The following is a 56508-nucleotide window of genomic DNA, read 5'->3' on the forward strand; positions in this document are numbered from 1 at the left end:
ACGCACCGCACTGACATTCGACGACGCGGGTAGGCCCCGTATCGGCGCGATCAACGAATTCGCTTCGGCGATCACGGATTTCGCGGATCTGACCCGCGAGCCGGAGCCGATGGTGATGGGCGGACGGTTCTACTCGGCGACCAACCTGATCGCCGCGGTGGTCACCGGTCTGATCGAGCTGGCCGAACCGCCCGCCGGGATCGTATTGACCTATCCGGCGGTCTATACCGACAAACAGGTCTCGTTACTCGGCCAGGCGCTGCATCTCGCGGGCGCCGGTGAGGTCCTGTTGGTGCCGGAGCCGGTCGCCGCCGCGGAATGGCTCGAGGTCGATCGCGGCCCACTGGAACCGGGCTTCGTGCTCGTCTACGACCTGGGCGCCACCAGCCTCGACCTCACCGTGCTGCGCGTCGGTCCCGACTGGCCGCACCACCCGATGGTCGGAACTCCCACGCGGTCCTCCGATTTCGGCGGTAAGCCGCTCGGCGAGATGGTCGCTCGCTACGCGGGCGATCCGGGTCCGGGCCGCGCGACCCAGACCCTCACCTCCATGGTGAACATCGACGCGCTGCGCGCCGAACACATCCGCGACACCTTCCCGCTGGTCAGCAAGAGCGTGTCCGCGGCGGGGCTGCGGCTCGCGGACCTGTCGCGCATTCTCGTGGTCGGCGGTGCCGCACGCCCGCCCGAAGTCGCCCGCACCCTCGCCGAACTCGGCGTTCCGCTCGTCACCGTCGCCGACCCCGGTCAGGTGATCGCCTCGGGCGCTGCGGGTTTGGCGGCTCGCACCTTCGCGCCGGAGCAGCAAACCGGTGGCCCGGTGCCGCACGTCGCGGTGTTCTCCAGCGCGGCAGTCGTTTCCGCGCTCGCCATGTCGGCGATGACCGTGTTCGGCAGCCCCTTCGACCCCGGCCTGATGCCGGTCCTCGACCGGTTCCCGGTCCTTGGCGCTCCCGCCGACGCGTTGCTCTACGACATGAGCGCCGACCTCCTCGCCGCCCGAACCGCAGGTCTGGTCAGCGATGTCGACCCGCTCAACGGCCGCATCCGGGTGGCGAGCATAGCCGCGGCCCGCAGCGCCTACGAGAACTTCATCGCCCCCGCGACCGCGCCCGGCGGCACTTCACGCCCCGGCGGAAGCGCCGACCGCGGCGCCCCCGGCCGCCTGGACGTCGGCAACGACTGCAAGTCGCCGATCCTTGCCCGCACCACATACGGCGACCCCGCCCGCTTCATCAACCCCTTACCCTTCGGCCAACAGGCCGCCCAACCCCAGAACACACCGACCAGCCCCGGCGCTCCCGAACTTCCCCACGGCGGCCCGATCTCGAGCCCCGGCACCCCTGAAGTACCGGGCACTCCGACCTCGTCCGGCACTGTTCCCGCGGTAGGCACCGCGCCATCACCGGGTACGGCACCGACAGACGGCACGTCCACGCCGACCGGTGGCGCATCCACGCCGAGCACGGGCGGCGTCACGATCGACGTCGGAGGATCGGCCTCGACCGGTGGAACCGGCACCGGCACAACACCTTCCAGTCCCGGGACTTCGACCGGCGGGGTTGGCGGCACCTCGGGCGGAACGCAGACCGGCGGTACGACTGACGGAGGTCACGCAGGCGGCTCGGCGGGTGGTGAAACATCTGGCGGCACAAACACTTCCGGTGGTGCAACCGGCGGTGGCGCGTCCGATGGCGGTGCATCGAACGGCGGCAGTGCCGGCGGTGGTGGTACGTCTGGCGGTGGATCTGACAGTGGTGCTTCCGGTAGTGGTGCGTCGGGTGGCGGTGCGTCCGGTGGTGGTGCATCTGGTGGTGCGTCCTCCGGTGGCGGATCCGACAGCGGTGCGTCATCTGGTGGTGCGTCCGCCGGGGGTGCGTCATCCGCTGGTGGTGCGTCATCCGCTGGTGCTTCCTCGGGCGGCTCCAAAGGTGGTGCATCAGCAGGTGGCTCTACCGGTGGCGGGGGTGGCGGCGGCGGTGGCGGGGGTGGCGGCTCACGCCGCTGACCATCGGCCACGCCCGTTGTGGCTTCGCCGCGACATCAGCGGGTCTTACTGCTGACGGGTCGGCCCCGCCTCGCCCGTGGGATGTACATCGGATAGGCGAGTGACGTCGGCCGCGAGAACTGGAAGCTCACAGCTTCGTTCACGCGGCCGACGGTGACACCGAAAGACACTGAGCGCAGCACGCGCGAGGCGCATACCGCGACGGTGCCGGCGATCGAAGAACTCGCCCATCCCTCATCCGCACAGCCCATGTCGCGGTCTCGCCGCGACTCGAGCAGGTCTTGCCACGAGAGTCGGTGGCGCGGTTCGCTGCCACCGCGGTGGGTTCTTTGCGGTTCGGGGCGGCCGGAGCGCCGGTACTGAAACCGGGGTGGGTGTCGGTGGGTGCGGGCACAATGGGGCGGTGGGTTTAGCTGGGGGAGCGCCGAAGCTGATTGCGCTCGATGTGGATGGGACCCTGCTGGCGAAGGGGGTCGATATCAGCGCGCGGGTGGGAGCGGCGGTGCGGGCGGCGGTGTCGGCGGGCGCGCATGTGGTGGTGACCACCGGGCGAACGGTGCTCACCACGCGTCCGGTGCTGAGCGAGCTCGGACTCGCCGAGGGGCATGCGTTGTGTTCCAACGGTGCTGTGCACATCGACGTGGCGCGTGGCGAGCCGGTCGCGGTTCAGTCGTTCGATCCGGGACCTGCCGTGCTCGCGCTGCGCACGCTGTTCCCAGCGATGATCTTCGCCGCGGAACAGGTGGGCGTCGGTACCTGGGCGACGGGGCACGGGCCGGGGGAGTTCTCGATCGGCGACTTCCAATTGGTCGACCACCGCACGCTGAGCAGTGTGCCGACCCCGCGCCTCAACGGCTGGTGGCCCGACGGCAGCCCCGACGAGATGCTGCGCCTACTGGAAACGTTCGATGTGCCCGAGGCGTCCTGGGTGCACGGCGAATACGGTCCATGGCTCACGGTTTCGCGGCGTGGTGTGTCCAAAGGCTGGGCACTGGAACAACTTCGGCTCCTCCTCGGCGTCGAGGCCGACGCGACTCTGGCCATCGGCGACGGCTTCAACGACCGGGAGATGTTGCGCTGGGCGGCACATTCGGTAGCGATGGCAGGATCGCCCGACGCGGTGCTCGCCCTCGCCGACGAGGTGACCGGTGACGTCAGCGAGGACGGAGTGGCCACCGTCCTCGAGCGCTGGTTCACCTGAGTGCGGTTGTCGCCACCGGTGCCACAGCCTGAACGTGGGCCCTAGGTCGACACCGACGCGGTCATCGCCACATAGTGGGGGTTCGCCATGATGCCGAGCACATTGCCGAACGGATCCAGCACCGCCGCGGTCGCGAACCCGGCGCCTTCGCCGCGTTCGGTGATCGGCTCGTACTCGGTGGCGCCGAGCTCGAGCAACCGGGTGAAGGTGGCCGCGAGGTCGTCGACCTGCCAGAACACGACTCCGCCCCCGCCCGGTGCATTGCGCGCGCCTGCCGGGGCATACGCGCGGTTGATGATTCCCAGCTCGGCTTGCAACGGCCCGAGCCGAAACTCGTAGTACCCGCCGGGTACCTCGTAATACGGCGCGATGCCGAGGAATTCGCTGTACCAGTCCTTGGCGGCGGTGAGGTCGTCGGCGTAGTAGGTGGTGGTGGCCATTCCGCGCAGCATGTCTGCTCCATTCGGTTGTCGCTTCGGTGTGACAACGACTTTGCCAGCCAAAGTGCTCACCGAATGAGCACTTTGTTCGGCAGAATTGCCGAGTATGCGAGCGGACAGATTGGTAGCCACCCTGTTGTTGATGCAGGCACGCGGGCGGGTGACGGCCGCCGAGGTCGCGGCCGAGCTCGAAGTCTCGGTGGCGACGGCCCGCCGTGACCTGGAGGCCTTGTCGGCCGCGGGCATCCCGGTCTATCCGCAATCGGGTCGCGGGGGCGGGTGGTCGCTGATCGGGGGCGCCCGCACCGACCTGTCCGGACTGACGGCGGGGGAGACCAGGGCGCTGTTCTTGCTCGCGGGTCCGGCGGCCCAGGCCGCCCCCGAACTGAAGTCGGCCCTTCGCAAACTGGTCCGCGCCCTACCGCACACTTTCCGCGCCGATGCGGCCGCCGCGGCCGACGCGGTGGTGGTCGATCCGGCGCGGTGGGGTCGTCCCGATCCGCAAGCACCCGCGGTACTCGATACGCTGCGCCGCTCGGTGGTGGATCGCCGCCGCGTGCGCATCGAATACCTGCGCAAGGGGGAACGCACGGTCCGCACGATCGATCCGTGGGGCCTGGTCGAGAAGGAGACGGTCTGGTATCTCATCGCGGGCACCGACCGCGGGCAGCGAACCTTCCGCCTCGACCGTATCGCCGGGGCCATCACTCTCGACGAAACAGCCGAGCGACCAGCGGATTTCGATCTTCACGCGGAATGGGCTCAGATCGTCGAACGGATGGAGGGCCGGCGCGCCGCCGTTTCCGCGACGGTTCTCGTCTCCGCCGAGCTCGCCCCCATCCTGGCCGATCAGCAGGGCCGCAACTGCACTCTGCTCGGCCCGGCACCCGACGGCCGGGTGCGAGCACAGATCACCGCCGATACCGCGAAGATGGTCGCCCGGCAGCTGGCGGGCTGGGGCGGCGACGTGGAGGTGGTCGGTCCTGCCGAGGTGAGATCCGAACTGGTCGCACTCGGCACTCGATTGGTGCACGACAACAGGTGAGAGCCGCATCGGCGGACAGGTCGTTGCCGACTGAGCAACGGGGTCTGTGCGGGGCGGTCCTGCTTCGACCGCCCCGCCCCCACTACGACCTGTCGATGAGCGAGGCCAGCGACCTGACCACCTCACCGGCCACCACCGCGTGCCCACTCGTGGTGAAGTGGATGAGGTCCGCGCTCATCAGCTCGGGTCTCGACCGCAGCGGATGGTTCCAGAATTCGGTGAGCACCACATCGAATTCGGCGGCCACCGCCCGCACCACCTCGTTGAACGCGATCATCTGCGGCCGCATGGCTCGCATCGGGGCCATCCGCTCGACGGACCACACGTCGGCCACGGTGAAAATCGACAGCTGTGCCCCGGTGGCGGCCAGCGCGGTGAGGATCGTCGACAGATTCGTGCGCAGCTGATCGACGTCACCGCCTGCGGTGAACAGGTCGTTGCCGCCGCAACTGAGGTGCACGAGATCCGGTGCGAACTCCAGGATTTCGGCGAGCTGGCGGTCGATGACCTGACCGCTGGTCGCGCCGATCCGGCCCGTATTGCGATAGGCCAGTGTGGGATTCACCGAAGTGAGGTGTGCTGCGACCCGATCGGCCCAGCCGGTGGGAGCGTACCCGGGACTGGGGTCACCCGTCCCCGCGGCGATCGAATCGCCGAGTACCGCGAAACGCTGCCACGGTGCCCCCGCGAGCAACGCGGCGGCCTGCTCCGGCGCGAGTACCAGCGGATCATCGGCCTCGGCGGAGAACTGCACGGATAGTGGTGGACTGGAAGGCATGTCGATCTCCTCTGGTTCAGTCGGTCGAACGAGCGCGCGACGGCGCGGCGAGCAGCAGTGCGACAGCGAGGTTGATGGCCGCGCACACGGCGAACAGCAGGTGGAAGCCGCGAAGCGGGTCGTCGGAGGTCGACGAGAAGATGGCCGCCAGTACGGCGATGCCGAGTGCTCCGCCCACCTGCCGGGCGGTGACGTTCATCCCGATCCCGGCCGCGAACTGTTGCGGTGGAACAGAACTCGCTGCCGCGGTGCCGAACACCGTGACGACGATGCCGATTCCGCCGCCGCCGAGCACGCCCGCCGGAATCCACGCTGTCCACAGCGCGGGTTCGGGCCCGAAGGCGTCGGTGCTCATCCAGACCAGCGCCGCGGTCGACATCAGCGCACCGAGCACACCTACCCACCGCTGGCCTGCCGGTGTCGTAATCCGCCCGGTGACAACGGCGGTCACCATCGAGGCCACCGCGCCGACGGTCAGCGCCGCCGCCGATTCGAGGACGGAATAGCCCCAGACGGCATCGAGGAACAGCGGACCGGCCAGCAGCCACGCGAACATCGAGGCGCCGAACAAGAACGAACCCGCATTCGCCATGGCGAATTGCCGATCACGCCACAGTGCTACGGCGACAGCGGGATTGACGTGCCGACGGGAGCGAATCAGCGCGAACACGGTCAGCGCGAGACCGCCGAGCAACGCGACGAGCGTGCCCGGTGCGGCCCAACCCCACGACTGGCCTTCGGTGACGGCCGCGACGATCGCACCGAGCCCGATCGCGACGGCGAGCGTGCCGAGCGGATCGGGCAGCGTCGTCTCGCGGGAGCCCTGGTCGCCGCCGGGCAGCCGCAGTCCCGGCACGATCAGCGCCAACGCGATCGGCACATTGATCAGGAACACCGCACGCCAGCCGAACGCCTCGACCAACGCGCCACCCAGCGCCGGGCCGACCACCGCCGCGAAACCACCGGCGGCCGACCAGGCGCCGATGGCGGCGCCGATCTTCGCTCGTGGCGTGGCCTCCAGCACCAGCCCGAGTGCCGCGGGCACCATGAACGCCGCCGCGATGCCCTGCAGGACCCGACCGGCGATGAGCCAGCCCGCGCCGGGCGCCAGCCCGCACAGCAGCGAGGTGATGGCGAATCCGGCCAGTGCCAGCGCGAACAGGCGACGGCGACCCAGCGCGTCGGCGATGCGCCCGGCCGGGGTGAGCAGCGCCGCGAACGCGATCGCGTAGCCGCTGACGATCCAGGTCAACGTCCCGGTGGGGGTGCCGGGGTAGCTCAGGGCGATCGTCGGGAACGCGATGTTGACGACGGAGAGGTCGAGGAAGGCGATGAATGCCGCGCCAGAGGCGACGACGAGGGTGCGGCCCGCGGCGCTGCTGTCGGGAGTAGCTGTGCTGAGCGGATCTTCGGGCCGAGCTGACACGTCGGTCATGCGGAGTCCTTCGAGGGGAGAAATAAGAACGTACGATCGTTCGTAAATAAAAGTACGACCGATCGTTCGCCTTCGCAACCCCGCGGTGGAACAATGATGCGCATGACCCAGTTGACGGAACCGAGCGATCAGCGGTTGGCCAAGGGCGCCCGTGCGCGCGCCACCATCGCCCGGCGCGCCGCCGAACTCGCCTCCGTCGAGGGTCTCGACGGCCTCAGTATCGGCAGGCTCGCCACCGACCTCGGCATCAGCAAGAGCGGCATCGCCACCCTCTTCGGCACCAAGGAGGCGCTCCAACTCGCCGCCGTCCAGGCGGGGCGTGACATCTTCATCGAACGAGTCATCGCGCCCGGCCTGCGCGTGCCACGCGGTGGAACCCGGGTGCGCGCGATGATCGACGGCTGGTTCGCGCACATCGAGAATCCGCCCTTCCCCGGCGGCTGTTTCCGGGTGGCCACCCTCACCGAATTCAGCAGCAAGCCCGGCCCCGTGCGCGACGCCGTCGTCGCCGATCACGACTACTGGCTGTCCTTCCTGGCCGACGAGGTCCGGAAGGCTCAGGCCATGGGCGAACTCGCCGACGCCGACCCCGATCTGCTGGTCTTCGAACTGGACGCGATCGTGAGCGCCGCCAATGTCGCTCGCCAGACCGGTGATTCGGCCCGTGTCGAAGCGGCCCGTACCATCGCGACCCGCTTGTTGTCGGAAGCGCCGAGCGAAATTCAGCCTGGTCGGCTCTAGTCGGGCGGCCTGCCGGGCGCGTACTCACGTCTGATGCGACGAGATCCCAGCGCTCCGGCCAGGGCCGCTGCGGTCCGGTGTGTCATCCGGGTCTGGCCTGAATACGCGGACAGCGCCGCTACCGGTGTTGGTAGTGGCGCTGGTGTCCGGTGAGTCGAGGTCGTTGGCTAGGAGGTCGCGGCCTCGGATCAGTGCTGGTGTTCCTTCTTCGGCTGGGGTGTCGTGGTGAGGGTGAATGCGGCGGTACGGACGACATCGGCGTGCTTGAAGTCCAGGAACAGGCGGTAGGTCCCGGGGCCCGGAACCGCCGTGTGGAAGGTGACTTCGGGGCCCGAGGGCGTGGTGCCGTCGCCGGGTTCGCCGTTGGGGTGGACGTGGACGTACGCGAGGTCTCCCGCGCGCAGGATGACGAGGTGGCCGAAAGCCGCCAGGTACGGCTGCAGATCCGTCACGGCCTTGCCGTTCTTGCGCACGGTGAGCGTCAGCAGATCGCCCTCGGCACGCAACTCACCGGCCACGGTCACCTGGTAGCCGTCGACGTCGATGGCGCGGTTCACCGCCGGAACCGGCTGTGGCGCATAGTGTCCCGCGATCGCCAGATCGGCGCCGAGGGTGATGGTGCGGCCGAGTGCGCGCGGTGCGATATCGGTGAACACCCGATAGGCCCCGGCTTCGGGGAGGTCCAGCTGAATCGCCCACGTGCCGTCTGCTTCCCGCCGCGGGTGTACGTGCCAGAACCCCGTCAGCTCGCGACGCGCCACGATCAGGTGCAGTTCGCGATCGTGAATCGCGTCGAACTCGGTCACTGCCGACCCGTCCGGGCCGAGAATCCGGAATCGGAAGTCGATCTTGCCGGGCTCGGCGATCGTGGTCTCGAGGTCGAGGGTGTACCCGTCCTGCGTAATCCGCAGGCCCCCGGGCAGACCCGCATCGTGCCCGGCTGTGTGTGTGCCGTGTCCGGCGTGTGCGCCACCGCCGTGCTCGGTGTGGGCTTCGTGTCCTTCATGGGCGCCACCCTGCGGCGCGTGACCGCTGTGCAGGGCGTGCGCACCACCGCCGTGTTCCGCGTGTCCGCCGTGCGCGGTGCCCTGTTCGATGTGACCGGGCTGGGCTGCGGGGTCGACGTGTGTGGTGTGTCCGGCGTGGGCGTTGGTGGTCATCGTTTCGCCTCTCCAGTTCGCTGTGCGTTGATACGAACATATACCCCTGGGGGGTATGTGGTAAAGAGTGAAAGCCCTGTGAGCTGTGCCACCGTGGATGCCGAATCCGGTTGTGTCGAGAGACGCGATACAGGCGAACTGCTGGCCGTGTAGGTGGTGGCGGGCTGAAGGCGACGATTGTCGCGGGTGCGGATGTGGGCAGCGCGAACCTCGCGTTCACGTCCCGAACCGGGCGGAGTGGGCTCGCGCTGAATCGAGGGCAGTGCGACGGCTACCCGTTCGGGGGCGCGACCAAGCGGCCCGGATCCGCTGGGCTCAGGCGGAGAGTACGAGCTCGGTGGCGACGGCAGTGTCGTATCGAGCCCAGATCACGTCGACCAGCGCGGAGTGCGCTCCGATGACATCGGCATGCACGACCTCGGGCGCGGCCGCGACCAGCCGGTCGGTGAGCAGCCCCGGCGCCAGAAACCACGGCGCGACGACGATGCGTTCGGCTCCGCGCGCCCGCAGCTGATCCACGGCACGCTCGATACCGGGTTCGACTGTCGCGAAGCACATTTCAGTAGGGCAGCCGGTCACGGCGGCCAGTCGTCTAGCCACCACCGCGGTCCGCCGATTGGCCGCGGCATCGCGCGAACCGACAGCGGCGACGGCGATTCCGACCGGAGTATCACGCAACGGATCGGTTGCGGCAGCGAACGCACCGGGAACAGCGGGGACCAACGGTGTGACCAGGGCGGGGAGCAGGGGAAGACGGCACGAGAGTGCGACTCGGTCAGCCACCGCGGCCATGAGCAGTGGATCGGGGCCGAGTACCGCTGCCTGGGTGAGTCGCAGCCGGGGATGACGGCGGCCGGCCTCGGCCAGTAGCGCCGGAAGGTCGACCCGCGCGTGAAAAGCGTTGCCCAGCAGGAGCGGAACGACGATCACGTCGGTGTGGCCCTGGGCGGCGAGGTCGTCGACCACCTCGTCCACCGTGGGTGTGCTGAGATCCAGAAAAGCCAGCCGGACCGGGATGTCGGGCCGGGCAGCGGCAACGTCGGCGACCACGGCCGCCATGGTCGCCGCCGAACGCGGATCGCGGCTGCCGTGGGCAACCGCGATCAACGCGGGCCCGCCTGCGCCGCGCGGCACCGGAACGGCACCACGCGGCGGAGCGGGCAGGCGATACATCAGACCGCGGTACCGACCTCGACCGAGGTCAGCACGTCGCCGACCAGGCCGGCCGCGAGCGTGTTGCCACCGGCAGGGTCGATCAGCAGGAACGACCCGGTGTACCGGTTGGTGCGGTAGTCGTCGGCCGGGATCGGCTCGGCCAAGCGCAGCGAGACGCGACCGATGTCGTTGAGCTCCAGCGACTCCGGGCTGGGCTGTGCGGTGAGCGTCTGCTCGTCGAACCGCTCCACGAGCGCGCCGACGATGGCCTGGGTGGTCTTGGCGCCGTGCTTGAGCAGCAGCCGGGCGCCGGGACGCAGACCCTTGTCACCGAGCCAGCACACAGTCGCGTCGAAGGTGTCGATCGACTCCGGCGCGTCGTGCACCGAGGCGATGATGTCGCCGCGCGAGATGTCGACCTCGTCGGCCAGGATCAGCGTCACGCTGCGCCCGACCTGCGCGACGGCGAGTTCGCCGTCCGGGGTGTCGATGCGCTCGACGGTGGTCTTCTTGCCCGAGGGCAGCACCACGATCTCGTCGCCGGGCGACACCGAACCGGCCGCGATCTGACCGGCGTAGCCCCGGTAGTCGGGGTATTCGGCGGTGCGTGGACGGATCACGTACTGCACCGGGAAACGCAGACCCAGCGCGTGCGTGCCGGTCGAATCAGCGTCCACCGGAACGGACTCGAGGTGCTCGATCAGAGACGGGCCGTCGTAGTACGGGGTGTTCTCGGAGCGGCTGGCGATATTGTCGCCGTGCAGCGCCGAGACCGGAATCTCGATGACGTCCTCGGAAGCCCAGCCCAGCTTCGAGGTGAGCTCGTTGAACTCGGCGGAGATCTCGGCGAACACCTCGGCCGGATTGTCGACGAGGTCGATCTTGTTCACCGCGAGCACCAGACGCGGCACACCGAGCAGTGCCAGCACGGCCGCATGGCGACGGGTCTGCTCGATGACGCCCTTGCGCGCGTCGGTCAGCAGGATCACCAGCTGCGCGGTGGACGCGCCCGACACCGTGTTGCGGGTGTACTGCACGTGCCCCGGCGTATCGGCCAGCACGAAAGACCGCTTGGGCGTGGCGAAGTAGCGGTACGCCACGTCGATGGTGATGCCCTGCTCACGCTCGGCGCGCAGGCCGTCGACGAGCAGTGATAGGTCCGGTGTGGACAGTCCACGGTCGACCGAGGCGCGGGTGACCGCGTCGATCTGATCGGCCAGCACGGACTTCGTGTCGTAGAGCAGCCGTCCGACCAGCGTGGACTTGCCATCGTCGACAGAACCGGCGGTGGCCAGCCTCAATAGGTCGGACATCAGAAATAACCCTCTCGCTTGCGGTCTTCCATGGCGGCTTCGGACACACGGTCGTCACCGCGAGTAGCACCGCGTTCGGTCAGTCGTGACGCCGCGACCTCGGCCAGGATGGCCTGGTTGTCGGCGGCGTCGGAGATGATGGCGCCGGTGGTGGAACCGTCGCCGACGGTGCGGTAGCGCACCGAACGGGTCTCGAGGACCTCGTTCTCGTTCGGGCCACCCCACACGCCGGGCGTCATCCACATGCCGTCGCGGGAGTACACCGGACGTTCGTGCGCGTAGTAGATCGACGCCAGGTCGATGTCCTCGCGGGCGATGTAGCGCCAGATGTCGAGCTCGGTCCAGTTGCTCAGCGGGAACACCCGCACGTGCTCACCCGGCGCGTGCTTGCCGTTGTAGAGGTTCCACAGCTCGGGGCGCTGACGCTTCGGATCCCACTGCCCGAAGGCGTTGCGCAGCGAGAAGATCCGCTCCTTGGCGCGCGAGCGCTCCTCGTCGCGACGACCGCCGCCGAAGACCGCGTCGAAGCGGTGCTCGGTGATGGCGTCGAGCAGCGGCACGGTCTGCAGCGGGTTACGGATGCCGTCGGGACGCTCGGTCAGGCGGCCGTCGGCCAGGTACTCCTCGACCGAGGCCACGTGCAGGCGCAGACCGTAGCGCTCGACCACCTTGTCGCGGAATTCGAGCACCTCGTCGAGGTTGTGGCCGGTGTCCACGTGCAGCAGTGTGAACGGCAGCGGCGCGGGCCAGAAGGCCTTGAGCGCCAGGTGCAGCAGGACGGTGGAGTCCTTGCCGCCGGAGAACAGGATCACGGGACGCTCGAACTCGCCCGCGACCTCACGGAAGATGTGGATCGCCTCGGATTCCAGCGCCGCGAGGGTGTCGAACTCGGTGAGGCCGAGTTCGCGTTCGGTGGTGTTGGTACTCACAGGCTCACTCCCGGTGGTGGTGATGGTCATGATTGGTGCAATCCGCATTCGGTCTTGGCGATACCGGCCCAGCGGCCGCTGCGCGGATCGGACCCCGGCTCGGGCTTGCGCGTGCACGGCGCGCAGCCGATGGACGGGTAACCCTCCTCCACCAGGGGATTGACGAGAATGCCGTTGGCCTCGATGTAGGCCTGCATCTCGTCGTCGGACCACGGTGCGATCGGGTTGATCTTCACCAGGCCGAAGGCTTCGTCGAACGAGATCAGCGGCGCGTTGGCGCGGGTGGGCGCCTCGACGCGGCGGATGCCGGTGATCCACGCGTTGTAGCCGCTCAGCGACTTCTTCAGCGGGACCACCTTGCGCAGCCGGCAGCATTCGGCGGCGTCACGGGCGAACAGATCCTTGCCGAGCAGTTCGTCCTGCTCGGCGACGCTCGCCTCGGGGCGCACGTTCACCACGTTCACCCCGTACACGGCCTCGACCGCGTCGCGGGTGCCGATGGTCTCGGCGAAGTGGTAGCCGGTGTCGAGGAACAGCACGTCCACACCGGGACGGGTCTGCGCGGCCAGGTGGACCAGCACACCGTCCTGCATGTTCGAGGCGACGATGTAGCCGTTGCCGAAGACCTTGTCGGTCCAGGCGATCAGGTCGGTGGGCGAGGCATCGGGGCCCAGCTCGGCCGCACCCTGCTCGGCGAGCGCGCGCAATTCGGCCTCGGACAGTTTGGCCGCGAGATTCGTGGTCACAGTGGGGATCTCCTCATCGACTATCGGAGGTCGGCCTCGTCGGCGCGCACAGCCCACACCGCGAAGCGTTCCCCGGATTCCCGGTTCTTGACGAAGTTGCGGACGACGCGATCGATGTAGTCACCGAGCTCGACGCTGGTCACCTTGTGCTGACGCAACTTCCGGCCGAACGCGCTGTCCAGGCCGAGGCTGCCACCGAGATGAACCTGGAAACCCTCCACCTGATTCCCGGTGCCGTCGTCGACGAGCTGGCCCTTGAAGCCGATGTCGGCGATCTGGGACCGGCCGCACGAGTTCGGGCAACCGTTGATGTTGATGGTGATCGGCACGTCGAGTTCGGCGTTGATGTCGGCCAGGCGCTGCTCGAGTTCGGGTGCGAGCACCTGCGAGCGCTTACGGGTCTCGACGAAGGACAGCTTGCAGAACTCGATGCCACTGCAGGCGAGGAGGTTTCGACGCCAGACCGAGGGGCGGGCCTGCAGGCCGAGCGGTTCGAGTTCGTCGATCAGCGCGTCGACCTGGTCGTCCGGGATGTCGAGGACGATCAGCTTCTGGTACGGGGTGAAGCGGATGCGATCCGAGCCGTACTTCTCGGCGGCGTCGGCGACCTTGCTCAGGATGGTGCCCGAGACGCGACCGGCGATGGGGGAGAAGCCGACGGAGTTCAGGCCGTTGCGCAGCTTCTGGACACCGACGTGGTCGATGGGCTTGGCCGGCTGCGCGGGTGCGGGACCGTCGATGAGCTTGCGCTCGAGGTACTCGTCCTCGAGCACCTGACGGAACTTCTCGATGCCCCAGTCCTTGATCAGGAACTTCAGGCGGGCCTTGGTGCGCAGGCGGCGGTAGCCGTAGTCGCGGTAGAGCGAGACGACCGCTTCCCACACATCGGGGACCTCTTCGAGGGGCACGAAAGCGCCGACGCGCTGAGCCAGCATCGGGTTGGTGGACAGGCCGCCGCCGACCCAGAGATCGAGGCCGGGGCCGTGCTCGGGGTGGTTCACACCGACGAAGGCGATGTCGTTGATCTCGTGCACCACGTCCTGCTGGCCCGAGATCGCGGTCTTGAACTTGCGGGGAAGGTTCGAGTACTCCTTCTTCCCGATGTAGCGCTTGACGATCTCGTCGATCGCCCAGGTGGGGTCGATGATCTCGTCGAGCGACTCGCCGGCGAGCGGCGAACCGAGCACCACGCGCGGGCAGTCGCCGCACGCCTCGGTGGTGTGCAGCCCGACCGACTCGAGCCGGCGCCAGATCTCCGGGACGTTCTCGACCTCGATCCAGTGGTACTGGACGTTCTCGCGGTCGGACAGGTCGGCGGTGTCGCGGCCGAACTCGGTGGAGATCTGGCCGACCGTGCGCAGCTGGGCGGCGGAGAGCGCACCGCCGTCGCACCGCACCCGCATCATGAAGTACTTGGCTTCCAGCAGGTCGATGTTGTCGTCGTCGGTGAAGGTGCCGTCGTAGCCCTCTTCACGCTGGGTGTAGAGACCCCACCAGCGGAAACGGCCACGCAGGTCGGCTTTGTCGATCGAGTCGAAGCCGCCCTTGGCGTAGATGTTCTCGATGCGCGAACGCACGTTGAGCGGGTTGTCGTCCTTCTTGGACTGCTCGTTCGGGTTCAGCGGCTCGCGGTAGCCGAGGGCCCACTGGCCTTCGGACCGGCGGCGGACCGGCTTGCCGGTGCGGGCGCGCGGTGCGACCGGGGCATCGGTGCTCGGGCGGGCCGGGCGCTGGGCAGCTGAACGCTCAGTGCGGGCCTGCGCCGTCGACTGTTCGGTCGAACCGGCGTCGGTGCTCGACGTCATGGGTGGTCGCTCCTGCGGGGGTGTTGGGACATCCGTGCTGAAGGCGCGAGGGGCTGGCTCGCGTCAGGGGAGTCAGCGGGCCGATGAAAGTCGAAGGCACCGGGGGATACCCGGGCGTGGACGCCGCTGCGCTACCGGTGGAAACCGGGCCGACAACAGGCGCTGCAGACACGCTGGAAGTCGACGTGGCGACGGGCCACGAGTCGTACTCCAGTTGCGTGCATGTGCCTATTGTGCCACGTCAGCCTGGTCGTTCCGACCGCAAGGAGATATTTCCCGCACTTTTGGGGGAAATTCCCTGGACGGCCGTCCTGTTCTGTGATGGGGGTCATAGCCCGCCGCCCGGAACCGGCCTGTGATACGCCCGCGCGGGCAGGTGTGCGGTGCCGCACAGCGCGGTTGACCTGGATTGCGCTCGAGGTTGCACAGTAGTGCCATGAGCAATGACGCCACCGCCGCCGGTCAGACCCCCGCCGATCTCGCTACCGAACTCACTGCCATCCGCGCCGTCGTGGACACCATCGCGCACGCCCAGGCCAACGAACTGGCCGAGGAGTTCGTCGCTGTCTTCCGGGAGGACGCCATCTGGACCACCGGTCACGGCAAGCGGCTGTTCGGGCGCCCGGCCATCGCCGAGTTCACGGCGCAGGTGTTGCCAGGGGCCACGACGCACGGCACCGCGACCTACGAGGTCGAGCACGTGCTGTTCCTGCGGCCCGATGTCGCCGCCGTCAAGATCCGCCAGAGCTACTTCACCCTCGACGGCGAGTTGTCCGGGCAGGGCACGCCGATGTACGTGATGACCAAGGAAGACGGCGCCTGGGTGCTCACCGCCAACCAGAACACGCCCGTCGTGACGGACTGACGTGCGAGGGGCCGGGCGGGGCGCGCTACCAGGGCCCGGCAGACTGGAGGGGTGACTACCAGCGCTGCTTCCGGGGTTCCCGGCGTGACACCGGCCGATGCCGATCGGCCGGTGCTGCGCGATTTCGGAAGCGGCGCGTTCGGGGTGTACGTGCACGTGCCGTTCTGTGCCACGCGTTGCGGGTACTGCGACTTCAACACCTATACGGCGGGGGAGCTCGGTACTTCGGCGTCGCCGCAGTCGTGGCTGGAGGCGTTGCGCGGCGAGCTCGCGACCGCCGCGGCCGAGTTCGGCGCCCTGCCGAGCGCGACGCCCGCGGTGTCGACGATCTTCGTCGGCGGCGGGACACCGTCGCTGCTCGGTGGTGACGGGCTGGCATCGGTTCTCGATGCCGTGCGGGCGAACTTCACCCTGGCCGCCGACGCCGAGGTGACCACCGAATCCAACCCGGAATCCACCTCGCCCGAGTTCTTCGATCGGCTCCGCGCGGCGGGCTACACCCGGATCTCGCTCGGCATGCAGTCCGCCGCACAGCACGTGCTGAAGGTGCTCGACCGCACGCACACGCCGGGCCGCGCGGTCGCCGCGGCGAAAGAGGCGCGCGCGGCCGGGTTCGATCACGTGAACCTCGATCTGATCTACGGCACCCCGGGCGAGACCGATGCCGATCTGGATCTGAGTCTGGACGCGGTGCTGGCCGCCGGTGTCGATCATGTCTCCGCCTACTCCCTGATCGTCGAGGACGGAACCGCGCTGGCACGCAAGGTCCGCCGTGGTGAACTGCCCGCACCCGACGACGATGTCCTCGCCGCCCGCTACGAACGCATCGATGCCCGCCTCGCCGACGCCGGTCTGACCTGGTACGAGGTCTCCAATTGGGCCGCGAGCGATGCCGCCCGCTGTCAGCACAACCTGGGCTACTGGGACGGTGGTGACTGGCTCGGCGCCGGCCCCGGCGCGCACAGCCATGTCGGCGGCGTTCGCTGGTGGAACGTCAAGCACCCCGCCCGCTACGCCGACCGCGTGGCCCTCGGCGGTCTCCCCGCCGCAGGCTGGGAGGCCCTCACCGACGACGAGCGCTACACCGAACACCTCATGCTCACCGTCCGCCTCCGCACTGGCTTGCCGCTCGCGGATCTAGCCCCCTCGGCAAGCTCGGCCCTCGACCGCATCCTGGCCGACGGCCTGGCCCGCGTCACCGGCGACAACCTGGTCCTCACCGACCGTGGCCGCCTCCTCGCCGACGGCATCGTCCGCGACCTCCTCACCTGACCACTTCAGGGGTCGCGGGAGCCATTCTCGGCTGATCGACGGGCTGCTGAACCAGTCGGAGAATCGCGCGAGTGGTGATGTCATCGTGATCTGAATTTCGAGATTTCCCTGGCTTGGGATCGCATCCAAAGATTGCCCGGTCATCCTGGTGTAATCCACCAATGCACACCTGGTGAGAGGCCCGGAACAGTGGGGTGCTCTAAGGGTATGTTCGGTGGGTTCGGGGTGGAAGATAACGATTAGGGGCGTAGGCTTCGGCTCGATCCTAGGGAGTTATATGTCCACCGAACGGCACATCACCCTCGTCCACGAGCAGAGCGAATTCGCTGAAGCGCGCTCCGCTGAGAAGGCGGAGAACGCTCGTCAATGCGCGGTCGCCGCGCGGACGGTCGCTTCGCACTCGAACGACGCCGAAGATTGCACGTCGCTGCTGGCGATGTTGGGTCTCGACGCCCTCGCGGGCAAGCAGGTCGGCGCGCCCGACTCCGCCGCTCGCTGCGGCGCTGCTGCCCGAGTCTGATCCGGCACCGGCCGCCCGGCTCGGGCGGCCACTGCCGACGCCTTCGTCGACGCGCTGACATCGCCGTCAGCCCCGAGTCGTCGTTGAGCGCTGCTCGACCGGCGAGTAGTCATCGCCACCACCGATCACCCCACCGGCTATCGCCGGTCGTGGCGCACCGAGTAGTTCCGCGGTGTTCGCGAGCGTGATCAAGTACTCCGGCAGTCCGCGCACGGCGTCGATGCCCGGCGCGGGCGCCGCCGGCGGTCCTCCTCCGCAATGGAAGTAGCGATCGACCGACCTGGCTGTCGTGTGCCCCGACGGCGGATCGACGCCGATGGCCGGGCCCGTCGATCCTGGAACGCTCTGCCCGATACCCGCCCTCGACGCGTCGTGCCGGCCGGGCGGTCGGTACCGCGGTGCCCCACCCCATATCCGGTCACCGCCTCCGCTCGTGCTGCCGCTCGGCCCCATGCGCCCAGCCGCTGGGCCGGCAGCGGGAGTGCGGCCCGCCGAGATCACCCCAGGGTCGACAGTCGCCGCAGAAGCCCCCGCGGGCGCTGTGCGCAACCCCGCGCCGACAGGTGCCGTCAACGCATCCGTACCGCTCGGCGCTGCCGCGCCGGTGGCACCAGACGAAGCCGAGGTCACCGCCGTAGCGCTGCCTGGGCGTGCCGTGCGGTCACCGGATTCCACCGATCTGCCGTCGAGCAGGTCTTGACCGTCGATCGGAACTCCCGTGCCGCGACCATCGCGCCCCACCTTCTCCGAGTCGCCGATCGCTGCGTGCACGGCCGAACTCTCCCCGGACGCGGCGGACAAGTTCTGGCCGCTACCGGCGGAAACCTCGACCGGCGACAGCGCGCGCCGCTCGTCTCGAGACTGCCCCACGGTGCCGATCAGCAATTGCCGATCGCTCGGCTCGCCGGAGTCGAACGACCGAAGTGGCATGGGCAGCACCGGAATGCGAGCGACCAACTCCGCGAACGGCAACACGTATCGCTGCCGCATCGCCGCTCGCGCATCCTCCTCCGCGGCCGAAGCAGCACCGTGCGCCGATGCTGAGCCCATGGCGTGTACCGCCCCACTCGCCGACCACGCCACGCCGCCGATTTCCTCGGCAACCGGTGACCCGACCGCGTACTTGGTCGCCACGATCGCCTCGGCAGCCGCTCGAATCACGCCCGGCAAATCCGCCAGCTCGGCAGTCAGATCGTGCGCTCGCGCGACATAGTCGTCGACCGCGGATCCGGCCGCGGCGGCACCCGCGCCCGACCAAGCCGACGCCAGCGACCCATCCACTGCGTGCCGGAATGCGCGTAGACCCTCGTCCCACCACCGCGCGATCTGCTCGAACCTGTCCGCTTGCGCCAACGCGTCGGTCACCTCGAGCGCCCCGAATGCCGCGACGATCTCCCGATGTCGCCAAGAATGCGTGTTCTCCCCGCCGCCGGGAACACCCGATTTCGTGGCGTCGCTCGAATAGTCCGGATATGTGTTCTCGCTACGAATGCCGCTCGGCTCGGGGCCTGTCACGCTGACACCGAAGAAATATGTTGTCCCGCAGAGGTTTCCGACAACCGAAGTCGATCAGCCCACTCTTCGTCGGCAACTACCATCAGATCGCGCGCAGCCCGGAAAGATTGCCGAATGTCGTCCACGATCTGTGAATGCGCGTCCAATACGGCAGTGACGCTGTTCTCGTTCGCCGCCGCGACGGAACGCAATCGCGCGACCAACGTGCGCCCGGACACCAACCGCGCGTCGCCCTCGCCCAGCCCCCAGCGCTCCTGATCGCCGATTTCCACGGCAAGTGCCCGTATCCGCGCGATCGCCCGCAGAAATTCCACACACGCACCGTCGATCCGGGCGAACTCCGCCGGCCGCACCGCGACCGCGCTCGAACCGACTTGCCCCGCTTCGCCGACCCCACCCGGATACACCACAGTTCCCCTCCCGTGCACTCTGTAGTCAGCTGAAAACAGCTGGTAGACCCCCTGATTCAGTCCCGAAATCTACGCCCGGCGCTCGAGCCCGACAACCCTCGAAACCGCAACTGTGGATAACTCGGGCCTGTGGACAACCCTGGCGCGGGGCTCGACCGAGCCGACAGGCGAACACCGCCCCCGAAGCCGGATATCCCCGCATGACGGTTCGATGCCGGACCGCCGTGCGATCCAGGGATCGGCGACAAGACAATTAGACTGGACAACAAGACGCTGCGAGCGTCGGCGTGCGACCCTGTGCGAACGCAGCACGGGTAGGCGTGATGTACCAGGCACGAGCGAGGAAGGTGGGGTCGATGGCGTCGAGTACCGAGGATCGACGTTTCGAGGTCCTGCGAGCGATCGTCGCGGACTACGTCGCCACCAAGGAACCGATCGGTTCCAAGTCCCTCGTGGAACGGCACCACCTCGGCGTTTCCAGCGCCACCATCCGCAACGACATGGCGGTGCTGGAGGCCGAGGGCTACATCACCCAGCCGCACACGAGCTCGGGCCGTATTCCCACCGACAAGGGCTACCGCGAGTTCGTCGACCGGATCGCCGAGGTGAAACCGCTCTCGGGCGCCGAACGCCGGGCGATCATGGAATTCCTCGAATCCGGGGTCGACCTCGACGACGTCTTGCGTCGCGGCGTGCGCCTGCTGGCCCAGCTCACCCGCCAGGTCGCTGTGGTGCAGTACCCCACCGTCTCGGCCTCGATCGTGCGCCACATCGAGGTCGTCGCGCTCAACCCTGCCCGGCTGTTACTCGTGGTGATCACCGACACCGGCCGCGTCGACCAGCGCATCGTCGACCTGGGCGCGGTGATCTCCGACGAAGACCTGGCCGCCGTGCGCGGCCTGCTCGGCGGGGCCATGGACGGCAAGCTGCTGTCGGTGGCCAGCGCGTCGGTGGCCGGTGTGCCGGAGCGCGCACCGGCCAAGATCCGCGACGTGCTGGTCCGGGTCTCGACCGTCCTGGTGGAGACGCTGGTCGAGCACCCCGAAGAACGCCTGGTCCTCGGCGGCACGGCCAATCTCACCCGCAATGTCGCCGATTTCGGCTTCCCCGGCTCCCTGCGCACTGTGCTGGAAGCCCTGGAAGAACAGGTCATCGTGCTCAAATTGCTCGCCGCGGCCCAGCAGCCGGGCCAGGTGATGGTGCAGATCGGCGAGGAGACCCAGGTCGAGCAGATGCGCGGCACCTCCGTCGTCTCCACCGGCTACGGTGCGGCGGGCGCCGTGCTGGGCGGTATGGGTGTGCTCGGCCCGACCCGCATGGACTACCCCGGCACCATGGCATCCGTCGCGACGGTCGCCCGCTACATCGGCGAGGTGCTCGCCGAAAGGTGAAGCCAGCTCGGGATCCACGACAACCGGACTGTTAAGGTCGATACTTCGGCCGGTAAAGTTGAGTGGATTCGACTAAAGGATGCGCCCGGCGCTCGGCCGGCCCACACCGACCAAGGACTAGAGAACTCACGTGGCACGGGATTACTACGGACTGCTCGGCGTCGGCAAGAACGCCACCGACCAGGAGCTCAAGCGCGCTTACCGCAAGCTGGCCCGCGAACTGCACCCCGATGTGAACCCAGACGAGGGCGCGCAGGCCCGCTTCAAGGAAGTCTCCACCGCCTACGAGGTGCTGACCGACCCCGAGAAGCGCCGGATCGTCGACCTCGGCGGTGACCCGCTCGAAAACGGCGGCGGCGGAGCAGGATTCAACGGTGCGGGCTTCGGCGGCCTCGGCGACGTCTTCGAGGCGTTCTTCGGCGGGATGAGCGGCCAGGGCGGTGGCCAGCGCAAGCCGCGCGGCCGCGTGCAGCCCGGCGCCGACTCGCTGATCCGCACCCGGCTGAGCCTGGCCGAATGCGCGGTCGGCGTCACCAAGCACCTGACCGTCGACACCGCGATCCTCTGCGATGTCTGCGTGGGCTCGGGCACCAACGGCAACTCCAAGCCGGTGCGCTGTGAGACCTGCGACGGCGCGGGCGAGGTGCAGTCGGTGCAGCGCTCGTTCCTCGGCCAGGTGCTCACCTCGCGGCCCTGCCCCACCTGCCGTGGCGCGGGCGAGACCATCCCCGACCCCTGCAACAAGTGCGGTGGCGACGGCCGCGTGCGCGCCCGTCGCGAGATCGCCGCGCCCATCCCGGCCGGTGTCGCCAGCGGCATGCGGGTTCGCCTGGCGGCGCAGGGCGAGGTGGGCCCCGGTGGCGGCCATGCCGGTGACCTCTACGTCGAGGTCGTCGAGCAGCCGCACGACACCTTCGTGCGCGACGGCGACGACCTGCACTGCACCGTCCGGGTGCCGATGGTCGACGCGATCCTCGGGACCACCGTGGTCGTCGACACCATCCTCGACGGCCCCACCGAACTCACCATCGCGGCGGGCACCCAGCCCGGCGAGGTCATCCAGCTGCGGGCGCACGGCATGCCGCGCCTGCGTTCGGGTGCGCGCGGTGACCTGCTCGCTCACCTCGACATCGTCGTACCGAACAAGCTCGACGGCAGGCAGACCGATCTGCTGCGCAAGTTCAAGGGCATGCGGGACAAGGATCGCGCCGAGGTGATGTCGACCCAGTCCGAGCACAACAGCGGTCTGTTCGCCCGGCTGCGCGCGTCGTTCAGCGGGCGCTGAGCCCGTGGCCGCCACGGTCTTCTACCTCGACGAGGTCCCCGAGCCGGGCGCTGTCGCGGTGCTGGACGGCCCCGAAGGCCGCCATGCCGCGACCGTGCGCCGGATCAAGGTCGGTGAACCGATCACCCTGTCCGATGGGCACGGTGTGCTGGCCGACTCGGAAGTCGTCGCGGCCCAGAAGGACCGGCTCGAACTGGCGGTCCGTGACCGTCGGATCGCCGCGCCGCCCACCCCGGCGGTGACCGTGGTGCAGGCGCTGCCCAAGTCGGATCGCTCCGAGCTGGCCGTCGAATTGATGACCGAGGCCGGCGCAGACCTGATCGTCCCGTGGCAGGCCGCACGCTGCGTCGCGAACTGGGAAGCCAAGGCCGCCAAGGGCATCGAGAAGTGGCGTGCGGCGGCGAAATCCGCGGCCCGCCAATCCCGTCGCGCCTACATTCCCGAGATCGCCGGCCTGCACCGCACCCGCGACCTGGTGGAACTGGTGCGAAAAGCCAAGGCGGACGGCGCGATCGTCGCGGCCCTGCACGAATCCGGCGCGGGCAGATTCACCGAACTGCCGCTGGCCGAGACGAGCGAAGTGGTGCTGATCGTCGGCCCCGAAGGCGGCCTCGACGATGCCGAGCTGGCCGCGCTCGCGGAGGCGGGAGCCGACATCGTGCTCCTCGGCCCGACCGTCCTGCGCACCTCCACCGCGGCGGCCGTCGCGCTCGGTGCGCTGGGGGCGCTGACCTCACGCTGGTGAGGCAGGAGTGGGCCGACCGGAATCGGGTATTCCGACGTGGTCGCGAACGGCATACCACGGGCACATTTTTAACCACTGTGCGGTGTCAGTGCCCGGCGGTAAACTGATCTCATCGAACACCAGGTCGAAACCGGAAGCAGGCTGTAGCCACTTTTGAAGAACTCAGGCGAGATCGGCAATCCCGTATCAGACATCGGCGCAGGCGGTAACAATGCTGGTCCCGCCGCGCGGACCGTGCGTTCCAGCATCGAGCTCGCCCCGGAGTCGGTTTTCGGTTTCCTCGGCTCGGCCGACCAGAACCTGCGGCAGCTGGAGAAACTCCTCCCCGCCGACATCCATGTCCGCGGCAACACCGTCACCATCACCGGCAAGGCGGGCGATGTGGCGCTGGCCGAGCGGGTCATCGAGCAGCTCGTGGCGCTGACCGGCCGCAACCGGGTGATCACGCCCGAGGCGGTTCGCCACACCATCTCGATGCTCACCGACGAGGGCGTGTCCGAATCGCCCGCCGAGGTGCTGAGCCTGGACATCCTGTCGCGGCGGGGCAAGATCATCCGCCCCAAGACGCTGAACCAGAAGCGCTATGTCGACGCGATCGATGACAACACCATCGTGTTCGGCATCGGCCCCGCGGGCACCGGCAAGACCTACCTGGCCATGGCCAAGGCGGTGCAGGCCCTGCAGTCCAAGCAGGTCACCCGCATCATCCTGACCAGGCCCGCGGTCGAGGCGGGCGAGCGGCTCGGCTTCCTGCCGGGCACCCTCAACGACAAGATCGACCCGTACCTGCGCCCGCTCTACGACGCCCTGCACGACATGATGGACCCCGAAGCCATTCCCAAGCTGATGGCGTCCGGTGTCATCGAGGTCGCGCCGCTGGCGTACATGCGTGGTCGCAGCCTCAACGATTCGTTCATCATTCTCGACGAGGCGCAGAACACCACGGCCGAGCAGATGAAGATGTTCCTCACCCGCCTCGGCTTCGGATCGCGGATGGTGGTCACCGGTGACATCTCGCAGGTCGACCTGCCCAACGGGCAGCGCTCGGGCCTGCGAGCGGCCGCGGAGATCCTCACCGATATCGACGACATCCACTTCTCGGAGCTCACCAGCGCCGACGTGGTCCGTCACCGGCTGGTCTCCGACATCGTCGACGCCTACGACCGCTTCGAATCCGAGACCCGCGCGGTGCCGGGCCCGCACTACCCGGGCAATCGCGCCCAGCGCAGGGCCGCAGGTCGCAGCGACCGGCGCTGACGTGCTCAGTGCCCATGTGCCGACCGGGTCGCACCCTCTGGTCAGTCCAGAATCGGGGCGGGACACGATCGAGCTGGCCCGATGCCGCTCCCGGCGGCGTCGGGCCAGCACCGTACCCTGAACAGGTGAGCATCGAGATCGCCAACGAATCGGGCATGGACGTTCCCGAAGAAGACCTGGTCAGCGTCGCACGCTTCGTGATCGGCCGGATGGACGTCCATCCTGCCGCCGAACTGTCGATGGTGCTCGTCGATCTCGACACCATGGCCGACCTGCACGTGCGCTGGATGGACCTGCCCGGCCCCACCGACGTGATGTCGTTCCCGATGGACGAGCTCGAGCCCGGCGGTCGTCCCGACAGCCCGGAGCCCGGCCCGTCCATGCTCGGTGACATCGTGCTGTGCCCTGAGTTCGCGATGGGTCAGGCGCAGAAGGCGGACCATTCGCTCGATCACGAGCTGGCCCTGCTCACCGTGCACGGCGTGCTCCACCTGCTCGGCTACGACCATGCCGAGCCGGAGGAGGAGAAGGAGATGTTCGCGTTGCAGGCCCAGCTGCTCGAGGAGTGGTACGTGAGCCTGCGCGAGGAACAGCGCCGCGCCGAGCTGGCCGAGCGTGACGACCGTCTACTCGGCAAGGCAGGTTTCACCGCACCCGGTGAAGGCCCCGCGTGACAGCACTGACCCTGATCCCGCTGGCGATCGTGTTGATCGGTATCGGCGGGGTGTTCGCGGGCGTGGACTCGGCACTGAACACGGTGTCACGGGCCAGGCTCGACGACATGGTCCGCGAGGAGCGCCCCGGCGCCGCGCGACTGCGCAAGATCGTCGACGACCGTCCGCGCTATGTGAATCTCGTTGTCCTGCTGCGTATTCTGTGCGAGATCACTGCCACGGTGCTGCTGGCGGCGGCGACGCTCGACCTGTGGAACGAGACCACGGCGCTGCTGGTCACCGCCGCGCTGATGGTCGTTGTCTCCTACGTCGTGATCGGCGTCGGCCCGCGTACTCTCGGCCGCCAGCACGCCTATTCGATCGCGTTGGCCGCCGCCGTGCCGTTGCAGATCATCGGCGCGGTGCTCAGCCCGGTCAGCCGCCTGCTGATTCTGCTCGGCAACGCGATCACCCCCGGTAAGGGATTTCGCAACGGCCCCTTCGCTTCCGAGATCGAGCTGCGCGAGGTGGTCGACATGGCCCGCGAGCGCGGCGTGGTGGCCGACGACGAACGCCGGATGATCCAGTCGGTCTTCGAACTCGGCGACACTCCGGCTCGCGCGGTGATGGTGCCGCGCACCGAGATGGTGTGGATCGAGGACGACAAGACCGCCGCCCAGGCGATGTCACTGGCGGTGCGATCGGGCCATTCCCGGATTCCGGTGATCGGCGAGAACGTCGACGATATCCGCGGCGTGGTCTACCTGAAAGACCTTGTGCCCTACGCCGATCGCGCCCGCAAGGTGTCGGTGGGCGATGTCATGCGGCCCGCGAACTTCGTCCCCGATTCCAAGCCGCTCGACGAACTGCTCGACGAGATGCAGCGGCGCCGCAATCACATGGCGCTGCTGGTCGACGAGTACGGCGGTATCGCGGGCCTGGTGACCATCGAGGACGTGCTCGAGGAGATCGTCGGTGAGATCGCCGACGAATACGACACCGACGAGACCCCGCCCGTGGAGGACCTCGGCGACGGGCGCTACCGCGTCTCGTCGCGGCTGTCGGTGGAAGACCTGGGGGAGCTGTACGGCCTCGACATCGAGGACGACGACGTGGACACGGTGGGCGGGCTGCTCGCTCACGAGCTGGGCCGCGTCCCGCTGCCCGGCTCCAAGGTGACCGTCTACGGGCTGGTGCTGCGCGGCGAGGGTGGCGCCGACGCGCGCGGGCGGATGCGGGTCAACACCGTGCTGGTGCGCCGGGCCGCGGACAAGGCCGACAAGCCTGAGAAGAAGACCGACAAGCCCCGCAAGGGCACGACCGACGAGGCAACCGCCGACACCGATCCGGTGCGCGTGCCCGACGACAACGGAGAACACCATGAGTGAACTGAACGCAGAGGACAACAAACTGCTGGTACTGGCGCGTGGCGCGCTGGGCCGCACCGGGGGTGCGAGCGGCGCCGCGGTGCGCGACACCGACGGCCGCACCTACGCCGCGGGCGAGGTCGGGCTGACCGCGCTGCGCTTGACCGCGCTGCAGGCCGCCGTGGCCGCCGCGATCTCGAGCGGTGCCGAGGGCTTCGAGGCGGCGGTCGTCGTCGGGGGTGACGCCGAGGACGCGGGCATCGACGCCGTGCGCGAGGTCTCGCCGTCGGCTGCGGTCATCCGCACCGATCGCACCGGCGCCGTGCTGAGCGAGGTGCACGGTGGCTGAGTCCGGCAAGGAATTCCGTTCCGGCTTCGTCTGTTTCGTCGGCCGCCCCAACACCGGCAAGTCGACGCTCACCAACGCACTGGTCGGCACCAAGATCGCGATCACCTCCTCGCGCCCGCAGACCACCCGCCACACCATCCGCGGCATCGTGCACCGCGAGAACGCCCAGCTGATCCTGGTCGACACCCCCGGCCTGCACCGTCCGCGCACCCTGCTCGGCCAGCGTCTCAATGATCTGGTCCGCGATACCTATTCCGAGGTCGACCTGATCGCGTTGTGCATCCCGGCCGACGAGAAGATCGGCCCCGGTGACCGCTGGATCGTCGAGCAGATCAGGATGATGGCGCCCAAGACCAAGATCCTCGGCGTGGTCACCAAGATCGACAAGGTGGGTCGCGACGAGATCGCCCACCAGCTGATGGCGCTGTCGAAGCTGCTCGGCCCCGAAGCCGAGGTCGTTCCGGTCTCGGCCGTGAAGGGCGAGCAGGTCGAGGTGCTCGTCGACGTGATCGCCTCGCAGATGCAAGAGGGCCCGGCGTTCTATCCCGACGGTGAGATCACCGACGAGCCGGAGGAAACCCTCATGGCCGAGCTGATCCGCGAGGCCGCCCTGGAAGGCGTGCGCGACGAACTGCCGCACTCGCTGGCCGTGGTGATCGAGGACATCGAGCCGTACGAGGCGAACGAGGACATGCTCGAAGTGCATGCCCTGCTGTACGTCGAACGGCCGAGTCAGAAGGCGATCATCATCGGTAAGAACGGCGCCCGCCTCAAGGAGGTCGGCACCAATGCCCGCAAGCAGATCGAGCACATTCTGGGCACCCGCATCTACCTGAACCTGCACGTGAAGGTCGCCAAGGATTGGCAGCGCGATCCGAAACAGCTGGGGAAGCTGGGCTTTTGACCGTTTGACTGTCGGCGGTTCGGGGTATCGTTCGGCGAACACGCCGGTTCGTTCGGCGTGCTTCGCTGATCGTCCGGGGAGGCCGTGGAAGTGCCCGATGCCAATGATGTCGGCAAGCTGCTGGAGCTGCTGCGGGCGCTCGAGATTCCCGATGCCCGCCCGCGCGTGCTGCGCACATTGGTCCACGGGCGGCGCGCGCTGCCCCGCCCGATCATCGAAGTCGTCGGCGTTGCCGGGCACACCGCGCTGGTCGGCGAAATCTACAGTTGGCTCAGCGAATCCGGGGGCAGGCGGGCGACTCCGCGCGTCAAGATCGACCTGCACGCGCCCGACCTGCCGCGCACGCTGCTCACCCCAGACCTCAACGCGATCGACGCGGGTCCGCACGCCAATGATCAGGAGATCCCCGGCCACTGCCTGCCGATCGTCCAGCAGCTGGTGGCGGGTTTCGCCGCCGACGACACCGCGATGGGCGCGATCAAGTTCCCGCGCTACCGCACCGCCGACTGGCTGACCCGGCAGCGGGTGACCTCCGACGAATCCGAGGCACCCGACGAGCTGCGTCGCAGACTGCCCAAACTGTTGCGTAGCGGTTCGCCGACGAGCCGTTCCGACACCGCCGAAGGTGTTGCGGGCGACACGATTTCGCGTGTGGTCTTCGGTGTGCTGGCGCTGTGGCCGGTGCTGCGGTTGTGGCTGTGGGTGTCGGGGCGCATTCCCGGTATGTCGAAGGTGACGCGGTGGTTTCTGCACCAGCGCTACCTGGCGCCTGAATTGTCGGGCAGTTTCCTCGGTTTCGCGTCCCGGCTCACCGCGTCACATCGGGTCGACGAGAACGAGGAGCAGGTTGCCAAGCTCCTCGTACACGCGTTTCTCGAGGACCTGCGCGACGCTTACCGGCGCCGCATCTGGCGCCCGTCGAGCTGGCGGCGCACCGCCTATCCGGTGGCGTTGCTCGGTGGTCTGGCCGAGGGCAGCGACGGCGCGCGCATCCTCACCTGGATCAACGAAATCCGGAACGAGACCGGTCTTTTCGATCCGCTGGTCGTGGTGGCGCTGCGCGACGAAGGGCCGAGCCGTGAGGTCGGCGAGCTCTCGCACATCAGCGACCTCCGGCCGCTGCGCACCCTGGAAAGCCTCGCCGACGCGCCGACCCCGCAGCCGCCCGATCCGCTGCAGGAGTGGGTGCGCGAGATCGACAACCGGCGCACCCATCGTCAGGCCGACGCCTGGTTCCTCCCGTTGCGCGCGATCCTGCCGCCCGACACGACCCCGCGCGTCGGCGATGCCCGATTCCGCGGTCTGGCACTGCCGCCCGCGCCGCCACTCGCCGCGCGCAGCTGGTTCGTCGGTCTGTGCGTGCTGATCCCGATCGTGCTGGCCGTGGCCGCGACGCTGGTCTACTTCCCACCGCTGCGCGGCGCCGAATGTTCGCACTGGCCGTGGACCGACGGTGTCTCGGTGAGTTTGCGCGACGGTGAATGCGTCGGCTACAGCGACAACCCCCGCCAGACCTTCGCCGATGACCCCGAGCTGTCGGCGATGCAGCGAGAAGTGTTCCGGCTCAATGTGGCCGCGGCCGACGCGCGCGAGAACAATCCGAACAGACCTCTGATCTCGCTGGTGTACTTCGCCGGCCTCAGCTACGTCGACACCAATGTGCGCTACCCGCACGCCCAGGTCGAGGAGCTGGCCGGACTGGCGGTGCAGCAGCGTCGCGCGTTGCTGGCCTCCGATGAATCGGAACCGTTGCTGCGCATCATCATCGCCAACGGCGGCTCCGATATGCGCCAGGCCGGGTGGGTGGTCGACAATCCGCTGCGCGAGCTCGTGGCCGACGACCCCAGCGTGCTCGGCGTGGTGGGAATCGATCGCAGCAACGACGAGACCCGCAAGGCCATCACGCGTCTCGGTGAACTCGGTGTGCCCGCGGTGGCCACGACCCTGTCCGCCGATGGTCTGGAGCAGGCATCGCCGCTGTATTTCCAAGCGGCACCGAGCAATACCGTCCAGGCACGTCTGGTCGCCGACTATGTGCAGGGCGCCCGTGACCTCAACGGCACACCCCGCTACGACAAGGTGGCGATCTATCACCCCGAGGCCGCCGGTGATCTGTACGTGACCACCCTGGTCGAGGATCTGCAGAAGGAGCTCGCCAAACGCGGTGTGGCGCAACAGAGCATGAGCTGGCGCGAACAGCAGCAGCTCTACCGCTTTCCCGCACCGTGCGAGACCGCCGGATTCGACCGCCGCACCCTGCTGTTCTTCGCCGGCCGCAACGACGACTTCCCGACCTTCGCCAAATCGGTGAGTCGCGGCTGCCTCAGTGGCGCGGGCCCGGCGATTCTCGGCAACGACGCGGTGACCAGGCTGATCACCGATCCGAAAGCCACCGCCGCGCTCCCGGCCAACCTCACCGTGCGCTACGTGTCCAAGGCATCGCCGGTCATGCTGGGCGGCGCCGATTGCGTCAGCGGCATCGGCAAGCTCGGCGACCAGCCGGTGCCGTTCGAACACGAGCAGCTGTGTACCGAACTGGCGGGGTTGATCGGAGACCTTCGTGGCTATCCCGATCTCACCGACTACCGGCCCACCTGGGCGGGTGACCGTACCGGTCTGGCCTTCGACGTGAGCGGCCTGTTCGTTCAGGCGGTGCGCAACAGCCGTGGCGTACTGGCCGACCTCCCGCCGAACCGAACCGCCATCGCGGTCCAGTTGCGCGAGTCCGACTATCGCGGCGTCACCGGCACTCTCGGCTTCTCGACCAGCCGCGTCGCCGACGGCTCGTCGATCGCCGTCCTGGTCACCACCGCGGTCGGCGGCGCGGGACCACAGCGCTGCCTGATGATGTTTCCCCGGCAGACCGGCCAGGACGGCTGTCCGTCGGGTACGAAGAGCGACCTCGAAGGGTGGACGGAACCGGGCCGATAGGAACTGTCACCACCACTGGGCGGGGCGGTGCCGTTCCCAGTGCAGGTCCGATTCCAGCTGGGCCGCCAGCGAGATCAGCAGTGGTTCGCTGCCGGCGGTGCCCATCAGTTGCGCACCGATCGGCAGTCCGGCGTCGGTGAATCCGGCAGGCACGTTCACGCTCGGCCAGCCGAGTACGTTCCACGGCCAGGTGTACGGGCACGCGGCGGTGATCAGATTGTTCGTCGCACCGAAGCCGATGCCATCGATCTCTTCCACCTGTGGGGGAGGGGTCGCGGTGGTCGGCGCCAGCACCAAGTCGTAGTCGTCGAAGAACGAGCCGATACGCTTGTGCAGCAAGGGTTCCGCGAGCCGCGCGGCGGTGAGTGCGGGTCCGCTGAGCACGCGGCCGATGCGCGAATTGGTGGTGGTCCTCGGGTCGACGACCGCGCCCGGCATATCCCGGTGGACCCGGCTGATCCCCGCCAGCGAGCGCGGCAGGAAGGACGCGCCGATCATCAACCCGTAGTGCAGGTCTGTCACCGTGACGGTATGGCCGAGCGTGCGCAGGGTGGCGGCCAGTGCGTGCACGGCGGCCGCGATCTGCGGATCGAGCGCGGCTTTGGTCGCGGTGTACGGAATGCTCAGGGAGAGCGCGATTCTGAGCGTGCCCGGATCGCGCCCGACGGCCGCGCTCGCCTCGATGGGCGCGGGCTTGTGCCGGTCACCGTCGTGCGGTCCGGCGGCGATGTCGAGCAGCAGCGCCGCGTCCCGCACAGTGCGCGCGAGCGGTCCGTTGACGGTGAGCCCGTTGAACGCCTCCGCCAGCGGCCAGGTGGAGATGCGCCCCCGCTGCGGCTTGATCCCGATCAGGTTGGTCCACGAGGCCGGGATACGCACCGACCCCGCGCCGTCGGAACCCAGCGCGGCGGGGACCAATCCGGCCGCGACCGCCGCCGCGGACCCACCCGACGACCCACCCGGCGTGCGCGTGCGATCCCACGGATTGCGGGTGTGGCCGAACGCGTCACCACTGGTGAAAGGCAGCTGTCCCAGCTCGCAGGTATTGGTCTTGCCGACGATCACCGCACCCGCCGCGCGCAACCGGCGCACCGATTCGGCATCCGCGGATTTCGGCGTGAACTCCCCACCACACCCGAACGCGGTGACCTCGCCGCTGATGTCGGTGTCGTCCTTGACCGCGATCGGCACACCCAGCAGCGGCAGCCGCACACCCGTCGCCAACCGCGCGTCCGCCTCGGCCGCCTCCCGCAGCGCGGCGTCGCGACGGACGACCCGGAACGCGTTGAGCGTCGGCTGCGACGCCTCGATCCGGTCGAGCGCGTCGGCGACGGCGACGACCGAGGAAATACTGCCGTCGGCCACGGCCGAGGACAGCTCGGTGAGGCCGAGATCGGCCGAGGAATTCGGCGCGAGGTGGTCGGGCGCGGACATGTGAGCTCCGTCTCTGCAGGTGCGTGGCTCGACCGTAACGCGAACCTGGTCACCCGTCCACATCCCCTAGGGTGGGTATAGACATACATACGGGATGTATGTAACAGTGGACGTGCCCAGCATTCGACCAGGGGAGGACCCCATGGGAATCAGCTCAGCACTCGGCCCGGCACGCGAGATCGCCCTGTCGTCCGGCCGCATCCGCTACCACGACACCGGCTCCGGATCGCCGGTCGTCTTCGTCCACGGATTGCTCGTCAACGCCGATATCTGGCGCGGGATCGTGCCCGGTCTCGCGGCCGCCGGCCACCGCTGCCTCACGCCCGACTGGCCGCTCGGATCCCACACCATCCCGATGCCCGACGCCGACCTCAGCCCCACCGGCATCGCGGACCTGATCGCCGAGTTCCTCGACGCGCTCGACCTCACCGACGTCACGATCGTCGCCAACGACACCGGTGGTGCGCTCACCCAGATCCTGATGACCCGCCGACCGGAACGGATCGGCCGCGTCGTCCTGGCCGCCGTCGACTGCTACGAAGTGTTCCCGCCGCAGCCTTTCGCGGGCTTGCTGAAGGTGGCGAAGATTCCCGGCATGATCCGCCCGCTGCTGGCGCCGATGCGCTTCGGGTTCATGCAGCGCCTGCCACTCGGATTCGGGCTGGTCACCAAACATGAACTGCCGCAAGAGATCGCGCAGTCCTATTTGGGGTCTGCCCGGCGCGACGCCGCCATCCGCGACGACCTGCGCCGCTTCGCCGCCGGTGTCGACAAGCGATGCACCGTGGCCGCCGCCGAACACTTCGGCACGGTCGATGTCCCGGTGCTGGTGGTCTGGTCGACCGAGGACAAACTGTTCCCGATGGCGCTGGCCGAACGGCTGGTCGCCGATCTACCGCGGGCGAGCCTGCGCACCCTCGACAATTCCTACACTTTCATCCCCGAGGACCGGCCGGAGTTGCTCACCGAACTGATCGTGGAGTTCACTCGGCTGCATGCAGCGCCGTAGTCAGGAGGATCGCTCCCGCGTCACCCGAGCCGCGCTCGAGCAGGCAGGCCGTCGCCTGTTCGCCGAGCGCGGCTTCGCCGGTACATCGGCCGAGCAGTTGGTGGCCGCAGCCGGTGTCACCCGTGGCGCTCTGCACCATCACTACGGCGACAAACGCGGACTGTTCCTCGCGGTTCTCGAACAGGTCGAGACCGAGGCCACCGAGGAGATCGCGAGCGCCGTCGCCGCAGTCGACCGTGCCGACATCATCGGCGGCATGACCGCGGGTCTGGCGCGTTTTCTCGACATCTGCGCCCGCCCGGAAATGCTGCGCATCGTGTTGATGGACGCCCCGACCGTCCTCGGCTGGCCCGCTTTCCGCGAATTCGAAGCTCGCCACGGACTCGGCCTCATCACCGACGAACTGCAACGTGCCACCGACGCGGGCCTGATCCCGGTCGCCCCCGTTCCGGTACTCGCGCAACTACTGCTCAGCGCCATCACCGAAGCCTCGCTCATCGTCGCCCACGCCGATGACCCCGACCGTGCTCGCATCGACACCCAGCAATCGCTGCTGCTACTCATCGCCGGTCTGCTCCAGTCCTGATCCGTGTCCGTGACCGCGGTGTCGGGCGCACATGCAAGACTGGGCGCGTGCGGTTGTATCGGGATGAGGCGGTAGTGGTTCGCCAGCACAAGCTGGGCGAGGCCGATCGCATCGTCACGCTCCTGACCAGGCAACACGGGCTCGTCCGGGCGGTGGCGAAGGGGGTGCGGCGCACCAAATCGAAGTTCGGGGCGCGGCTCGAGCCGTTCTCCTATATCGATGTGCAGTTGCACCCCGGGCGCACGCTCGACATCGTCACCCAGGTCATCACCGTGGAGGCGTTCGCCGCCGACATCATCGACGACTACGGCCGCTACACCACCGCGTGCGCGATCCTCGAAACCGCCGAGCGTCTCGCGGGCGAAGAACGCGCACCCGCCCCGAAACTGCACGTACTCACCGCGGGTGCCCTGCGCGCGATCGCCGCCAAACAGCGCCCCCACGAACTGATCTTGGACGCATACCTGTTGCGCGCCATGGGTTTCGCCGGGTGGGCGCCCGCGCTGGACGAATGTGCCCGCTGCGCGACCCCCGGCCCGCACCGCGCTTTCCATGTGGCCGCGGGCGGTGCGGTCTGTGTGCACTGCCGTCCGCCGGGCGCGAGCACGCCCATCACCGGGGTGCTCGATCTGCTCGTCGCCCTGTTGAAGGGGGAGTGGGCCTACATCGACAGCGTTCCCGACAACGTCCGCCGCCAGGCCAGTGGTCTCGTCGCCGCCCACCTGCAGTGGCATCTGGAGCGCCAGCTGCGCACGCTCCCGCTGATCGAGCGATCCCGCATCGATCCCGCGGACCGGCCAGACGCCGCTGTCGTCGGCCGGGTCGGCTGAGCAAACGGCGCGAAGCCGGAGCCCGTGCAGCTCGTACCCGGCGATCAGGCAGGATGGACGCCGTGATCCTGCGTCGTGACTCCTCTCCCGCGAGCAAGGACGGCACCCGCACCGTGCGGCCGCCGTCCCAGCATCCCTCCGGCGCGCGTCCGCCCGCGATCCCGCCCGAGCTCGTCCCCAACCACGTCGCGCTGGTGATGGACGGCAACGGGCGCTGGGCCCAGGAGCGTGGCCTGCCACGTACCGCCGGACACGAACGCGGCGAGGCCGTGCTGATGGACTCCGTCGAAGGTTGCATCGAGATCGGCGTGAAGTGGCTCTCGGCCTACGCCTTCTCCACCGAGAACTGGCGACGCAGCCCCGACGAAGTGCGCTTCCTGATGGGCTTCAACCGCGACGTGATCCGCCGCCGCCGCGACGAGATGCACGAGATGGGCGTGCGGGTGCGCTGGGCCGGGCGCCGGCCCCGCCTGTGGCGCAGCGTGATCAAGGAACTCGAGGTGGCCGAAGAGCTCACCAAGGACAACGACGTGATGACGCTGACCATGTGCGTCAACTACGGTGGCCGTGCCGAAATCGCCGACGCCGCAAGGGAAATCGCGCGCCGGGTGGCCGCGGGTGAGATCGACCCGGAGAAGGTCGACGAGGCCACCGTCGCGAAGTATCTCGACGAACCCGATATGCCCGATGTCGACCTGTTCCTTCGCCCCTCCGGCGAGTTCCGCAGCTCGAACTTCTTGATCTGGCAGGCGGCCTACGCCGAATTCGTTTACCAGGACACGCTTTTCCCCGACTTCGACCGGCGTAACCTGTGGGACGCGTGCCTGGAATACGCCAAGCGCGATCGCCGCTTCGGTGGCGCCAAATGAGTGACGACGGAGCCGAGATGGATACCACGGTCTCACCCGAAATCGACCTGCAGGCGCGCACCGGCGCCTGCCTGCAGATGCAGGACGTCGATGTCCGGGTGGACTCGGACGGGTCGCTGGGCTTCGAATACGACGGCGCCCTGTGCTCGATCCGCGCCGTCACCCTCGCGCCCGGCCTCACCGTGCTGTCGCTGACCAGCGTGCTGGCGTGGGATCGCCCGCTCAAGACGGCGCTGCACAAGCGCGTCGCCGAACGCAACAACGAGATCCAGTTCGGTTCGGTCACGCTGATCGCCCGTGGTCAGCTGGGCGACGTCATTCTGCGCTACACCTTCCCCGCCGAAGGCCTGGACGACGGAGCCCTCACCACCATGCTGCTGCTCGCGCTGTCCGGTGCGAGCCGAGCCCGGCAGGGGTTGCTCGCGCCGTAATCCGTGACACCTGTCATGGGCGAATGGTGACAGTCGGCTCAGGTTTCGCGGCCTCGTCCGCGCGAATCTTGAACCATGCCTTCACCACGAACGACCCGCGCGGCCATCGAGCTGCGCGACCTGCGTAAATCCTTTCCCGGAACCACGGGTCCGGTCCGCGCCGTCGACGGTCTCGACCTGACCGTGGCGCCGGGAGAGATCGTCGCCTTCCTCGGCCCCAACGGCGCGGGTAAGTCGACCACGATCGACCTGCTCCTCGGCCTGACCGCTCCCGATTCGGGCACGGTCGCGGTCTTCGGCGAAGCGCCGGAGGATGCCGTGCGGGCCGGTCGGGTGGCCGCGGTGCTGCAGTCGGGTGGGCTGCTGCCCGACCTCACCGTCGGCGAAACCGTTCGCTTGGTCGCCGCCCTGCACGCCCGGCCGCGGCCGGCGCCGGAAGTCCTCGAGCGGGCAGGCATCGCCGATATCGCCGACCGCCTCGTCGGAAAGTGCTCGGGTGGCCAGCAGCAGCGGCTGCGGTTCGCGCTGGCACTGCTGCCCGACCCGGACCTGATCGTGCTGGACGAACCCACCACCGGCATGGACGTGTCGGGCAGGCGCGATTTCTGGGCGGCCATGCGCGAGGACGCGGTGAGTGGCCGCACCGTGCTGTTCGCCACCCACTACCTCGACGAAGCCGATGCCTACGCCGACCGGATCGTGCTGGTGCGTGCCGGTCGTATCGTCGCCGACGGCAGCGCCGCCCAGATCAAGAACCTGACCGTCGGCCGGACCGTGGCGGCCACCCTGCCCGGCGCCGACCCGGCCCACCTGTCCGCGCTGCCCGGCGTCGAGCAGGTGGAGCTGCGCGGCGATCGAATCCTGGTGCAGGCCAGGGACTCCGATGACATCGCCCGTTATCTGCTCACCCACACCGCGGCCCACGACATCGAAATCACCACCCACAACCTGGAATCGGCGTTCCTCGCGCTGACCTCCGCACCCGAAGGCGAGCGCTGACATGATCGAGACAACCCGCACCGCGACAAAACCGGCGCGCACACCTCGCCTCGGCGGCTTCAGCGCGGCCTTCCTCTCGCTCGAACTGCGCCGCATGCTCCGCAACCGGCGCACCCTGATCTTCACCCTGATCATGCCGCCGGTGTTCTTCGTGATCTTCGGTCTACAGGGTGGAAACCGGGACGAGTCCTTCGGTTCGGGCAACATCACCGGCTACATCATGGTGTCGATGGCGCTCTACGGGGCCCTGCTCGCGACTACCAGCGGCGGCGCGATGGTAGCGGTCGAACGTGCCCACGGCTGGACCCGCCAGCTACGGCTGACACCGCTGCGGCCGGTGGCCTACGTGGCGACGAAGGTCGCGGTCGCGATGTCGCTGGGGCTGGTGGCGGTGGCGACGGTGTTCGTCGTCGGCGCGTTCTGCGGTGCCGCTCTGACACCGGTGGCCTGGGTGGCCTGCTTCCTGCTCGCCTGGATCTGCTCGCTGGTGTTCGCGGCCTTCGGTCTGCTCATGGGCTACCTGTTGCCCTCGGAGAACGTCATGCAACTGCTCGGCCCGGGACTGGCGATGCTGTCGTTCGCGGGCGGGCTGTTCTTCCCGATCCACGGGTGGTTCGCCGCTGTGTCGAAGGTATTGCCGACCTACGGGGTCGCCACCCTGGTGCGTACCCCGTTCGGTGATACCGGTGCGGGCACCATCGCGCTGGCCGTGGTGAATGTCGTCGCGTGGACCGCGGTGTTCGTGGTGGGCGCGGCCGCGCTGTTCCGCCGGGACACCGCCCGTTGAACGAACGATCACGCGGGCCGATTCGTGGGTACCGTCGGTACTCGCCGGGTCGGCCCGCGTGGCTGCGCAAGTGCTGTGAGAAGGGAATGCTCGTGAGTTCGGGTGACTTCGTCGACCGGGTGTTCGGCACCGGGGCGACCGATACCAGCGGCATGCGCCGCGGGTGGTTCGGTGCCGCGCTCGCGGCGGGATGGTTGCTGTACCTGGTACCGCAGATCCACGACAGCTGGGTCGAGCACGGCACGGTGCGGGCGGTCGGTGCGACGGTAGCCGTGCTGGCGTTCGGCGGGCTGATCGTGACGGCGTTCGTCGTCTTCCGCCGGCTCGACTGGGACGAGCAGGACGATCCGCGGTCTGTCGATCCGCGGATCTGGCCGCTGCTCGTAGGCATGGCCGCGTTGTCAGTGGTGATGATGGCGCTGCTCGGCGCGGCCGCGCTCCCGACCGTGCTCTACATCGCCGCGGTCGCGATATTCTCGCTGCCCACCCGGCTCTCGTTGGTCGTGGTGGTGGCGGTATCGGCGACGATGGTGGCGATGCCCGTGTTCGCGCCGGGCCGGTGGCTCGGTGGCACGGCGCTGGTGCTCGCGGTGATTCCGCCGGTGATCTGGCTCGCCAGGGAGATCGGCCTGCGCGGCAGGCGACTACAGGCGATTACCCGCAGTCAGCGCGCCGACCTGGCGATCGAGGCCGAGCGCAATCGGGTCGCCCGCGATGTGCACGACATCCTCGGCCATTCCCTCACGGTGATCACCATCAAAACCGAACTCGCGCAACGCCTTATCGATGTCGACGTGGCGCGCGCCAAGACCGAACTCGCCGATGTGGAACGCTTGGCCCGCGAGGCGCTCGCCGGGGTGCGCGACACCGTGGGTGGTCTGCGTGAGGTGAGTTTGCGCCGAGAACTCGCCACCGCGCACACCGCGCTGACCGCGGCCGAGATCGTTGCTGTACTGCCCGATTCGACGATGGTGGACACTCGGCACAGTGAGCTGTTCGGCTGGGTGCTGCGCGAGGCGGTGACCAACGTCGTGCGTCACAGTGCGGCCGAACACTGCACCGTGGTCGTCACCGAGAACAGCATCGAGATCACCGACGACGGCCGTGGCTGCGACGTCACCGCATCGTCCGGCTCGGGTTTGCGCGGGCTGGCCGAGCGACTGCGCGCGGCCGGTGGCACGCTGACCATGTCCACGCCGACGGGCGGTGGCGTCGGCCTGCTGGCGACGGTTCCCGCGGAAGGGAGTGTCCGATGATCCGGCTGCTGCTCGCCGACGACCAGGCACTGGTGCGCGGCGCGCTGGTCGCCCTGCTCGGTCTGGAATCCGACCTCGAGGTGGTCGCCGAAGTCGGCCGTGGCGACGAAGTCCTGGCCGCGGTGACCCGCACCAGCCCCGACGTGGCACTGCTCGACATCGACATGCCCGGCCTGGACGGCATCGAGGTCGCCGCCCGCCTGCACGCCGCACACCCGCGCGTGCGGATCCTCATGGTCACCACGTTCGGTCGACCCGGCTACCTACGCCGCGCCATCGATGCGGGCGCGAGTGGGTTCGTCGTGAAGGACACTCCCGCACGGGAATTGGCCGACGCGGTCCGCCGGGTACATCTGGGACTACGCGTCGTCGACCCGGCGCTGGCGACCGAGACCCTCACTGCCGGAACGTCTCCGCTCACGGCCAGGGAACGTCAAGTGCTCGCCGCGGCCGCCGACGGTTCGGCGGCCGGGGCCATCGCCGAGCGCTTACACCTCTCGGAAGGGACTGTGCGCAACCATCTTTCGGCCGCGATCGGCAAGACCGGCACCCGCAACCGCGCGGAGGCGATCCTGGCGGCGCAGCGTCAGGGCTGGTTGTAGCTCAGCGCTCGGGCTTCCAGGTGATCTTGCCGCCCGTGAAATCCTGGGCCTTGCCGCCCTGGTAGTCGTATTCGTCGCTGGTGGGGTAGCCGTAGCGGCCGTTTTCGCCGCCCGCGCGGATCCAGTCGGCCTGGATGCTGCCCCACACCGCGTGCGCGCCGGTCTTCGACGTCCAGTAGATGGCGCCGGTCGGGAACATGGTGAACTGTCCGTCGCCCTTGCCCGCCGCGGACACGTCGGTGAGCGGGAAGCCCAGCGGGCTCGATTCCCAGCCCAACGCCGCCCACTTGTCGCGGATCGGACCGCTGATCTGGTGTGCGCCGGTGCCGACGGACCAGTAGATCGAGCCTTTCTGGAAGTGGTTGTACCGGCCGCTGCCCGACGGGGTGGACTGCTCGCGGGTGGTCGGGTAGCCGAGCTTGCCCGACTCGTTGCCCGTCTCGGCGAACTTGTCCCGGATCTGACCCGCGACGGTGTTGGCGTTGGTGTCGGGATGCCAGTAGATGGCCGCGTTGTTGGCGAAGGTCTGATACTTGCCGCCGGCCGCCGCGTCGGCTTCCGGGGAGGTGGGCTCGCCCAGCGCCGGGCCGCCCGCCTGGTCGTATTCGGTCTCGATCGCGCCGCCCACCTCGAATCCGCCGATCATCCTGGCCTGCGCGGTACCTGCCATCGCCGCGGGCAGCGCGGCCACAACGGTCACGGCTGCCAGTGCGGTCAAGCCGCGTGATCGAAGGGTTCGACGGTGCAAAGTCACAGGAAACTCCCTGGTCGGATCGGTATTCAACGATGTCCGGCGCTCGGGACCCCCTCCGGTGCCGCACCCGAACCTACCCGTTCGGCGACGGTGGCAACAGTGGCCTTGCTCACCTGGGATGGTGCGGAGGTCCCGGCAGCATGACCTCGAGACCGCGGGCGAAATCCTCCGGGGCGACGTCGGCGAGCAGGAGGTGTTGCAGGATGAAGCCGGGCAGCAGCCCGATGAGCGTTTTGGCGATCGCGTCGGAATCGGTGCCCGGCGGCAGCCAGCCGGACTCGCACAACCGGTCCGCGTACTCGAACCACAGCGCGCGCATGGACGCGATGGCCGCGCGTACCGGGACGGCCGCCTCGTCCGAGACCAGCGCGAGCGCCCACGCCTGTGGGGCGAGTCGCAGCGGTCCCTCGGGCCCACTGCGTTTAACGATCTCGGTGGTCAGCAGTCGGATGACCTCCGCCGGGGGAGGCGGGGTCTCGGTGCGGATGATCTCGGCGAGCCGCTCGCGCAGCGGCCCCATCGTGCGGTTCACGAGCGCGGCGATGATCTCGTTCTTGCTGGTGAAGTACCGGTAGACCGCACCCGCCGACATCTGCGATTCGGCGAATACGTCCTGCATCGAGGTCTCGTGGAAGCCCTTCCTGGCGAAGCACAGCTGCGCGGCGTCGAGGATCTGCTGCCTGCGGCGTTCCAGGTGTTCTTCGCTGACTCTGGGCATGAGTCAAAAGTAAAACGAATGTCCGTTCTTGACAAGCGAGGTGGGCGGTGTCACGGTAGGAACATCAAAAAGAACGAACATTCGCTTTTAAGGGGAGAAACCGCATGACGATCACCCGCCGAGCAGTAGCTCTCGGCCTCGCGGCCACCGCGATCCAGGCCCTGATGCTCATCGCCTTCGCCTGGCCCGCCGTCAATATCGGCCCGCGTGATCTGCCGGTCGCCGTCGCGGGTCCCGCCTCAGCCCAGGTCGCCCAGCAACTGCGGCAGCGCGATCCCGAGGCCTTCGAGATCACCACCGTCACCGACGCGCAGCAGGCGCGAAACGCGATGGCCGACAACGAGATCTACGGCGCCATCATCACCGGCAACGGCGCACCGCAGGTCCTGGTCGCCTCCGCCGCCTCGCCCGCCGTCGCCCAACAGCTCACCGCCGTCGCGCAGCAACTCAGCGGTATCCCCGTCGCTCCCGTCGAGGACGTGATCGCCATCGATTCCGACGATCAGCGCGGCGCGGGCTTCGGCTCGATGGTCCTGCCGCTGGTCATGTCCGGCATGGCCGCGGGCATCCTGCTCACCCTGCTGGTCCCCGCCTTCGGGTCCCGGCTCGCCGGACTGGCCGCCTTCGGTATCGCGGGCGGGCTCCTGAGCACCCTGATCTTCCACACCTGGCTCTCGATCCTGCCCGGCTCCTATCTCGAACTGGCCGCCATCGCGGGCTTGGCCTCCTTTACCGTCGCCGCCGTCATCGTCGGCCTGGCCGCCGCCATCGGGCGCCCTGGCATCGGACTGGGCGCCCTCACCATGCTGCTGGTCGGCAACCCGTTCTCCGCCGCCACCTCGGCCCCCGAACTCCTGCCCCAGCCCTGGGGCACCATCGGCCAGTTGCTCCCCCCGGGCGCCGCTGCCTCCCTGCTCCGCTCGGTCGCCTACTTCGACGGTGCCGGCGCCCTCGCCCCCCTCGCCGTCCTACTCGCCTGGGCCGCAGGCGGAGTCGCCCTGCTCGGCCTCGGCGCCCTCCGCTCCCGCCAGCTGACCACGCCTACCGCATCTCCCGAACCGGTGGCGGTACCCGCCTGACCCTCCCGCGAAAACGCTCCGCACGACCAACTCTCGTGCGGAGCGTTTTGGCTCTGATGTCGAGCGGAGCTTGTGACTGCGGAGATTCGGCAGCTACTCCTTGTTCAGCTCGGCGATTTCCGTCAGTTCGTAGGATGTGCTTCGGCCGCTCGAGTCGGAGCGTCGCAAGGCGCCGAGCTCGATGAGTTCGTTGATGTCGCGGAGGGCGGAGGCCTGGGACGTATTGGTGATGATCGCCCATTTGCGGGTTGTCAGGTTGCCGTTGAAACCGTCCAGGATTCGGTGGAGCATTTCGATCTGACGGGGGTTCATCGCCGTGGTGTGCCACGTGCGCCAGAAGCGGGCTTTCGCGAGCGCTGCGTCGATGGTTCGGTCGGCGTTGTTGATGGACTGGAGTAGCGCATCGAGGAACCAGAGCAGCCAGGCTGTGACATCGAGGTCGCCGCGTTGGGTGCTTTCGAGGATCGCGTAGTAGTTTTTGCGGTCGCGCTGGATCTGGGCGGACAGGCTGTAGAACCGGCGAGGGCTGTGTTCGGAACGAGCCAAGGCGAGATCGCCTATCGCGCGTGCGATTCTGCCGTTTCCGTCATCGAAGGGATGAATTGTCACGAACCATAGGTGTGCCAGGCCGGCCTTCAGCACCGCGGGTTCGGGGGTTTCCGCGTCGAGCCACATCAGGAAGCGGTACATGTCGTCATCGAGGCGCGAGGCGGGTGGGGCCTCGAAGTGGACTCGCTGCCGACCGTATGGTCCCGAGATCACCTCCATCGGTCCGGTCTCATCGGTTCGCCAGCCGCCCACCCGGATTCGTGAGATGCCGGAGTAGCCCGTGGGAAAGAGTCCGGCGTGCCAGCCGAACAGACGCTCCGCAGTCACCGGTTGGTCGTGATGGCGGGTGGCGTCGAAGACCATATCGACGACACCGTCGACCCGGCGGTCGGTGGGTGTTGTCGCGCCGATATCGACACCGAGCCTGCGAGCGATGGACGACCGGACCGACGCCGCATCGAGTAACTCGCCTTCGATGGCGCTCGACTGCACGACGTCAGTGGTAAGCGCTTCCAACCCCGCGCGTTCCTGTGTGGCGTCGTCGGCGTGGGTGAGTCGACCGTGCAGGCGCCCCTGTGCGAGCGCGACCTCTGCCGTCGGTTTGGCGAGCAGAACGGCGTCGTAGGTGAAGCGAGGCCAGTTCGTCGCCTCCCAGATGTACCCACGGTTCGTCATGCAGCGATATTACCGCCTATTCGCTGCATAATTTGAAGCGAATAGGCGGGTAATCGCTGCATCGTGCACTGTGCGGTTACCCGGTGCGGTAGTCGTCGGTGCCGAATTCTTGGTGGTAGCGCTGGGCTCGGGTGAGCATGCGGTAGATGCCGGCGATCATGCGGTCGGTGGGCAGGGGCTCGGCGACGATGGGGTCGCCGGTTTTCACGTAGTAGCGGCCGTCGGGGTAGTCCATCCACCAGAAGGTGCGGGCGGGGGTGGGGCGCGAGTCGAGGGCGGGGCCGGAGAGGGCCGAGATCTCGCCGAAGGCTCGGCGGGGGCGGTGGAACATGCGGTTGAGCTGGTCGGCCGAGCTGAGGCGGCCCGCGCGGTATTCGAAGTGGTCTTCTTCGGCGGACAGCTGGTCTCGGCGGACCTCGACCGGCGCTTTCTTGCCCGGCTTCGTGCGGGGGAGGGCAGCGACTGTCAGGGCTGCTACCTGGCTGGGCGTGCAGTAGGTGAGGGTGACGTCGGCGCCGGTGTCCTCCGCGGTGCCCGGCGCCTGTTGCAGGGTGGCGCCGACCGCGCCGCGGATCGCGCCGTGGAAACGGATGATGTTCGCGTTGTCCTGTCCCACATAGCCTTTGGATTCGACCCTGGCCTCGGGATCGAGCAGGACAGCGAGAGCGCGTTCCACCGCCGGGTCGTATTTGCGGAGGAGGGCGTCCACCGCGGCTTCCCGGTGCTGCTTCAGTTCGTCGAATTCGGCGATATCGGTGCGGTATTGGAGAGGATAAGGAAGGCGGTCACGGCCGTAGCCGGACCACAGGATCTCGAATTCGATGCCGGTGAATTCAGCGCGGTGCACTGTCGTCGTCTCCGCCGATCACCGGGGGCACGGTCCTGATCTGGTCCGCGCCGAGCAGGAGGTCACCGTTTTCCTGGGTGATCAGGTAGTCGGGGATGCCCTTGGTTCGTTCGTCGTCGGAGTTGCCGCGACCTGCGCCCGGCGCGCCCATGCCGCCCACGCCCGCTGCGCCGCGACCGCCGGCGGCGGAGGTGCCCGCGCGGGTTCCGGTCGCGGTCGCGGCAGCGGGAGACGGGTTGCCAGGGGTGCTTCGGCCGGGGGCGGAACTGGTCGGGGTGCCGCTGCCGCGCTGGGTGCCCGTCCCACCGGGCCCGCTACCGGTGGGTCTGCCGGAGACGGGGGCGCCGGAGCCGGGAGCGCCGGTGCCCGGGGTGCCGGCGCCGGGTGTGCCGACGCCTGGTGCTGTGGCACCAGCGCTGGTCGGTGCAGTGGTGTTCGGTGTTGTGGTGGGGGCGGTGGATTGCGGTGTGGTGGTGGTGCTCTGGGGCGTGGTCGAGCCCGCGTCTGTCGAAGAGGTTGTGGTGGCGGACGATCCGGTACCGGACCCCTCGAGTGTCGCGCTGTCGCCGGGCGTTCCCGCTGCCGGGTCTCCGGATTCGTTGTCGGCTGCGGTCGAATCACCCTGATTGTCAATGGCAGTCGTATCGCTGTTGCTGCCGGGTCCACCGCCGTCGGCGATGGTCGGCGCGGTCGGCAAGAAGGGAACGCCGTTGTCGGTTTGGCCGGCGACCTGGCTGTACACCGAACGCAGGATCCGCCTGCCCTCCTGGGTGGCTTCGTCGCGGTTGTGATCGTCGACCTTCATCACACCGTCGGCGGGCAGCGACTTGCCGGTGACGTTGGTGCGCTCGGTGAGGCCGGGCATCAACGCTTGGGTCTGCTCGATCCCGGTGCGCATCTCGGTCAGTTTGAGGCTGATCGCAGTCGCGGCCTGGGAGAGTGGAATCGATTGCTGCGCATAGTTGTTCACGGCCGCGACGGCGGCGGAAGCTGCCGCCCCCGTCCATCCGCTGTGGCCGCCGGCGCCGGTGACGGTACGGGCGAACTGCTGGTTGAACCCGGTGAAGGTGCCCATCAGCGCACCACCGATATTCGCCCACGCGGTGACCGCGTCATCGACCAGCTGTGGTTTCATCGCCGCGACCGCCGCCTGCATCTGCTCGAGCGTCATGCTGTCGTAGTTGTCAGGGGTGGTGATGTGCGGGGGTTGGATGTCGCCGCCGAAGATCGTGGCGTAATTGCCGGCGAGCTGGCGGTCGTAGATCTTGGCCCGCTCGGTATTCCACTGCTCCTGAGCTGCGATCACCTTGCTCTTGTAGTCCTCGTAGGTCACAGGTGTTCTCCTGTCGCGGAGATCTCGGCACCGGTCGCTTCGTCCTGGGCGACGAAGTTCGCAATCGCTTTGGCCACAACCTCTTTGGCGGTCTGCACGGCCTCGATATGCTTCTTGAGGACTTCGTCCAGTGGACGGTCACCTCCGGATGCGGTCAATGAGAATTTCCGCTCCAGCGTCTGGCTCGAGTTGAACGATCCGAAGCCGGAGATATTGCGGACCTGGTCGACCTGGGCATAAACCTCTTCCAGCCGATCCAAGTGGTCGTCGCAAACCCTGTCCAGATCCTTGCCGACTTCGGGGTCGAGTGAGAGTTGACCGGCTTCTGCCTGGACCAAGAGTTGACTCCACTCGCCGGGGTCGATGCTCAAAAGCATTGGTCACCCACTAGCTCTCGGGAAGGTACTGAGCGAAGCTGTCGGTGAGTCTGCGTACCTCCGGGCATGGCGCAGGCGGCGAGGACGCGCTGACGCGGTTCAAGAGCCTGAAGAGGACCGACCCGTTCGGGATCTCAACGGCGACAGTACAACCCAGGTCATGTGTCGACCCTGTCGTTCGAAGCTGAATTGCCTTGTGTGATCCCACGGTTGTCTCGGTGAAATCCGTGAAGTCTTTTCGTGCTCGGGATTCAGCGAGCGCGTGTTCCGACGACAGGACCGAGAACGTGTACTGCTTCGCGGAGTCCTGCCAGCTGCATGTCTTCCATCCTGTGAAGTCGACCCCGGCAACCTCGTTCTTCCGGCTGCTGACGTTCAGGCCGGCCCCGCTGACAGCTGAATCCGGCAACGAACACGGATCCCACACCTTCGCCTCGGCATCCACCGAAGTAGGACTCGCGGCCACACTCACACTGCTCGTCTGCGGAGTAGCCGTCCCCTGCTCCCCGCACCCCGCGACAGCCAACCCCGCCACCGCGACAACGCCGAACACCCTCGCCGCCGCACCTCGAACTGCCATGTCTTCGTCCCTCCCACAGACCGGTGCTCGTTCATGACGTCCCCGCTCCGAAGATCGTAGTCACGCTGATGCGCATCGCGAAAGGTCACGCCTACTCCGCTGCGCAGGGGGAGGAGGAGAACAAGGTGAACTCGACCTCGCCGCGAACGGTCTTGTCTCGGATGCTGTACACGGCGAACCCTCGTGAATCGCGATACACCCGGCTCGCCGGGTCGTCGCCGGGGATGCCTTCCTGTCGCGTGAAACCACGTGCGGTCATCGCCTCGAGGTTCGCCAGCGCCTTGTCGATGTGCTCCTGTGACGGATTCCGTTCAGCCTCTTGGTAACTCGGTGCCCACGGCGGACCGTAGCTCTTCAGCGTGTTCGGGTCGGTGCGGCATCCGTTGCCCAGTTTCACCGAGCCCGCGTCGACCGAACGCGTTCTCGGCGAGATCAGCGCGAAGTTGTCGGCGACGATCTGTGATGCTTCCGGAACGCGCAGACCAGTGGAGTTCAGGACCTCATCGGTCGACGTACCCTCGTCGACGAACGCCGAGCAGGCAGGCATCACGAGGATCGCGCAGATTGTGACGAGCCTTCTCATGGGATATCTATCCGTTCGCCCCGTTGCGGGTTGTCGGTGACGCGAGGGTTCGAGTAGGGGTGCTCGACCCCGAACAGTTCTTTCACTGTCGCGGCGCGGCCCGCGTCGAACGCTTCCTTACCGCCGTTGCCGTTGTCGCCGAGACCCACGTCCACCCAACGGGTTTCGATCCCGCGTTCGACGTATGCGGTCGCATCCGTTCCGGCGATGACGCCGACGATGTTCTGGAACGCGGTCGATTTGGGGTCGTCCCAGTATTTGCCGTGTCCGTCGCTGCCGAAGACGACCTCGTTGGCGCTGTGCTCGCCGGTGTTGCCGCCATAGAACCCGGTGTCGAGCCGGGTCACGCCGGGAACCTCATCGGGATCACTGCCGAGAACTTCCGACGCATGCGGATTACCGGGAAGGTGGAGCCCACCGGGCAGGGTCAGCCCGCTGTCCGGATAGGACTGCACGACACCGATCAAATCGCCGGGCGCGGTCATCGAGTAGCGCTGGACATCCGGGTTCGGGTTGTTCCAACCACCTTCGAACACACCGGTTCCCGCCGACGAAGCATGGAGGACCCGGTCGGCCCGCAGACCCCATTGCTCGGCGGAACCGACGACCGAACCACCATAGGAATGCCCCACATAGGACACAGGTGTGCCCGGTGCGCCGGCGGCGACCTCCCGGTCGACTTCCCGTCCGAAGTCGACCAGCTTCGGCGCCATATCGGCCGCGAATTTCGGGCTGGGCGCCCCGTCGGAAAGGCTGGTCAGACTCTGCGGGAAGTCGCCCTCCATGTACAGGAAGATGGGGCCGCCCGTCTGATCGGCGAGATTCCATGCGGCTACGTGATTGGACCCCGAGCCGTTGAGATTCGTGCTGGTGCCGGGCACATATACCCCCACACCAGGCGCACCCGACGTCATCTCGCCGACCATCTCGATCATCCGCCCGTTGCCCTCGGTGCTGAACATGACGAACTTGCGGTCGACCATGCCCAGCTGCGGTGTCGCTGTCTCGCCGGTCGCGGCGGCGGCGGCGGCGAGCGTGCCCGCACCTTCGGGATTCGGAATGGGCGCGAGCATCGCTTCCAGCTGCTTCACCCGCGATTCGTCCCGATTCGGCTTGGCTTTCTCCGACGTCAGCGCATTGCGGACATTGATCTCGTTGGCCTCGATCCGCATGACGAACGGCACTCCGTTCAGATTGCCCAGCTTCTCCGGCGCCGCGATCACCAGCTGACGTTGCGCTTCGGGACTCAACCCGGCCAGGAAGGCCGCCCGATCGTCCGGCGACATCGACGCCAGCTGGATCGCGACCGCGTCCGGATCCCGCATCGAACCGTCGGCGAGGGTGATGTCGGGCTGCCCGTCGCGCATCGCCCCGAGGTCGCCCATCGATTCCCGCAGCCTGGCGCCGAACAGGTTGTCGAGGCGTTCGAGCTCGTCCAGCCCACTGAGCAGGTTGAGCTGGAAAACTCCTGCGGCGCCTTCCTCTTCCGGATCGGAATGGGTCACCCGGCCGTCGGGCGCGACCACGAAACCTTGCCCGACGGCGAGGTTCTTCTGTTCCAGCACATAGGTTTTGGCATGCTCGAGGCCCTGGTAGGCGTCTTCGGCGTCGTCGGCCACGCGGAGCAGCACGGTGCGGACCTCGTAGCCGTGATCGACTTCCTCGTCGATGCGCCGCGAGGCCGCGTCTTTGGTCTGCCCGTACCAGCTACCCGCGGCCGAGAGCGCGCGCGAGCAGTCGTCGACCGAGGTCGAGAGGATGTCGGCGTTGGCGCGGGCGGCTTCCCCGGCGCGGTGCAGGCCTTCGAGGTTCCAGGTGTCGAGTTGGGGGATGGTCGGCCGCATCAGCGAGGACCGAGCTTCCCGATGTCGCCCGCGGTCTCGGCGTCTTTTGCCTGGATATCGGCGGAGAACTTGTCGACGAGGTCGGCCAGCGTCGTGTATCGGGTCGCGATCGAGTCCATGGCCTGCGAAGCCGGGTCGGACAGCCCGCGCACGGCCGCCAGTACGTCACTGCCGACGCCGGTCGCTTCGCTCGCGGCCGTCCAGCTCAGCGCGTCGACTTCGGCCGCCTCCCGACGCCAGGTCGTCGCCATCGTCGTCAACTGATCGGGCTCGACGCCCAGGGTCCCACTCACGATGCCCCCTCCTTCGCTGCCGAGAGGACTACGCGCCCGTGCGGGCCGGTCCCTTCGTGAAGGTTGGACGGGGCTCGCGAAGCGAAGGTTCCATCATGTGAGGTGAGTCACACCGATGCGGGTTCGTCCCTCTCCGCATCGGCTCGGCTGCGCACGCACTCGCGGCAGGTGCCGAAGATCTCGAGTGTGTGGCTCACTTCGGTGAAGCCGTGTTCGCTCGCGATGGTCTCGGCCCACGCCTCGACCGTCGGGCCCTCGACCTCGACGGTGCGCCCGCAATGGCGGCACACCAGGTGGTGATGGTGGCCGCTCGAGCACTGGCGGTAGACGGATTCGCCGGTGTCGGTGCGCAGCACGTCGACCATGCCCGCGTCGGCCAGGGACTGGAGGGTCCGGTAGACGGTGGTCAGGCCGATGCCCTCGCCGCGTTTACGGAGCTCGTCGTGCAATTCCTGCGCCGACCGGAACTCGTCGATGTTGCTGAGCAGGGCCGAGATGGCACTGCGCTGACGGGTGCTGCGGACCCCGACCTGCTTCGCTGAGGTGTTGTCTGCCAACGGATTACCCTTCCTCGGCATGGGCGACGGCATCGACCACGATATGCGCCAGATGGTCGTCGACGAGTTCGTAGAGCACCTCGCGGCCCGAGCGTTCGCCGTGCACGACGCCCGCCGATTTGAGAATGCGCAGATGCTGGCTGACCAGCGGCTGGGTGACGCCGAGCGCGTCGACCAGCTCGTGCACGCAGCGCGGCGACTCACGCAACTGCAGCACGATGGCGATGCGTACCGGCGCGGCCAGTGCCCGTAGCAGCTCGCCCGCGTCCTCCAGTACCGTGCGCGACGGCACGGCGGCGGGGGCGGGGGAGTGATACGGGTTGTGCGGGTGCGCGGGCGCGGCCTCGGTGGTCATCAACCAACTCCTTAATGGAAACAGATTCCATTTTGATATGCATAATTGCGCATGTCAAATGACGCGCCGCGCGGACACCTCGGCTGCTGCAAACCCACTGGACGCGTCCCGATACGCTGGACCCACTTACGTACGGTAGGCCGCACCGAACACCGGTACGGCATGCCGAACAATTCCGACTCGCAGTGGATGGAGAAATCTCGCGTGGCACCCAAGTCGAAGGTGGACACCGTTGCCAACCTCGCCAAGCGCCGGGGTCTGGTCTACCCGTGCGGTGAGATCTACGGAGGCACCAAGTCGGCGTGGGACTACGGTCCGCTCGGCGTCGAACTGAAGGACAACATCAAGCGGCAGTGGTGGCGGACCATGGTCACCAGCCGCGACGATGTCGTCGGTCTCGACTCCTCGGTGATCCTGCCGCGCCAGGTCTGGGAGGCCTCGGGCCACGTGGCCACCTTCTCCGATCCGCTGGTCGAGTCGCTGCACACGCACAAGCGTTACCGCGCCGACCATCTCATCGAGGCCTACGAGGCCAAGCACGGCCACCCGCCCGCCAACGGCCTGGCCGACATCAACGACCCCGACACCGGCCAGCCCGGCAAGTGGACCGAACCGCGCAACTTCTCCGGCCTGCTCAAGACCTTCCTCGGCCCGGTCGACGACGAAGAGGGCATGCACTACCTGCGTCCCGAAACCGCACAGGGCATCTTCGTCAACTTCAAGAACGTCCAGGAGACCGCGCGCAAGAAGCCGCCGTTCGGCATCGCCCAGATCGGCAAGAGCTTCCGCAACGAGATCACGCCGGGCAACTTCATCTTCCGCACGCGTGAGTTCGAGCAGATGGAGATGGAGTTCTTCGTCAAGCCGGGCGAGGACGTGGAGTGGCACAAGTATTGGATCGACACCCGTCTGTCCTGGTACACCGACCTCGGCATCGACCCCGAGAACCTGCGCCTGTTCGAGCACCCCAAGGAAAAGCTGTCGCACTACTCGGCGGGCACCACCGACATCGAGTACCGCTTCCGCTTCCAGGGCAGCGAATGGGGCGAGCTCGAGGGCATCGCCAACCGCACCGACTACGACCTCAAGACGCACTCGGAGCACTCGAACGTCGACCTGAGCTACCGCGATCAGGCGAGCGGTGAGCGCTACACGCCGTACGTCATCGAGCCGGCCGCCGGTCTGACCCGTTCGCTGATGGCCTTCCTGGTCGACGCCTACACCGTCGACCAGGTGCCGACCGCGAAGGGCACGACCGAAGAGCGGATCAGCCTGCGTCTGGATCCGCGCCTCGCGCCGGTCAAGGCCGCGGTGCTGCCGCTCTCGCGCAACGCCGACCTGACCCCGAAGGCCAAGGACCTCGCCGCCCAGCTGCGCCGCAACTGGAACGTCGACTTCGACGACGCGGGTGCCATCGGCCGTCGTTACCGTCGTCAGGACGAGATCGGTACCCCGTTCTGCATCACGGTCGACTTCGACACCATCGACGACCACGCGGTGACGATCCGCGAGCGCGACTCGATGGCCCAGGAGCGCATCGCCCTGGACAAGGTCGAGTCCTACCTGGCAGCGCGACTGATCGGCGCCTGATACGTCAGGTCGAGGGAGCCCGCACCGGCAAGTCGGTGCGGGTTCTTTCGCATCCGCGCGCTGGGCGGTTGATCACACTGCGTAGCTGACGGTTTGCGTTGGGTGGGCGCTTGCCTCACGATCTTCGTTGTGCTGTGGGAACCGGAAGACGTGATGCGGGCGCTCGACCCGTCGGAACAACGATTCGTGCGGCACGCGACTTTCACCGGACGGTCGGTCACCGTGCTCGGGGAACTGGACGCGGCCGGGCTCGGCGCGGCCTTCGCGGCATTGCAGCGGCGGTTTCCGATTCTGGTGTGCCGGATCGTCGAGGACGCCGACGAGAACGGAATCCTATTGCGTCCCGGGCATATCGAGGCCGTCGGCGCGTGGGTGAGTTTCGGCGATCCCGACGAGGTGCGGATTCCGGCCGAGTCCATGGATCCCGGGGCCCAATTGGCCTATCTGGATGTGGTTCTCGCCGAAGAGGATCGGGCTCGGGTCACGTTGTTCGTGCACCACAGCGTGGCCGACGCGGGGCATTGTGTCGAACTGTTCGCGCGGCTGTGGGGCTACTACACCGACTTTGTGGAGACCGGGAAGATCGCGGACTCGGCAGCCGTGGTCGCCGAGTCGGAGACCGCAGCCGAGGGGACGCGGGAGTATCCGGCGTCACTCGAGGTGCTGCTGGCGCAGCGGGGGATCCGGCGTGGGCGGCGATCGGGACTCGAGACGGTGGCGCGTCCGCTCGTCGTCGCCGATTCGATGAGCGGGGCCGAGTGGTCGGAAGCCGCACCGGCCACGTTGGCCCGGCCCGCGCGGATTCAGCTGGATACCGTTGCGACCGCTCGGGTGCTCGAGACGGCTCGCGCGCACGCGGTGAGCGTCAACGGGTTGGTCACCGCCGCGGCGTTGCGGGCGTACAGCGATCTCTCGGGCGCGGACCGCGTGTCGTGTGTGTATCCGGTCGACCTGCGCAGGCGCCTCGACCCGGCGGTCGCCGCGGAAGCGGGCACCAACCTGTCCGGCCTGGCCGCGTTCGCCACCGATGCCGCCGACACCGCGGACCTCATCGTGCTCGCTCGCCGGATCGGCACCAGCCTGCACGACGACCTGGCCGACGGGGTGATCGAACAGTCCGTTCTGCACTTCCCCGACTTCTTCGGTCCCGATCGAATCCACTCCACCGCAGGGCATATCGCGCTCACCAACACCGGGACGGTGCCCACGTTCCGCGCCCCCGCCGGGCTGATTCTCGACGACTACGAGATCGTCTACCTCTCCGCACACCCCCGCCCGTCGACGGGGGCGTCCGCGGCGGTCACCTTCCTCGTCTACACCTACCTCGGCAGGTTGACCATCGGCCGGTTGGGCGGCGGCGCGCTCGCCGCTGAACTGCTGGATGCCGTGGCATCCGAGCTGTCCTGGGCGTCCACCGATCAGGAAGCCGCGACCGCTTGAAGTCAGGCGAGCACGTGCCGACCGCCGACCTTGCATCACCGCGGGGCGAGAGGCTCCTGTAGTTCGGTGACCCAGCCGTCGGGATCGGGGGTCCACTCCAGGGTGACTTCGCGGACGGGTGCGCCGGTGCGATGCCCGTTGTCCTCCACCCAGCGACCGAGTGCCTGCCACGCCGCACCGATCCCGCTCACGTTCCCGCGATAGACGGTGGTCGCCGCATGTTCGAGCGCGGGCAGATCGACGATCGAGAAGTCCGGTGCCGCAGCGGGTTCCACATTGACCGGCACGCACGCGTGCACGCCGACCGTTCCGTCGTCACGCGCGTCGTAGTAGGCGATCGCGGGACCGGCGATCGTGATCCCGGCCTTGGCCAGCCGATCGGACAGTTCGCTGAACAGCGGCCCGATCACCGGGCTGATCGCCTGGGGTTCGAATCCCGAAGCCCAGCTGGATGATTCGGCCACCCGCACCGCGGGCACCGACTTGATCACCACATCCTGATCGGGCATGACGCCCTCCTTTTCGATGATTCGGAGTCTCGCTTCGACTTCGGTCAACCGCGAACGGTCGGCCGCGATCCGCTGTTCCAGCTCGGCGCGGCGCAAGGTGAGCATGCCGCGCAGTTCTGCCGCGTCAGGCCCCGGCTCGAGCATTCTGCCCACCTGTTCCAGCGTGAACCCGAGCTCTTTCAGTGCGATGAGCCGATTGAGCCGGGCCAGCTGCGCCGCCGTATAGAAGCGGTACCCGGTGGCCGCGTCGACCCTGGCAGGCGGCAGCAAGCCCACCGCGTCGTAGTGGCGCAGCATGCGCACCGACACCTGACCGTGCCTGGCGAAATCTCCGATACTGAACATGACGCCTTCCGGTGTACGGCCTCACACAGTGGGAGAGTCAAGCGCAACCTGACGACCTCGGCTCGGCGCCGTCAGACCTCCCCGCGCCGGGCTCAGAATCTGCCGCCCCGGCTGACCCTTCGTGATCCCGACGAGCCGCCGTAGGAGCCCGGACGGTAACCACCTCCGCCTCCGCCGTAGCCACCACGGTGCGAACCGCCGCTCATCGCGCCGCGGAGTAGTTCGTTCAGGAGGATTCCGCCCAGCACCGCACCGGTCTGGGAGCCACCGCCCGACATCGGCTGACGCGTCTCCCACGCCTGCACGCTGGCCTGCGCCTGCTGCATGGCCCGGCCGCCGAGGTCGGCGGCGGTCTGCGCGCTGACGAGTGCGCGCTCGGGGTCACTGCCCGCGAGTCCGCGTGCCTCGGCGAGGTGGCGTTGTGCTTCGGAGAGCCGGGTACGTGCCTCCGCGTCGACGCCGCCACGCCGGGTGGTGATGAACGACGACGCCGCATCGATGCGGGCGGACGCGTCGGTGAGGGTGCGATCGAGTCGGCGTCGTAGATCCTCCACGGCCAGTTTGCGATCCGAGGCCGCCGCGATCGCACGGTCCAGTTCGGCATCAGCGGTGACCGCGGTGTGGAAGGTACCGAGGGGATCACTGTCGGCGTTCGGGGTGTTGAGGGCAGCGGTGGCGGACGAGACCGCGGCGGCCAGGTCGGCGCCGCCGAACTCGGCGAGGCTCTTGGCCGAGCTCAGGTCGGCGCGCAGTTCGTCGAGGGCGGCCGGAAGACCATCGCGCGCCTGCTGGATATTCGTCGCGGCCTGGTCGACGGCATCGAGCAGCGTCCTTGCCTGCCCGATCGCGCCTTCGGCCGCTCGGATCGCCGCGACCGCACCACCCTGCTGCCCGACAGGCTGGGTGAGGGCAGTGCGAGCGGAATCGATGTTGTTCTCGGCGAACGTGATCCGCTCCTGCGCCATCCGCACGTTGTCGTGGATCGGCGCGATGACCGAGGACGGATAGGTCGAGCCCAGGCGGGCGAGTTCGGCTTCGGAGCCCGGCATACGCGCGGTCAGCTCGACGATGTCGCGGGTGAGCGTGTCCAGCCGAGCGGGCGCGTCGATGAGCAGATCGCGCATGGCGTCGAAATCGGCGACCTGCGAGTCGAGTTCGCGATCGGCCTTACCCGCCGTGGCGATCAGCTCGATGAGCATGGCGCGCTGCTGGTCCGGCGTCTCCGGAATCGCGTCGTCGAGTTGCTGACGAATCGTGAACGCCTTCGCGGTGGCGGCGCGGGCGGCATCGAGCGCGGAGCGGAACGGCGTCACCGCGGTATCACCGAATTCGCTGGTGGCCAGGGTCAATTCCTCGGCGCTGGTCCGCACGGCATCGTCGATCTCGACCAGTCGCTCGCGGGAGAGCGCGTGCAAGGTCGGCAGCGACAATCGCGCCAGCGCCGCGGAATCGGTCGGATCCACCTCGCGCGCGGTGGTCAGCTCGGCACGATCCCGGTCGCCACGGCGCTTGCGCGAGAACAGCATCAAACCGCCGGCCACCACGATCACGGCCAGCCCGATGAGGATCAGCACACCCCACGGCACCCCGCCGCCCCGCATCGCCGAACCGATTCCCTCGGCGGTGTCGACCGCGGCCTGTGCCCACTTCTGGTCGCGCAGATCGGGTTCCACCGAACCCGCGAGCAGCGAGTCCAGTTCGGCGTCGCTCACCCCTTCGGGGAGGGTGCCGTCGAGCCAGTAGCCGCGGTCGTCGACGGCCACCGCCAGCAGCAGATCGTGATCGCTGAAGCCGGACAGGTCGGACGTGCGGGCAGCCCAGTCGCGCGGCGCCATCGACCCGAAGGTGCGCACATAGTTCACCCACAGCTTCACCTGGTGATCGCGGTAGAGGGTATCGACCGCGTCGAGCACGCGTGCTTCGTCGCCCGCACTGAGCACATTCGCGGTATCGACCACCTGCGGACCCATCCGCGCGGGCGGTTCGGCGACCGCACTCGGCGCGCACAGCAGGCTCAATACGGCGAACACCGCGCAGAGCACGGAAACCGATCGTGGGGCCGAACTCGACAGCGGCATGTGTCGAATCTAACGGTCGATACCGACACCGGCACGACAGCGCGGCCCGTGGCTTCTACGATCGGGGGCATGGTCACAGTCGCTCGCCAGTACACAGGTCACGTCACCGCGGGCGAGGACGCCCAGCAGCGCGACGTCCCCGGCGCCCGCATCGTGAAGATGTCCGTCGGTCCGATGGACAACAACACCTACCTGATCCAGAGCGCCACCACCGGCGCCGCCGTGCTGATCGACGCCGCCAACGACGCCGAGCGCATCATCGAACTGACCGCGCTCGAGACCCCCGGCCAGATCGACCAGCTCGTCACCACCCACTGCCACCCCGATCACTGGCAGGCACTGACCGAGGTCACCAAGTCCCTCGACGTCCCCACCGCCGCCCACACCCTCGACGCCGACCACCTCCCGGTCCGCCCCGACCGCCTGCTCGAAGACGGCGACACCATCGAATTCGGCGACCTCGCCCTCCACGTCATCCACCTGCGCGGCCACACCCCCGGCTCGATCGCCCTCGCCCTCACCGACAACGCAGGCCACACCCACCTCTTCACCGGCGACTCCCTTTTCCCAGGTGGAGTGGGGAAAACGCACAGTCCCGCCGACTTCGACACGCTTCTCACCGACGTCACCACCAAACTCTTCGACCGCTACCCCGACGACACCGTCGTCTACCCGGGTCACGGCGACGACACCACCCTCGGCGCCGACCGCGCGAATCTGCCCGAATGGCGTGCGCGGGGTTGGTGACCTCCGGTCCGGTCAGCGCAGCCTGAAGGCCGGTGCGGTGAGGGTGAGCCCCAGGTCGGCGGTGTAGGCGAAGACCGCGAAGAACACCAGTGCCGCGCCGGCCAGGGCGAGGTCCTTGTTGAAGTGGACCATCTCGTGTTGCTTGGTCTCGGCGTCGGTCTCCTTCCAGAAGGAATGCATCAGGAAGGCCGTCGGCACCAGGAATACCACCAGGACAAGCGATCCGAGATCG

The 56508-nt window shown here is 68.1% G+C and carries 56 protein-coding genes (2 of these 56 running past the window's edge); 29 read left to right on the forward strand and 27 right to left on the reverse strand.

From position 1 onward, the window contains the following. Both ACFTS5_RS29810 and ACFTS5_RS29815 read left to right on the forward strand, forming a co-directional pair. Window positions 1-2008: the 3' portion of an Hsp70 family protein gene (locus ACFTS5_RS29810; RefSeq protein ID WP_378637465.1), read on the forward strand. The gene continues 92 nt to the left of window position 1, outside the view; the window shows 2008 of its 2100 coding nt (coding positions 93-2100); its start codon lies off the left edge, out of view; it ends in the stop codon at window positions 2006-2008. A gap of 403 nt (window positions 2009-2411) precedes the next feature. Further along, window positions 2412-3209, forward strand: coding sequence for an HAD family hydrolase (locus ACFTS5_RS29815; protein WP_378637467.1), 798 nt, complete (start codon window positions 2412-2414; stop codon window positions 3207-3209). Window positions 3210-3250: 41 nt separating this feature from the next. On the opposite strand, the gene ACFTS5_RS29820 is transcribed toward ACFTS5_RS29815, so the two are convergent. Continuing rightward, a complete protein-coding gene (locus ACFTS5_RS29820; RefSeq protein WP_378637469.1) occupies window positions 3251-3661 on the reverse strand; it encodes a VOC family protein in 411 nt (136 codons plus the stop codon). 94 nt (window positions 3662-3755) lie between these two features. On the opposite strand from ACFTS5_RS29820, the gene ACFTS5_RS29825 reads away from it, so the two are divergent. Next, window positions 3756-4694 (forward strand): helix-turn-helix transcriptional regulator, encoded by a 939-nt coding sequence (locus ACFTS5_RS29825; protein ID WP_378637471.1) that lies wholly within the window; start codon window positions 3756-3758, stop codon window positions 4692-4694. Window positions 4695-4776: 82 nt separating this feature from the next. Here ACFTS5_RS29825 and ACFTS5_RS29830 read toward each other — a convergent pair whose 3' ends face one another. Both ACFTS5_RS29830 and ACFTS5_RS29835 read right to left on the reverse strand, forming a co-directional pair. Further along, a complete protein-coding gene (locus ACFTS5_RS29830) occupies window positions 4777-5472 on the reverse strand; it encodes an SGNH/GDSL hydrolase family protein (protein WP_378637474.1) in 696 nt (231 codons plus the stop codon). Between the two features lie 16 nt (window positions 5473-5488). Next, window positions 5489-6907: an MFS transporter gene (locus tag ACFTS5_RS29835; RefSeq protein WP_378637476.1), complete on the reverse strand. Its 1419-nt coding sequence runs from the start codon at window positions 6905-6907 to the stop codon at window positions 5489-5491. Window positions 6908-7009: 102 nt separating this feature from the next. Here ACFTS5_RS29835 and ACFTS5_RS29840 point away from each other — a divergent pair, with 102 nt between their 5' ends. After that, a complete protein-coding gene (locus tag ACFTS5_RS29840; protein ID WP_378637478.1) occupies window positions 7010-7648 on the forward strand; it encodes a TetR/AcrR family transcriptional regulator in 639 nt (212 codons plus the stop codon). Between the two features lie 188 nt (window positions 7649-7836). Here ACFTS5_RS29840 and ACFTS5_RS29845 read toward each other — a convergent pair whose 3' ends face one another. From ACFTS5_RS29845 to ACFTS5_RS29870, 6 genes are all read right to left on the reverse strand, one after another. Then, window positions 7837-8808 (reverse strand): hypothetical protein, encoded by a 972-nt coding sequence (locus ACFTS5_RS29845; RefSeq protein ID WP_378637481.1) that lies wholly within the window; start codon window positions 8806-8808, stop codon window positions 7837-7839. 315 nt (window positions 8809-9123) lie between these two features. After that, window positions 9124-9981 (reverse strand): sirohydrochlorin chelatase, encoded by an 858-nt coding sequence (locus ACFTS5_RS29850; RefSeq protein WP_378637483.1) that lies wholly within the window; start codon window positions 9979-9981, stop codon window positions 9124-9126. Further along, a complete protein-coding gene (locus ACFTS5_RS29855) occupies window positions 9981-11276 on the reverse strand; it encodes a sulfate adenylyltransferase subunit 1 (RefSeq protein ID WP_378637486.1) in 1296 nt (431 codons plus the stop codon). Before ACFTS5_RS29855 ends, ACFTS5_RS29850 begins: the two co-directional genes overlap by 1 nt. Then, a complete protein-coding gene (cysD, locus tag ACFTS5_RS29860) occupies window positions 11276-12253 on the reverse strand; it encodes a sulfate adenylyltransferase subunit CysD (protein ID WP_266298608.1) in 978 nt (325 codons plus the stop codon). Before cysD ends, ACFTS5_RS29855 begins: the two co-directional genes overlap by 1 nt. Further along, on the reverse strand, window positions 12232-12951 hold the full coding sequence (locus tag ACFTS5_RS29865) for a phosphoadenylyl-sulfate reductase (protein WP_378637489.1): 720 nt from the start codon (window positions 12949-12951) through the stop codon (window positions 12232-12234). The genes cysD and ACFTS5_RS29865 overlap by 22 nt, the downstream gene beginning before the upstream one ends. 20 nt (window positions 12952-12971) lie before the next feature. Next, on the reverse strand, window positions 12972-14756 hold the full coding sequence (locus ACFTS5_RS29870) for a nitrite/sulfite reductase (RefSeq protein ID WP_378637491.1): 1785 nt from the start codon (window positions 14754-14756) through the stop codon (window positions 12972-12974). Window positions 14757-15192: 436 nt separating this feature from the next. Between ACFTS5_RS29870 and ACFTS5_RS29875 the strand changes: the two genes are divergently transcribed. The 3 genes from ACFTS5_RS29875 (at window position 15193) to ACFTS5_RS29885 (ending at window position 17413) form a co-directional block, all read left to right on the forward strand. After that, the gene (locus ACFTS5_RS29875; protein WP_378637493.1) at window positions 15193-15621 is read left to right on the forward strand and encodes an SgcJ/EcaC family oxidoreductase; all 429 of its coding nucleotides are present in this window, start codon (window positions 15193-15195) and stop codon (window positions 15619-15621) included. A gap of 51 nt (window positions 15622-15672) precedes the next feature. Then, on the forward strand, window positions 15673-16893 hold the full coding sequence (hemW, locus tag ACFTS5_RS29880) for a radical SAM family heme chaperone HemW (RefSeq protein ID WP_378637495.1): 1221 nt from the start codon (window positions 15673-15675) through the stop codon (window positions 16891-16893). A 277-nt stretch (window positions 16894-17170) separates the two neighbouring features. Further along, complete coding sequence (locus ACFTS5_RS29885; protein ID WP_067456243.1) at window positions 17171-17413, forward strand: hypothetical protein; 243 nt, start codon at window positions 17171-17173, stop codon at window positions 17411-17413. 66 nt (window positions 17414-17479) lie between these two features. Here the strand turns inward: ACFTS5_RS29885 and ACFTS5_RS29890 are convergent, their stop codons facing one another. Continuing rightward, a complete protein-coding gene (locus ACFTS5_RS29890) occupies window positions 17480-18928 on the reverse strand; it encodes a hypothetical protein (RefSeq protein WP_378637498.1) in 1449 nt (482 codons plus the stop codon). Beyond that, window positions 18925-19338, reverse strand: coding sequence for a hypothetical protein (locus tag ACFTS5_RS29895; protein WP_378637500.1), 414 nt, complete (start codon window positions 19336-19338; stop codon window positions 18925-18927). The genes ACFTS5_RS29890 and ACFTS5_RS29895 overlap by 4 nt, the downstream gene beginning before the upstream one ends. A 356-nt stretch (window positions 19339-19694) precedes the next feature. On the opposite strand from ACFTS5_RS29895, the gene hrcA reads away from it, so the two are divergent. From hrcA to ACFTS5_RS29940, 9 genes are all read left to right on the forward strand, one after another. Continuing rightward, window positions 19695-20729 carry a heat-inducible transcriptional repressor HrcA gene (gene hrcA / locus ACFTS5_RS29900; RefSeq protein WP_378637503.1) on the forward strand — a complete coding sequence of 345 codons (1035 nt, stop codon included), beginning with the start codon at window positions 19695-19697 and terminating at the stop codon, window positions 20727-20729. A gap of 130 nt (window positions 20730-20859) precedes the next feature. Continuing rightward, window positions 20860-22014, forward strand: coding sequence for a molecular chaperone DnaJ (gene dnaJ / locus ACFTS5_RS29905; protein WP_378637506.1), 1155 nt, complete (start codon window positions 20860-20862; stop codon window positions 22012-22014). Window positions 22015-22018: 4 nt separating this feature from the next. Continuing rightward, entirely contained in the window at window positions 22019-22759 is a 741-nt protein-coding gene (locus tag ACFTS5_RS29910) for a 16S rRNA (uracil(1498)-N(3))-methyltransferase (protein ID WP_378637508.1), read from the forward strand. A 192-nt stretch (window positions 22760-22951) separates the two neighbouring features. After that, window positions 22952-24016 (forward strand): PhoH family protein, encoded by a 1065-nt coding sequence (locus ACFTS5_RS29915; protein WP_378637749.1) that lies wholly within the window; start codon window positions 22952-22954, stop codon window positions 24014-24016. Window positions 24017-24141: 125 nt separating this feature from the next. Next, complete coding sequence (gene ybeY / locus ACFTS5_RS29920) at window positions 24142-24690, forward strand: rRNA maturation RNase YbeY (protein ID WP_364410399.1); 549 nt, start codon at window positions 24142-24144, stop codon at window positions 24688-24690. After that, on the forward strand, window positions 24687-26057 hold the full coding sequence (locus ACFTS5_RS29925; protein WP_378637510.1) for a hemolysin family protein: 1371 nt from the start codon (window positions 24687-24689) through the stop codon (window positions 26055-26057). The genes ybeY and ACFTS5_RS29925 overlap by 4 nt, the downstream gene beginning before the upstream one ends. Next, window positions 26050-26385 carry a cytidine deaminase gene (locus ACFTS5_RS29930; protein WP_378637513.1) on the forward strand — a complete coding sequence of 112 codons (336 nt, stop codon included), beginning with the start codon at window positions 26050-26052 and terminating at the stop codon, window positions 26383-26385. The genes ACFTS5_RS29925 and ACFTS5_RS29930 overlap by 8 nt, the downstream gene beginning before the upstream one ends. Then, complete coding sequence (gene era, locus ACFTS5_RS29935) at window positions 26378-27289, forward strand: GTPase Era (RefSeq protein WP_378637515.1); 912 nt, start codon at window positions 26378-26380, stop codon at window positions 27287-27289. The genes ACFTS5_RS29930 and era overlap by 8 nt, the downstream gene beginning before the upstream one ends. Before the next feature lie 90 nt (window positions 27290-27379). Beyond that, entirely contained in the window at window positions 27380-30220 is a 2841-nt protein-coding gene (locus ACFTS5_RS29940) for an ABC transporter substrate-binding protein (protein WP_378637518.1), read from the forward strand. A 6-nt stretch (window positions 30221-30226) separates the two neighbouring features. Here the strand turns inward: ACFTS5_RS29940 and ACFTS5_RS29945 are convergent, their stop codons facing one another. After that, entirely contained in the window at window positions 30227-31654 is a 1428-nt protein-coding gene (locus tag ACFTS5_RS29945; RefSeq protein ID WP_378637520.1) for an amidase, read from the reverse strand. A 142-nt stretch (window positions 31655-31796) separates the two neighbouring features. On the opposite strand from ACFTS5_RS29945, the gene ACFTS5_RS29950 reads away from it, so the two are divergent. The 9 genes from ACFTS5_RS29950 to ACFTS5_RS29990 all read left to right on the forward strand — a co-directional run bounded on the left by ACFTS5_RS29950 (window position 31797) and on the right by ACFTS5_RS29990 (window position 39023). Continuing rightward, window positions 31797-32663, forward strand: a complete 867-nt coding sequence (locus tag ACFTS5_RS29950) for an alpha/beta fold hydrolase (protein ID WP_378637523.1) — start codon at window positions 31797-31799, stop codon at window positions 32661-32663. After that, the gene (locus ACFTS5_RS29955) at window positions 32650-33249 is read left to right on the forward strand and encodes a TetR/AcrR family transcriptional regulator (protein WP_378637525.1); all 600 of its coding nucleotides are present in this window, start codon (window positions 32650-32652) and stop codon (window positions 33247-33249) included. The genes ACFTS5_RS29950 and ACFTS5_RS29955 overlap by 14 nt, the downstream gene beginning before the upstream one ends. A gap of 47 nt (window positions 33250-33296) precedes the next feature. Next, a complete protein-coding gene (gene recO, locus ACFTS5_RS29960; RefSeq protein ID WP_378637528.1) occupies window positions 33297-34079 on the forward strand; it encodes a DNA repair protein RecO in 783 nt (260 codons plus the stop codon). Window positions 34080-34132: 53 nt separating this feature from the next. Then, on the forward strand, window positions 34133-34948 hold the full coding sequence (locus ACFTS5_RS29965; protein ID WP_378637531.1) for an isoprenyl transferase: 816 nt from the start codon (window positions 34133-34135) through the stop codon (window positions 34946-34948). Between the two features lie 77 nt (window positions 34949-35025). Then, a complete protein-coding gene (locus ACFTS5_RS29970) occupies window positions 35026-35379 on the forward strand; it encodes a YbjN domain-containing protein (protein WP_378637751.1) in 354 nt (117 codons plus the stop codon). Window positions 35380-35454: 75 nt separating this feature from the next. Then, on the forward strand, window positions 35455-36378 hold the full coding sequence (locus tag ACFTS5_RS29975; protein WP_378637534.1) for an ABC transporter ATP-binding protein: 924 nt from the start codon (window positions 35455-35457) through the stop codon (window positions 36376-36378). Between the two features lies 1 nt (window position 36379). Beyond that, window positions 36380-37165, forward strand: a complete 786-nt coding sequence (locus tag ACFTS5_RS29980; RefSeq protein ID WP_378637536.1) for an ABC transporter permease — start codon at window positions 36380-36382, stop codon at window positions 37163-37165. A gap of 92 nt (window positions 37166-37257) precedes the next feature. Next, window positions 37258-38421 carry a sensor histidine kinase gene (locus tag ACFTS5_RS29985; protein WP_378637539.1) on the forward strand — a complete coding sequence of 388 codons (1164 nt, stop codon included), beginning with the start codon at window positions 37258-37260 and terminating at the stop codon, window positions 38419-38421. After that, the gene (locus ACFTS5_RS29990) at window positions 38418-39023 is read left to right on the forward strand and encodes a response regulator (RefSeq protein WP_378637541.1); all 606 of its coding nucleotides are present in this window, start codon (window positions 38418-38420) and stop codon (window positions 39021-39023) included. Before ACFTS5_RS29985 ends, ACFTS5_RS29990 begins: the two co-directional genes overlap by 4 nt. 1 nt (window position 39024) lies before the next feature. Here the strand turns inward: ACFTS5_RS29990 and ACFTS5_RS29995 are convergent, their stop codons facing one another. Both ACFTS5_RS29995 and ACFTS5_RS30000 read right to left on the reverse strand, forming a co-directional pair. Beyond that, window positions 39025-39741 carry an LGFP repeat-containing protein gene (locus ACFTS5_RS29995; RefSeq protein ID WP_378637544.1) on the reverse strand — a complete coding sequence of 239 codons (717 nt, stop codon included), beginning with the start codon at window positions 39739-39741 and terminating at the stop codon, window positions 39025-39027. Between the two features lie 145 nt (window positions 39742-39886). Then, window positions 39887-40495, reverse strand: coding sequence for a TetR/AcrR family transcriptional regulator (locus ACFTS5_RS30000; protein ID WP_378637547.1), 609 nt, complete (start codon window positions 40493-40495; stop codon window positions 39887-39889). Window positions 40496-40599: 104 nt separating this feature from the next. Here ACFTS5_RS30000 and ACFTS5_RS30005 point away from each other — a divergent pair, with 104 nt between their 5' ends. Next, a complete protein-coding gene (locus ACFTS5_RS30005; RefSeq protein WP_378637549.1) occupies window positions 40600-41574 on the forward strand; it encodes a hypothetical protein in 975 nt (324 codons plus the stop codon). A 93-nt stretch (window positions 41575-41667) separates the two neighbouring features. Here the strand turns inward: ACFTS5_RS30005 and ACFTS5_RS30010 are convergent, their stop codons facing one another. From ACFTS5_RS30010 to ACFTS5_RS30055, 10 genes are all read right to left on the reverse strand, one after another. Further along, on the reverse strand, window positions 41668-42798 hold the full coding sequence (locus tag ACFTS5_RS30010; RefSeq protein ID WP_378637552.1) for a Fic family protein: 1131 nt from the start codon (window positions 42796-42798) through the stop codon (window positions 41668-41670). Between the two features lie 76 nt (window positions 42799-42874). Beyond that, window positions 42875-43645 (reverse strand): ESX secretion-associated protein EspG, encoded by a 771-nt coding sequence (locus ACFTS5_RS30015; protein WP_378637555.1) that lies wholly within the window; start codon window positions 43643-43645, stop codon window positions 42875-42877. After that, window positions 43632-44978, reverse strand: a complete 1347-nt coding sequence (locus tag ACFTS5_RS30020) for a hypothetical protein (protein ID WP_378637557.1) — start codon at window positions 44976-44978, stop codon at window positions 43632-43634. Before ACFTS5_RS30020 ends, ACFTS5_RS30015 begins: the two co-directional genes overlap by 14 nt. Further along, window positions 44975-45355 (reverse strand): hypothetical protein, encoded by a 381-nt coding sequence (locus ACFTS5_RS30025; RefSeq protein ID WP_378637559.1) that lies wholly within the window; start codon window positions 45353-45355, stop codon window positions 44975-44977. The genes ACFTS5_RS30020 and ACFTS5_RS30025 overlap by 4 nt, the downstream gene beginning before the upstream one ends. A 10-nt stretch (window positions 45356-45365) precedes the next feature. Next, window positions 45366-45935 (reverse strand): DUF3558 domain-containing protein, encoded by a 570-nt coding sequence (locus ACFTS5_RS30030; RefSeq protein ID WP_378637560.1) that lies wholly within the window; start codon window positions 45933-45935, stop codon window positions 45366-45368. A gap of 91 nt (window positions 45936-46026) precedes the next feature. After that, a complete protein-coding gene (locus ACFTS5_RS30035; protein ID WP_378637562.1) occupies window positions 46027-46518 on the reverse strand; it encodes a hypothetical protein in 492 nt (163 codons plus the stop codon). Further along, entirely contained in the window at window positions 46515-48362 is a 1848-nt protein-coding gene (locus tag ACFTS5_RS30040) for an alpha/beta hydrolase (protein ID WP_378637564.1), read from the reverse strand. Before ACFTS5_RS30040 ends, ACFTS5_RS30035 begins: the two co-directional genes overlap by 4 nt. After that, complete coding sequence (locus ACFTS5_RS30045) at window positions 48362-48655, reverse strand: type VII secretion target (RefSeq protein ID WP_378637567.1); 294 nt, start codon at window positions 48653-48655, stop codon at window positions 48362-48364. Before ACFTS5_RS30045 ends, ACFTS5_RS30040 begins: the two co-directional genes overlap by 1 nt. Before the next feature lie 107 nt (window positions 48656-48762). Beyond that, window positions 48763-49212, reverse strand: a complete 450-nt coding sequence (locus ACFTS5_RS30050) for a Fur family transcriptional regulator (RefSeq protein WP_378637570.1) — start codon at window positions 49210-49212, stop codon at window positions 48763-48765. 4 nt (window positions 49213-49216) lie between these two features. Then, window positions 49217-49567 carry a helix-turn-helix transcriptional regulator gene (locus ACFTS5_RS30055; RefSeq protein WP_067456316.1) on the reverse strand — a complete coding sequence of 117 codons (351 nt, stop codon included), beginning with the start codon at window positions 49565-49567 and terminating at the stop codon, window positions 49217-49219. Window positions 49568-49756: 189 nt separating this feature from the next. Between ACFTS5_RS30055 and ACFTS5_RS30060 the strand changes: the two genes are divergently transcribed. After that, window positions 49757-51157 (forward strand): glycine--tRNA ligase, encoded by a 1401-nt coding sequence (locus ACFTS5_RS30060; RefSeq protein WP_378637754.1) that lies wholly within the window; start codon window positions 49757-49759, stop codon window positions 51155-51157. A 129-nt stretch (window positions 51158-51286) separates the two neighbouring features. Next, window positions 51287-52597, forward strand: a complete 1311-nt coding sequence (locus ACFTS5_RS30065; RefSeq protein WP_378637574.1) for an acyltransferase — start codon at window positions 51287-51289, stop codon at window positions 52595-52597. Window positions 52598-52632: 35 nt separating this feature from the next. On the opposite strand, the gene ACFTS5_RS30070 is transcribed toward ACFTS5_RS30065, so the two are convergent. Together ACFTS5_RS30070 and ACFTS5_RS30075 are read right to left on the reverse strand one after the other, a co-directional pair. Beyond that, window positions 52633-53451 (reverse strand): MerR family transcriptional regulator, encoded by an 819-nt coding sequence (locus tag ACFTS5_RS30070; RefSeq protein WP_378637577.1) that lies wholly within the window; start codon window positions 53449-53451, stop codon window positions 52633-52635. Window positions 53452-53543: 92 nt separating this feature from the next. Beyond that, window positions 53544-55529: a TPM domain-containing protein gene (locus ACFTS5_RS30075; RefSeq protein ID WP_378637580.1), complete on the reverse strand. Its 1986-nt coding sequence runs from the start codon at window positions 55527-55529 to the stop codon at window positions 53544-53546. Window positions 55530-55598: 69 nt separating this feature from the next. On the opposite strand from ACFTS5_RS30075, the gene ACFTS5_RS30080 reads away from it, so the two are divergent. Next, on the forward strand, window positions 55599-56276 hold the full coding sequence (locus ACFTS5_RS30080; RefSeq protein WP_378637583.1) for an MBL fold metallo-hydrolase: 678 nt from the start codon (window positions 55599-55601) through the stop codon (window positions 56274-56276). Window positions 56277-56288: 12 nt separating this feature from the next. On the opposite strand, the gene ACFTS5_RS30085 is transcribed toward ACFTS5_RS30080, so the two are convergent. Continuing rightward, on the reverse strand, window positions 56289-56508 hold the 3' portion of the coding sequence (locus ACFTS5_RS30085; RefSeq protein WP_378637585.1) for a DoxX family protein. It continues 128 nt past the right edge of the window; only the last 220 of its 348 coding nucleotides appear in the window; its start codon lies beyond the right edge, outside the window; it ends in the stop codon at window positions 56289-56291.

This window comes from Nocardia sp. NPDC056952, assembly GCF_042674185.1.
In the GTDB taxonomy this organism is placed as follows: Bacteria; Actinomycetota; Actinomycetes; order Mycobacteriales; family Mycobacteriaceae; genus Nocardia.

Bases quoted from the DNA above. Each gene is read 5' to 3' on its own strand.
- ACFTS5_RS29980 (WP_378637536.1), top strand. From the start codon at position 36,380: ATGATCGAGACAACCCGCACCGCGACAAAACCGGCGCGCACACCTCGC.
- ACFTS5_RS30040 (WP_378637564.1), bottom strand. From the start codon at position 48,362: ATGCGGCCGACCATCCCCCAACTCGACACCTGGAACCTCGAAGGCCTG.
- ACFTS5_RS30060 (WP_378637754.1), top strand. From the start codon at position 49,757: ATGGAGAAATCTCGCGTGGCACCCAAGTCGAAGGTGGACACCGTTGCC.
- ACFTS5_RS29845 (WP_378637481.1), bottom strand. From the start codon at position 8,808: ATGACCACCAACGCCCACGCCGGACACACCACACACGTCGACCCCGCA.
- ACFTS5_RS30005 (WP_378637549.1), top strand. From the start codon at position 40,600: ATGACGATCACCCGCCGAGCAGTAGCTCTCGGCCTCGCGGCCACCGCG.
- ACFTS5_RS30030 (WP_378637560.1), bottom strand. From the start codon at position 45,935: ATGGCAGTTCGAGGTGCGGCGGCGAGGGTGTTCGGCGTTGTCGCGGTG.
- ACFTS5_RS30010 (WP_378637552.1), bottom strand. From the start codon at position 42,798: ATGACGAACCGTGGGTACATCTGGGAGGCGACGAACTGGCCTCGCTTC.
- ACFTS5_RS29930 (WP_378637513.1), top strand. From the start codon at position 26,050: ATGAGTGAACTGAACGCAGAGGACAACAAACTGCTGGTACTGGCGCGT.
- ACFTS5_RS30035 (WP_378637562.1), bottom strand. From the start codon at position 46,518: ATGAGAAGGCTCGTCACAATCTGCGCGATCCTCGTGATGCCTGCCTGC.
- ACFTS5_RS29855 (WP_378637486.1), bottom strand. From the start codon at position 11,276: ATGTCCGACCTATTGAGGCTGGCCACCGCCGGTTCTGTCGACGATGGC.
- ACFTS5_RS29835 (WP_378637476.1), bottom strand. From the start codon at position 6,907: ATGACCGACGTGTCAGCTCGGCCCGAAGATCCGCTCAGCACAGCTACT.
- cysD (WP_266298608.1), bottom strand. From the start codon at position 12,253: ATGCGGATTGCACCAATCATGACCATCACCACCACCGGGAGTGAGCCT.
- ACFTS5_RS30025 (WP_378637559.1), bottom strand. From the start codon at position 45,355: ATGCTTTTGAGCATCGACCCCGGCGAGTGGAGTCAACTCTTGGTCCAG.
- hrcA (WP_378637503.1), top strand. From the start codon at position 19,695: ATGGCGTCGAGTACCGAGGATCGACGTTTCGAGGTCCTGCGAGCGATC.
- ACFTS5_RS29850 (WP_378637483.1), bottom strand. From the start codon at position 9,981: ATGTATCGCCTGCCCGCTCCGCCGCGTGGTGCCGTTCCGGTGCCGCGC.
- ACFTS5_RS29970 (WP_378637751.1), top strand. From the start codon at position 35,026: ATGCAGGACGTCGATGTCCGGGTGGACTCGGACGGGTCGCTGGGCTTC.
- ACFTS5_RS30080 (WP_378637583.1), top strand. From the start codon at position 55,599: ATGGTCACAGTCGCTCGCCAGTACACAGGTCACGTCACCGCGGGCGAG.
- ACFTS5_RS29945 (WP_378637520.1), bottom strand. From the start codon at position 31,654: ATGTCCGCGCCCGACCACCTCGCGCCGAATTCCTCGGCCGATCTCGGC.
- ACFTS5_RS29875 (WP_378637493.1), top strand. From the start codon at position 15,193: ATGAGCAATGACGCCACCGCCGCCGGTCAGACCCCCGCCGATCTCGCT.
- ACFTS5_RS30070 (WP_378637577.1), bottom strand. From the start codon at position 53,451: ATGTTCAGTATCGGAGATTTCGCCAGGCACGGTCAGGTGTCGGTGCGC.
- ACFTS5_RS29950 (WP_378637523.1), top strand. From the start codon at position 31,797: ATGGGAATCAGCTCAGCACTCGGCCCGGCACGCGAGATCGCCCTGTCG.
- ACFTS5_RS29965 (WP_378637531.1), top strand. From the start codon at position 34,133: ATGGACGCCGTGATCCTGCGTCGTGACTCCTCTCCCGCGAGCAAGGAC.
- ACFTS5_RS29975 (WP_378637534.1), top strand. From the start codon at position 35,455: ATGCCTTCACCACGAACGACCCGCGCGGCCATCGAGCTGCGCGACCTG.
- ACFTS5_RS29955 (WP_378637525.1), top strand. From the start codon at position 32,650: ATGCAGCGCCGTAGTCAGGAGGATCGCTCCCGCGTCACCCGAGCCGCG.
- ACFTS5_RS30075 (WP_378637580.1), bottom strand. From the start codon at position 55,529: ATGCCGCTGTCGAGTTCGGCCCCACGATCGGTTTCCGTGCTCTGCGCG.
- ACFTS5_RS29870 (WP_378637491.1), bottom strand. From the start codon at position 14,756: ATGACGTCGAGCACCGACGCCGGTTCGACCGAACAGTCGACGGCGCAG.
- ACFTS5_RS29990 (WP_378637541.1), top strand. From the start codon at position 38,418: ATGATCCGGCTGCTGCTCGCCGACGACCAGGCACTGGTGCGCGGCGCG.
- ACFTS5_RS29840 (WP_378637478.1), top strand. From the start codon at position 7,010: ATGACCCAGTTGACGGAACCGAGCGATCAGCGGTTGGCCAAGGGCGCC.
- ACFTS5_RS29825 (WP_378637471.1), top strand. From the start codon at position 3,756: ATGCGAGCGGACAGATTGGTAGCCACCCTGTTGTTGATGCAGGCACGC.
- ACFTS5_RS30000 (WP_378637547.1), bottom strand. From the start codon at position 40,495: ATGCCCAGAGTCAGCGAAGAACACCTGGAACGCCGCAGGCAGCAGATC.
- ACFTS5_RS29820 (WP_378637469.1), bottom strand. From the start codon at position 3,661: ATGCTGCGCGGAATGGCCACCACCACCTACTACGCCGACGACCTCACC.
- ACFTS5_RS29830 (WP_378637474.1), bottom strand. From the start codon at position 5,472: ATGCCTTCCAGTCCACCACTATCCGTGCAGTTCTCCGCCGAGGCCGAT.
- ACFTS5_RS30055 (WP_067456316.1), bottom strand. From the start codon at position 49,567: ATGACCACCGAGGCCGCGCCCGCGCACCCGCACAACCCGTATCACTCC.
- ACFTS5_RS29885 (WP_067456243.1), top strand. From the start codon at position 17,171: ATGTCCACCGAACGGCACATCACCCTCGTCCACGAGCAGAGCGAATTC.